The sequence below is a fragment of the Pseudoxanthomonas sp. PXM01 genome (genome assembly GCF_014851815.1).
Taxonomy (GTDB): Bacteria; Pseudomonadota; Gammaproteobacteria; order Xanthomonadales; family Xanthomonadaceae; genus Pseudoxanthomonas_A.
Genome location: NZ_JACVAJ010000003.1, coordinates 227,728 through 280,665, shown reverse-complemented (window position 1 = coordinate 280,665; position 52,938 = coordinate 227,728). Strand labels below are relative to the sequence as shown.

67 protein-coding genes (2 of these 67 cut by a window edge) are annotated in these 52,938 nt (G+C 67.2%); 16 read left to right on the top strand and 51 right to left on the bottom strand.

Features of this window, described 5'->3' with window-relative positions; genetic code table 11:
• The 5 genes in view from IB230_RS17920 to IB230_RS17900 are tightly spaced (at most 54 nt apart) and all read left to right on the top strand, a layout consistent with a single transcriptional unit that may run on beyond the window.
• A protein-coding gene (locus tag IB230_RS17920) for an SH3 domain-containing protein (protein WP_225589656.1) crosses the window boundary here: on the top strand, positions 1-293 show its final stretch. Its footprint begins 1,174 nt before the window's first position; the window shows 293 of its 1,467 coding nt (coding positions 1,175-1,467); its start codon lies beyond the left edge, outside the window; the stop codon is at positions 291-293.
• Entirely contained in the window at positions 290-1,387 is a 1,098-nt protein-coding gene (locus IB230_RS17915; protein ID WP_192274226.1) for a dipeptide epimerase, read from the top strand. Before IB230_RS17920 ends, IB230_RS17915 begins: the two co-directional genes overlap by 4 nt.
• A 54-nt stretch (positions 1,388-1,441) precedes the next feature.
• Entirely contained in the window at positions 1,442-2,299 is an 858-nt protein-coding gene (locus tag IB230_RS17910) for a MurR/RpiR family transcriptional regulator (protein ID WP_192274225.1), read from the top strand.
• Positions 2,299-3,096 carry a hypothetical protein gene (locus IB230_RS17905; protein ID WP_192274224.1) on the top strand — a complete coding sequence of 266 codons (798 nt, stop codon included), beginning with the start codon at positions 2,299-2,301 and terminating at the stop codon, positions 3,094-3,096. Before IB230_RS17910 ends, IB230_RS17905 begins: the two co-directional genes overlap by 1 nt.
• Positions 3,093-4,349, top strand: coding sequence for a dicarboxylate/amino acid:cation symporter (locus tag IB230_RS17900; RefSeq protein WP_192274223.1), 1,257 nt, complete (start codon positions 3,093-3,095; stop codon positions 4,347-4,349). The genes IB230_RS17905 and IB230_RS17900 overlap by 4 nt, the downstream gene beginning before the upstream one ends.
• A 201-nt stretch (positions 4,350-4,550) precedes the next feature.
• Here the strand turns inward: IB230_RS17900 and IB230_RS17895 are convergent, their stop codons facing one another.
• Positions 4,551-4,973 (bottom strand): transposase, encoded by a 423-nt coding sequence (locus IB230_RS17895; protein WP_192274222.1) that lies wholly within the window; start codon positions 4,971-4,973, stop codon positions 4,551-4,553.
• 279 nt (positions 4,974-5,252) lie between these two features.
• On the opposite strand from IB230_RS17895, the gene IB230_RS17890 reads away from it, so the two are divergent.
• Positions 5,253-5,840 (top strand): diffusible signal factor-reguated Ax21 faimly protein, encoded by a 588-nt coding sequence (locus tag IB230_RS17890; RefSeq protein WP_192274221.1) that lies wholly within the window; start codon positions 5,253-5,255, stop codon positions 5,838-5,840.
• A 142-nt stretch (positions 5,841-5,982) separates the two neighbouring features.
• Here the strand turns inward: IB230_RS17890 and IB230_RS17885 are convergent, their stop codons facing one another.
• From IB230_RS17885 to IB230_RS17865, 5 genes are all read right to left on the bottom strand, one after another.
• The gene (locus IB230_RS17885) at positions 5,983-7,020 is read right to left on the bottom strand and encodes an NAD(P)H-dependent glycerol-3-phosphate dehydrogenase (RefSeq protein WP_192274220.1); all 1,038 of its coding nucleotides are present in this window, start codon (positions 7,018-7,020) and stop codon (positions 5,983-5,985) included.
• A 52-nt stretch (positions 7,021-7,072) separates the two neighbouring features.
• Positions 7,073-7,591: a protein-export chaperone SecB gene (gene secB, locus IB230_RS17880; RefSeq protein WP_192274219.1), complete on the bottom strand. Its 519-nt coding sequence runs from the start codon at positions 7,589-7,591 to the stop codon at positions 7,073-7,075.
• Between the two features lie 97 nt (positions 7,592-7,688).
• The gene (locus IB230_RS17875; protein WP_192274218.1) at positions 7,689-8,132 is read right to left on the bottom strand and encodes a rhodanese-like domain-containing protein; all 444 of its coding nucleotides are present in this window, start codon (positions 8,130-8,132) and stop codon (positions 7,689-7,691) included.
• A gap of 63 nt (positions 8,133-8,195) precedes the next feature.
• On the bottom strand, positions 8,196-8,618 hold the full coding sequence (locus tag IB230_RS17870) for a hypothetical protein (protein WP_192274217.1): 423 nt from the start codon (positions 8,616-8,618) through the stop codon (positions 8,196-8,198).
• Between the two features lie 27 nt (positions 8,619-8,645).
• On the bottom strand, positions 8,646-9,104 hold the full coding sequence (locus IB230_RS17865) for a YiiD C-terminal domain-containing protein (protein ID WP_192274216.1): 459 nt from the start codon (positions 9,102-9,104) through the stop codon (positions 8,646-8,648).
• A 16-nt stretch (positions 9,105-9,120) separates the two neighbouring features.
• On the opposite strand from IB230_RS17865, the gene IB230_RS17860 reads away from it, so the two are divergent.
• From IB230_RS17860 to IB230_RS17850, 3 genes are read left to right on the top strand one after another with little or no spacing between them, the layout of a single operon-like run.
• Positions 9,121-9,891 carry a uroporphyrinogen-III synthase gene (locus IB230_RS17860; RefSeq protein WP_192274215.1) on the top strand — a complete coding sequence of 257 codons (771 nt, stop codon included), beginning with the start codon at positions 9,121-9,123 and terminating at the stop codon, positions 9,889-9,891.
• 45 nt (positions 9,892-9,936) lie between these two features.
• Positions 9,937-10,965 (top strand): hypothetical protein, encoded by a 1,029-nt coding sequence (locus IB230_RS17855; protein ID WP_343227360.1) that lies wholly within the window; start codon positions 9,937-9,939, stop codon positions 10,963-10,965.
• Positions 10,962-12,221, top strand: coding sequence for a heme biosynthesis HemY N-terminal domain-containing protein (locus IB230_RS17850; protein ID WP_192274214.1), 1,260 nt, complete (start codon positions 10,962-10,964; stop codon positions 12,219-12,221). The genes IB230_RS17855 and IB230_RS17850 overlap by 4 nt, the downstream gene beginning before the upstream one ends.
• 2 nt (positions 12,222-12,223) lie before the next feature.
• Here the strand turns inward: IB230_RS17850 and IB230_RS17845 are convergent, their stop codons facing one another.
• Positions 12,224-13,141 (bottom strand): DUF4349 domain-containing protein, encoded by a 918-nt coding sequence (locus IB230_RS17845; RefSeq protein WP_192274213.1) that lies wholly within the window; start codon positions 13,139-13,141, stop codon positions 12,224-12,226.
• Between the two features lie 248 nt (positions 13,142-13,389).
• Here IB230_RS17845 and ggt point away from each other — a divergent pair, with 248 nt between their 5' ends.
• Entirely contained in the window at positions 13,390-15,135 is a 1,746-nt protein-coding gene (ggt, locus tag IB230_RS17840) for a gamma-glutamyltransferase (RefSeq protein WP_192274212.1), read from the top strand.
• 54 nt (positions 15,136-15,189) lie between these two features.
• Here the strand turns inward: ggt and IB230_RS17835 are convergent, their stop codons facing one another.
• On the bottom strand, positions 15,190-15,576 hold the full coding sequence (locus IB230_RS17835) for a hypothetical protein (protein ID WP_192274211.1): 387 nt from the start codon (positions 15,574-15,576) through the stop codon (positions 15,190-15,192).
• 12 nt (positions 15,577-15,588) lie between these two features.
• Positions 15,589-16,869: an acetyl-CoA C-acetyltransferase gene (locus tag IB230_RS17830; RefSeq protein ID WP_192274210.1), complete on the bottom strand. Its 1,281-nt coding sequence runs from the start codon at positions 16,867-16,869 to the stop codon at positions 15,589-15,591.
• A gap of 107 nt (positions 16,870-16,976) precedes the next feature.
• Here IB230_RS17830 and IB230_RS17825 point away from each other — a divergent pair, with 107 nt between their 5' ends.
• Positions 16,977-17,861 (top strand): hypothetical protein, encoded by an 885-nt coding sequence (locus IB230_RS17825; RefSeq protein ID WP_192274209.1) that lies wholly within the window; start codon positions 16,977-16,979, stop codon positions 17,859-17,861.
• Between the two features lie 35 nt (positions 17,862-17,896).
• Here the strand turns inward: IB230_RS17825 and IB230_RS17820 are convergent, their stop codons facing one another.
• The 7 genes from IB230_RS17820 to glnA form a co-directional block, all read right to left on the bottom strand.
• Complete coding sequence (locus IB230_RS17820; protein ID WP_192274208.1) at positions 17,897-18,469, bottom strand: superoxide dismutase family protein; 573 nt, start codon at positions 18,467-18,469, stop codon at positions 17,897-17,899.
• 76 nt (positions 18,470-18,545) lie between these two features.
• Positions 18,546-19,982: a nitrogen regulation protein NR(I) gene (ntrC, locus tag IB230_RS17815; protein WP_192274207.1), complete on the bottom strand. Its 1,437-nt coding sequence runs from the start codon at positions 19,980-19,982 to the stop codon at positions 18,546-18,548.
• Positions 19,972-21,048 carry an ATP-binding protein gene (locus IB230_RS17810; RefSeq protein ID WP_192274206.1) on the bottom strand — a complete coding sequence of 359 codons (1,077 nt, stop codon included), beginning with the start codon at positions 21,046-21,048 and terminating at the stop codon, positions 19,972-19,974. Before IB230_RS17810 ends, ntrC begins: the two co-directional genes overlap by 11 nt.
• Positions 21,049-21,085: 37 nt before the next feature.
• Entirely contained in the window at positions 21,086-22,561 is a 1,476-nt protein-coding gene (locus IB230_RS17805) for an ammonium transporter (protein ID WP_192274205.1), read from the bottom strand.
• A gap of 15 nt (positions 22,562-22,576) precedes the next feature.
• Positions 22,577-22,915 (bottom strand): P-II family nitrogen regulator, encoded by a 339-nt coding sequence (locus IB230_RS17800; RefSeq protein WP_055941078.1) that lies wholly within the window; start codon positions 22,913-22,915, stop codon positions 22,577-22,579.
• Positions 22,916-22,967: 52 nt separating this feature from the next.
• A complete protein-coding gene (locus IB230_RS19875; protein ID WP_255430508.1) occupies positions 22,968-23,099 on the bottom strand; it encodes a hypothetical protein in 132 nt (43 codons plus the stop codon).
• A 248-nt stretch (positions 23,100-23,347) separates the two neighbouring features.
• Positions 23,348-24,757 carry a type I glutamate--ammonia ligase gene (glnA, locus tag IB230_RS17795; RefSeq protein ID WP_192274204.1) on the bottom strand — a complete coding sequence of 470 codons (1,410 nt, stop codon included), beginning with the start codon at positions 24,755-24,757 and terminating at the stop codon, positions 23,348-23,350.
• A gap of 211 nt (positions 24,758-24,968) precedes the next feature.
• Here glnA and IB230_RS17790 point away from each other — a divergent pair, with 211 nt between their 5' ends.
• The 3 genes from IB230_RS17790 to IB230_RS17780 all read left to right on the top strand — a co-directional run bounded on the left by IB230_RS17790 (position 24,969) and on the right by IB230_RS17780 (position 28,187).
• Positions 24,969-25,763, top strand: coding sequence for an undecaprenyl-diphosphate phosphatase (locus IB230_RS17790; protein ID WP_192274203.1), 795 nt, complete (start codon positions 24,969-24,971; stop codon positions 25,761-25,763).
• An 83-nt stretch (positions 25,764-25,846) separates the two neighbouring features.
• Positions 25,847-26,668 (top strand): META and DUF4377 domain-containing protein, encoded by an 822-nt coding sequence (locus tag IB230_RS17785; protein WP_192274202.1) that lies wholly within the window; start codon positions 25,847-25,849, stop codon positions 26,666-26,668.
• A gap of 97 nt (positions 26,669-26,765) precedes the next feature.
• Complete coding sequence (locus IB230_RS17780; protein ID WP_192274201.1) at positions 26,766-28,187, top strand: hypothetical protein; 1,422 nt, start codon at positions 26,766-26,768, stop codon at positions 28,185-28,187.
• A 15-nt stretch (positions 28,188-28,202) separates the two neighbouring features.
• On the opposite strand, the gene IB230_RS17775 is transcribed toward IB230_RS17780, so the two are convergent.
• The 6 genes from IB230_RS17775 to IB230_RS17750 form a co-directional block, all read right to left on the bottom strand.
• Positions 28,203-28,712, bottom strand: a complete 510-nt coding sequence (locus IB230_RS17775; RefSeq protein WP_192274200.1) for an RDD family protein — start codon at positions 28,710-28,712, stop codon at positions 28,203-28,205.
• Positions 28,709-29,323 carry a YbhB/YbcL family Raf kinase inhibitor-like protein gene (locus IB230_RS17770; protein ID WP_192274199.1) on the bottom strand — a complete coding sequence of 205 codons (615 nt, stop codon included), beginning with the start codon at positions 29,321-29,323 and terminating at the stop codon, positions 28,709-28,711. The genes IB230_RS17775 and IB230_RS17770 overlap by 4 nt, the downstream gene beginning before the upstream one ends.
• Positions 29,324-29,351: 28 nt before the next feature.
• Positions 29,352-31,415 carry a tetratricopeptide repeat protein gene (locus IB230_RS17765; protein ID WP_192274198.1) on the bottom strand — a complete coding sequence of 688 codons (2,064 nt, stop codon included), beginning with the start codon at positions 31,413-31,415 and terminating at the stop codon, positions 29,352-29,354.
• 49 nt (positions 31,416-31,464) lie between these two features.
• The gene (locus tag IB230_RS17760) at positions 31,465-32,454 is read right to left on the bottom strand and encodes an alpha/beta fold hydrolase (RefSeq protein WP_192274443.1); all 990 of its coding nucleotides are present in this window, start codon (positions 32,452-32,454) and stop codon (positions 31,465-31,467) included.
• A gap of 91 nt (positions 32,455-32,545) precedes the next feature.
• Complete coding sequence (locus IB230_RS17755) at positions 32,546-33,343, bottom strand: lysophospholipid acyltransferase family protein (protein WP_192274197.1); 798 nt, start codon at positions 33,341-33,343, stop codon at positions 32,546-32,548.
• An 82-nt stretch (positions 33,344-33,425) separates the two neighbouring features.
• A complete protein-coding gene (locus IB230_RS17750) occupies positions 33,426-33,854 on the bottom strand; it encodes a hotdog fold thioesterase (RefSeq protein WP_192274196.1) in 429 nt (142 codons plus the stop codon).
• Positions 33,855-33,944: 90 nt separating this feature from the next.
• Here IB230_RS17750 and IB230_RS17745 point away from each other — a divergent pair, with 90 nt between their 5' ends.
• The gene (locus tag IB230_RS17745) at positions 33,945-34,265 is read left to right on the top strand and encodes a hypothetical protein (protein ID WP_192274195.1); all 321 of its coding nucleotides are present in this window, start codon (positions 33,945-33,947) and stop codon (positions 34,263-34,265) included.
• A 40-nt stretch (positions 34,266-34,305) separates the two neighbouring features.
• Here the strand turns inward: IB230_RS17745 and IB230_RS17740 are convergent, their stop codons facing one another.
• Genes IB230_RS17740 through IB230_RS17725 form a run of 4 tightly spaced genes read right to left on the bottom strand, consistent with a single transcriptional unit; the run spans position 34,306 to position 37,978 of the window.
• Positions 34,306-36,252 carry a phospholipase D family protein gene (locus IB230_RS17740; protein ID WP_343227369.1) on the bottom strand — a complete coding sequence of 649 codons (1,947 nt, stop codon included), beginning with the start codon at positions 36,250-36,252 and terminating at the stop codon, positions 34,306-34,308.
• An 11-nt stretch (positions 36,253-36,263) separates the two neighbouring features.
• Positions 36,264-36,851: a YceI family protein gene (locus IB230_RS17735; protein ID WP_192274194.1), complete on the bottom strand. Its 588-nt coding sequence runs from the start codon at positions 36,849-36,851 to the stop codon at positions 36,264-36,266.
• On the bottom strand, positions 36,848-37,324 hold the full coding sequence (locus IB230_RS17730) for a histidine phosphatase family protein (protein WP_192274193.1): 477 nt from the start codon (positions 37,322-37,324) through the stop codon (positions 36,848-36,850). Before IB230_RS17730 ends, IB230_RS17735 begins: the two co-directional genes overlap by 4 nt.
• Positions 37,325-37,345: 21 nt before the next feature.
• Entirely contained in the window at positions 37,346-37,978 is a 633-nt protein-coding gene (locus IB230_RS17725) for a ParA family protein (protein WP_192274192.1), read from the bottom strand.
• A 156-nt stretch (positions 37,979-38,134) separates the two neighbouring features.
• Between IB230_RS17725 and IB230_RS17720 the strand changes: the two genes are divergently transcribed.
• A complete protein-coding gene (locus IB230_RS17720; protein WP_192274191.1) occupies positions 38,135-39,634 on the top strand; it encodes an AAA family ATPase in 1,500 nt (499 codons plus the stop codon).
• A 71-nt stretch (positions 39,635-39,705) separates the two neighbouring features.
• Here the strand turns inward: IB230_RS17720 and IB230_RS17715 are convergent, their stop codons facing one another.
• From IB230_RS17715 to IB230_RS17595, 25 genes are all read right to left on the bottom strand, one after another.
• A complete protein-coding gene (locus tag IB230_RS17715) occupies positions 39,706-40,464 on the bottom strand; it encodes a hypothetical protein (protein ID WP_192274190.1) in 759 nt (252 codons plus the stop codon).
• Between the two features lie 154 nt (positions 40,465-40,618).
• The gene (locus IB230_RS17710; RefSeq protein WP_192274189.1) at positions 40,619-41,038 is read right to left on the bottom strand and encodes a hypothetical protein; all 420 of its coding nucleotides are present in this window, start codon (positions 41,036-41,038) and stop codon (positions 40,619-40,621) included.
• Between the two features lie 17 nt (positions 41,039-41,055).
• Entirely contained in the window at positions 41,056-41,439 is a 384-nt protein-coding gene (locus IB230_RS17705; RefSeq protein ID WP_192274188.1) for a hypothetical protein, read from the bottom strand.
• Positions 41,440-41,479: 40 nt separating this feature from the next.
• Positions 41,480-41,884, bottom strand: coding sequence for a VOC family protein (locus IB230_RS17700; protein ID WP_192274187.1), 405 nt, complete (start codon positions 41,882-41,884; stop codon positions 41,480-41,482).
• A 154-nt stretch (positions 41,885-42,038) separates the two neighbouring features.
• Positions 42,039-42,449 carry a FosX/FosE/FosI family fosfomycin resistance hydrolase gene (gene fosX, locus IB230_RS17695; RefSeq protein ID WP_192274186.1) on the bottom strand — a complete coding sequence of 137 codons (411 nt, stop codon included), beginning with the start codon at positions 42,447-42,449 and terminating at the stop codon, positions 42,039-42,041.
• A gap of 34 nt (positions 42,450-42,483) precedes the next feature.
• Entirely contained in the window at positions 42,484-42,678 is a 195-nt protein-coding gene (locus IB230_RS17690; protein WP_192274185.1) for a hypothetical protein, read from the bottom strand.
• 588 nt (positions 42,679-43,266) lie between these two features.
• Complete coding sequence (locus tag IB230_RS17685) at positions 43,267-43,620, bottom strand: hypothetical protein (protein WP_192274184.1); 354 nt, start codon at positions 43,618-43,620, stop codon at positions 43,267-43,269.
• A 62-nt stretch (positions 43,621-43,682) separates the two neighbouring features.
• Positions 43,683-44,129, bottom strand: coding sequence for a hypothetical protein (locus IB230_RS17680; protein WP_192274183.1), 447 nt, complete (start codon positions 44,127-44,129; stop codon positions 43,683-43,685).
• Positions 44,130-44,182: 53 nt separating this feature from the next.
• The gene (locus tag IB230_RS17675; RefSeq protein ID WP_225589654.1) at positions 44,183-44,725 is read right to left on the bottom strand and encodes a hypothetical protein; all 543 of its coding nucleotides are present in this window, start codon (positions 44,723-44,725) and stop codon (positions 44,183-44,185) included.
• 69 nt (positions 44,726-44,794) lie between these two features.
• Entirely contained in the window at positions 44,795-45,619 is an 825-nt protein-coding gene (locus IB230_RS17670) for a trypsin-like serine protease (RefSeq protein ID WP_192274181.1), read from the bottom strand.
• Positions 45,620-45,728: 109 nt separating this feature from the next.
• Positions 45,729-46,121 (bottom strand): hypothetical protein, encoded by a 393-nt coding sequence (locus IB230_RS17665; RefSeq protein WP_192274180.1) that lies wholly within the window; start codon positions 46,119-46,121, stop codon positions 45,729-45,731.
• 68 nt (positions 46,122-46,189) lie between these two features.
• Complete coding sequence (locus tag IB230_RS17660; protein ID WP_192274179.1) at positions 46,190-46,570, bottom strand: hypothetical protein; 381 nt, start codon at positions 46,568-46,570, stop codon at positions 46,190-46,192.
• Between the two features lie 88 nt (positions 46,571-46,658).
• The gene (locus tag IB230_RS17655) at positions 46,659-46,979 is read right to left on the bottom strand and encodes a hypothetical protein (RefSeq protein WP_192274178.1); all 321 of its coding nucleotides are present in this window, start codon (positions 46,977-46,979) and stop codon (positions 46,659-46,661) included.
• Between the two features lie 75 nt (positions 46,980-47,054).
• Positions 47,055-47,315: a hypothetical protein gene (locus tag IB230_RS17650; protein ID WP_192274177.1), complete on the bottom strand. Its 261-nt coding sequence runs from the start codon at positions 47,313-47,315 to the stop codon at positions 47,055-47,057.
• A gap of 56 nt (positions 47,316-47,371) precedes the next feature.
• Positions 47,372-47,704 (bottom strand): hypothetical protein, encoded by a 333-nt coding sequence (locus tag IB230_RS17645; protein ID WP_192274176.1) that lies wholly within the window; start codon positions 47,702-47,704, stop codon positions 47,372-47,374.
• 60 nt (positions 47,705-47,764) lie between these two features.
• Positions 47,765-48,121: a hypothetical protein gene (locus tag IB230_RS17640; protein ID WP_192274175.1), complete on the bottom strand. Its 357-nt coding sequence runs from the start codon at positions 48,119-48,121 to the stop codon at positions 47,765-47,767.
• Positions 48,122-48,206: 85 nt separating this feature from the next.
• Positions 48,207-48,587, bottom strand: a complete 381-nt coding sequence (locus IB230_RS17635; RefSeq protein WP_192274174.1) for a hypothetical protein — start codon at positions 48,585-48,587, stop codon at positions 48,207-48,209.
• A gap of 66 nt (positions 48,588-48,653) precedes the next feature.
• On the bottom strand, positions 48,654-48,977 hold the full coding sequence (locus IB230_RS17630) for a hypothetical protein (protein WP_192274173.1): 324 nt from the start codon (positions 48,975-48,977) through the stop codon (positions 48,654-48,656).
• 77 nt (positions 48,978-49,054) lie between these two features.
• A complete protein-coding gene (locus tag IB230_RS17625) occupies positions 49,055-49,357 on the bottom strand; it encodes a hypothetical protein (protein WP_192274172.1) in 303 nt (100 codons plus the stop codon).
• A 58-nt stretch (positions 49,358-49,415) separates the two neighbouring features.
• Positions 49,416-49,745, bottom strand: coding sequence for a hypothetical protein (locus IB230_RS17620; RefSeq protein WP_192274171.1), 330 nt, complete (start codon positions 49,743-49,745; stop codon positions 49,416-49,418).
• A gap of 70 nt (positions 49,746-49,815) precedes the next feature.
• A complete protein-coding gene (locus tag IB230_RS17615) occupies positions 49,816-50,163 on the bottom strand; it encodes a hypothetical protein (protein WP_192274170.1) in 348 nt (115 codons plus the stop codon).
• A 63-nt stretch (positions 50,164-50,226) separates the two neighbouring features.
• Positions 50,227-50,838, bottom strand: coding sequence for a DUF3806 domain-containing protein (locus IB230_RS17610; RefSeq protein WP_192274169.1), 612 nt, complete (start codon positions 50,836-50,838; stop codon positions 50,227-50,229).
• Between the two features lie 1,017 nt (positions 50,839-51,855).
• Complete coding sequence (locus IB230_RS17605; protein WP_192274168.1) at positions 51,856-52,095, bottom strand: hypothetical protein; 240 nt, start codon at positions 52,093-52,095, stop codon at positions 51,856-51,858.
• 57 nt (positions 52,096-52,152) lie between these two features.
• Positions 52,153-52,710: a hypothetical protein gene (locus IB230_RS17600; protein WP_192274167.1), complete on the bottom strand. Its 558-nt coding sequence runs from the start codon at positions 52,708-52,710 to the stop codon at positions 52,153-52,155.
• Between the two features lie 30 nt (positions 52,711-52,740).
• Positions 52,741-52,938: the end of a hypothetical protein gene (locus IB230_RS17595; RefSeq protein WP_192274166.1), read on the bottom strand. Its footprint extends 243 nt past the window's final position; only the last 198 of its 441 coding nucleotides appear in the window; the start codon falls outside the window, past its right edge; it ends in the stop codon at positions 52,741-52,743.

Genomic DNA, 52,938 nt, shown 5'->3' with positions numbered 1-52,938 from the left:
ACGCCGGCGACAGCCACGAGAAGCGCCTGGCCGTGCTGCGCACGTTGCAGGTCGGCGACCTGGTCTACATCCCGGGCCACGTGATGATGGTGATCGGCCACGACAACGGCACCACCTACACCATCCACGACACCACCGGCATCACCTACCGCGGCGCCGACGGCAAGGTCGTCCGCACCACCCTCAATTCGGTAGCCGTCACCCCGCTGGAACCCTTGCTGTTCAACAGCGAGCAGTCCACCGTCGACCGCATCACCGCCATCCAGCGCATCCGTCCCCAAGGGGCTCCATGAAGATCACCGACATCACCTTCGGCATGCTGCGCGTGCCGCTGAAGACACCGTTCAAGACCGCGCTGCGCACCGTCGACACGGTGGAAGACATCGTGGTGATCGTGAAGACCGACACCGGCCACGTCGGCTACGGCGAGGCGCCGGCCACGGCCGTCATCACCGGCGACACGCACGGCTCGATCGTCGAGGCCATCGGCAAGTTCATCCGGCCCCGGCTGATCGGCCAGGACGTCGCCAACCTCAACCGCATCACCGACCTCATCCAGACGGCGCTCGAGCGCAACACCAGCGCCAAGGCGGCGGTCGAGATCGCGGTCTACGACCTGTGGGCCCAGCTCTACGACGCGCCGCTGTACAAGATGCTGGGCGGCGGCGACCCCGTCATCACCACCGACATCACCATCAGCGTGGACTACATCGACAAGATGGTGGCCGACTCGATCAGCGCGGTAGAGCGCGGCTTCGAGTCATTGAAGATCAAGGTCGGCAAGGACATCGGCCTGGATATCGAACGGGTGAAGGCCATCTATTCCGCCGTCGAGGGCCGTGCGCTGCTGCGTCTGGACGCCAACCAGGGCTGGACCGCCAAGCAGGCGGTGTTCGCCATGCAGCATCTGGAAGACGCGGGCGTCGTACTGGAACTGCTGGAGCAACCGGTCAAGGCGCGCGACCTGGACGGCCTGAAGTACGTCACCGACCGCGTGCACACGCCGGTGATGGCGGACGAGAGCGTGTTCGGCCCGACCGAGGTGATCGACCTGATCAAGATGCGCGCCGCCGACATCATCAACATCAAGCTGATGAAGACCGGCGGCATATCCAACGCCATCCGCATCGCCGACATCGCTTCCCTCTACGGCGTGGAGTGCATGATCGGCTGCATGATCGAGACCAGCATCAGCGTGGCGGCCGCCGTGCATGTCGCTGCGGCGAAGGCCAACGTCATTACCAAGGTGGACCTGGACGGTCCGTCGCTGGGACAGTTCAACCCGGTCGAAGGCGGCGTGATCTTCAACGAGTCGGAAATCACGATTACCGAGGCGCCCGGCCTGGGTATCCGCGAGATCCGTGGCCTGGAACTGCTGCCGGGCTGAGCCCGGTGGCGATGGCCCGTTGTCAGCACCGTCCACCGCCATCACACTCATGCCATGACAACGCCCCTGGTGAAGATCCGCTCCGAACGCGATCAGATGTCGGCCATCGAACGCCGCATCGCCGACTTCATCCTCGACAACGCGCACTTGCTGCGCGACTACTCCTCGCAGCAGCTCGCCAGCGCGCTGGGCATCAGCCAGTCGAGCGTGGTGAAGTTCGCGCAGAAGTTCGGCTTCAAGGGGTACCCGGACCTCAAGTACACCATCGGCGAAGCCGTCGCCCGCAACGGCAACGGCCAGGTGTTGCCGCCGGACGCGGCTAAGGACGATGCCGCGGATGCCTATGGGCAACTGCAGGACAGCCTGCGCCGCAGCAAGATGGCCGCCGAGGAGGAAACCCGCAGCCTCAATCCGCGCACGCACATCGAGCCCATCGTCCAGATGATCGACAAGGCGGACAAGGTGTTCGTCTGCGGGCTGGGCGACGACGGCCTGTTCGCGCGCGAGTTCGCCATGCGGCTGTCGCTGCTGGGCCTGCTGACGGTGCACCACGCCGACCCCATCCTGATGATGGCCAACCTGTCGGCAGCACGCCCCGGCGATGTGCTGCTGATGTTCTCCGAGTTCGGCAAGCTGCCCGAGCTGTCGCAGGTAAGCCGCCAGTTCCAGGCTTGCGAAGGCAAGGTCATTTCCATCACCCGCCACACCGCCAACCCGCTGCGTGCACATGCGGATGCGGCGTTGGTCATCTCGGCACACGACCCCGCGCCGCATGTGGAACAGCTGCTGTACCGCTCATCGCTGCAATCGTTGCTGGATTTCGTGTTCGTGCTGCTATGCCAGACCAATCCGGACCGCAACCGCCAGCTCGCCATCAATCTCGAACGCATCCATCATCTGCTGGAGTCGTGATGCCCATACCGTCGTTGCCGCGCCACTCCTTCCGTTCGCTTGTCCTGGCCACGCTGCTGCTCGGCACCGGCACCGACGCCCGTGCCACCGCCGGGGAACCTACCCCGGCCCCGCAAGCCTGGCGCGATGCACGCCAGCTGGTCCTGGTGATAACCGACGGCTGGGATGCCACCACCGGCACGCTGCAACGTTTCGAGATGCGCGACGGCCGCTGGCAGACGGTTGCTGACGTGGCACCGATCTCGGTCGGACGCAACGGTGCGGCGTGGGGTCTGGGTTTGCATCCCACGCAGCTGCAAGGACCGCAGAAGCAGGAGGGCGACGGTCGTGCGCCCGCCGGCGTGTTCACGCTCGGCGAAGCCTTCGGCTACGCCGACAAGGCCGACACCACCATGCCCTACCGCGCGATGCAGGCGACCAGCTACTGCATCGATGTGCCGGATTCGCCGCTGTACAACCGCATCATCGATACCCGCGACGAAGGCAACGAAGCCGCGAAGGGATCGACAGAACCCATGCGACTGGACCTGCATAACAATGGCGATGTCCGTTATCGGGAAGGCCTGGTGATCGGCCACAACCCGAATGCAACACCGCGCGCCGGCAGTTGCATCTTCGCGCACCTGTGGCGCACCCCGGGCGAGCCGACGGCGGGTTGCACCGCGATGGCGGCGGGGACGATGGACGACGTACTGGCCTGGCTGCGTCCCGACGCGCGCCCGGTCTTCGTGCTGCTGCCCCGTGCCGAGTACGCCCGCCTCACCCGCGAATGGCAGTTGCCGGAGACGGCGCCATGAGGTGGCCGGGCGCCACCGCGCGCGTTCTTCTCGGTCTCGCTGCCGGCGCAATCGTCGGCCTGGCACTGGCCCACTGGTCGCCGACGAGTGCGGCCACCGCAGTCGCCATCGCCCAGCCGATCGGCAAACTCTGGCTCAGCGGCCTGCAGATGACGGTCGTGCCGCTGGTACTGGCGCTGGTGATCCTCGGCGTCGCGACCGCCAGCGATGCCGCCGCGTCCGGCCGCGTCGCGCGTCGGGCGATGGTGGTATTCATCTCTCTGCTGTCGCTGTTCGCCGCCTATGCAGCCATCGTCGCGCCGCTGGTGTTGGCGATGGTGCCGCCCAGCGAAGCACTGACGGCCACGCTGCACGGCACGCTGCCGACGTCCGGTGAGGTCGTCACGCCCGGACTTGCCGACTGGATCGGCTCGATCGTGCCGAGCAACGCCATCATGGCGGCCGCGCAGGGCGCGATGTTGCCGGTGGTCGTGTTCGCCTTGTTCTTCGGATTCGCGCTTACGCGCGTGCAGGAAGACCGTCGCACGCAGATCATCGGCTTCTGCCACGGCATTGCGGACACCATGATTGTGATCGTGCGCTGGATGCTGCTGGCCGCACCGATCGGCGTGTTTGCGCTGGTGCTCGCCGTCTGTGCGCAGGCGGGCATCGGCGTGATCGGCGCGTTGGCGGGATACATCGCGCTGCAGTGCGGGATGTACCTCGGCGCGACCCTCATCTGTTATGTGCTGGTAGCGGTGTTCGCGCGCCAATCCCCGCTCGCTTTCGCCAAGGCGATCCTACCTGCGCAGGTCGTGGCCGCCAGCACGCAGTCTTCGCTGGCCTCGTTGCCTGCGATGGTGGAGAGCGCCCGCTTCCGCCTCGGACATCCGCGAGCAGTCGCTGCGCTGGTACTGCCGATGGCGGTGACGTTGTTCCGCATCACCAGCCCAATCCAGTACATCGTCGCGGCATGCTTCGTCGCCTGGGCCTACGGTATCGAAGTCAACGCGGTGACGTTGGCTGCCGGAGCTGCGCTGGCCGTGGTGATCAGCCTTGGCTCCATCGGCCTGCCAGGCCAGGTGAGCTTCATGGCGACGGTCATGCCGGTGACCCAGTCCATGGGGCTGCCGATCGAACCACTCGGCCTTTTGCTTGCGGTGGACACCATCCCCGACGTGTTCGCCACCACCGGCAATGTCACCGGCGACCTGACCGCGACCAGCATCGTCGCGCGCCAGTCGCCCGATGCACGTGACGGCGACGACAGCTGAACAAGTAGTCGACACGCGAGCACGGCCACCAGCAGAAGTGGTGGCCGTGCCGCGTGCACTCAGAGCGCGCACTGCGCGCGCTTCACGACGTTGGGCGCACTACCCGGCCCGCAACGGGTCCAGTGAGAAGGACGCTGCTCCCCATCGTTGCCATGGACAACCAGCGTCGCGTTGGCTGTTCCGCATAGAAGCCACCGACCTTCAGAAGGGCGTAAATCGTGGTCCGGCACGACGCGCAATGGATGCGGGGTGGCGCGAGAGCAGGTAGTCGCTGACAAGCCGTCGCAAGGGGTCGGCGACATCGGCATGCGCTTGCAGTGACGCGATCACCTCGTCCCACAGGCCGCTTTGGGCCCAGCGCGTGAATCTGACGTAGACGCTATGCCACGGACCCCACGCTGTCGGGAGGCGCCCCCACGGTTGCCGCGTCACGGCGATCCACAGAACAGCCTCAAGGAACGCGCGTGTCCTTACGCCGTTCCGCGCGCGTGCGCGGACGAGCGGTGGCAGCGTCGCCACGACAGCATCCCAGCGCGCCTCATCCAGCTGCAGTGCGTCCGCGGAATCGATCATCCCCGTGTCGCCCGATACCTGCCCCTGCTCCCCACTCCGTTCTTCCATCATCGCGTGCCTCCTGGCGCTCCGAAAAAACCTGCGCGTACCACTGCGCTGCGAAATCCTTCCGCTTGTTCTTCCTCTTCGCACGAGGTCATTCGAAGCGGACATGCAGCGCCCGATCCGCGATGCGCCATGTCGCACAAGTCACGAAGTTCCCGATGCCGGCACTCAATTTATGTACCGGTCAGTTTTATATTCAGGAGATGTTGTGAGGTGAAGCGGATACTGCGTCCACCGTCACTTCCTAAGCGACGGACACACAACAAAAAGAGAGAAACACGCCCCATGAAGAAGTCCTTGCTCGCCCTCACCCTGCTGGCTGCCGCTCCCTTCGCCGCGTCCGCCGCAGAAGGCGTTTCCTACAACTATGTCGAAGGCGGCTACACCGCGACGAACATCGATGGCCCCGATGCCGATGGCTGGGCACTGAAGGGTTCCGTCGCGCTGCATCCGAACTTCCATGTCTTCGCCGACTACAACACGCAGGAAATCGAAAACATCAACGTCGATTTCGACCAGTGGCGCGTCGGCCTCGGCTATAACCACGAGCTGTCGCAGCGCGTCGATCTGCTGACCCGCGTCGCGTATGAAAAGGCGAAGACCGACAGCTTCAACGCCGGCAGCGTACGCGTGCCGAGCTTCAGCGCCGACGGCTACAGCGTCGAAGTGGGCGTGAACAGCGCGCTCATCACCAACCGTTTGAATGGCTATGCGCTGGCCGGCTACGAAGACGGCGGCAGCGACTACGACGGCGATTTCTACGGCCGCCTTGGCGCGCAGGTGAAGTTCACCCCGAACTGGAGCGCCTCGGCAGACGTGAAGTTCGCTGACGGTGACACCCAGTGGTTCGTCGGTCCGCGCTTCAGCTGGTAATCCGCAACAGCGTTCCCCGCGACGCGTCCCCCTCTCTCCCCGCGTCGCACCCCAAAGCCCGGCCTCCACGGCCGGGCTTTTCTTTGCACGACTAAAGAAAAACCCGGCGTGGCCGGGCTTTTCCTGTTGCCTGCTGGACGCCTTACTTGAACAGCGTTTCCGGATACTCCGGTTTCTGTTCGCGCGCGAGCAGCTGTTGCAGGCCATCGCGGGGCGTCAGATCACCGTGCAAAACAGCACGCACCGCGCTGGAGATCGGCAGGTCGATGCCGTGGCGTTCCGCCTGGCGCATGACTTCGTCGGCGGTCTGCACCGACTCGACCACCTGGCCGATCTCGCGCACGGCATCCTGCAGCGACTGGCCACGGCCGAGCGCCAGGCCCAACCGCCGGTTGCGCGACAGGTCACCGGTACAGGTCAGCACCAGATCGCCGAGCCCGGCCAATCCCATCAGGGTTTCCGGTTTTGCGCCGATGGCGGCCGACAGGCGCAGCATCTCGTTGAGGCCACGGGTAATAAGGCCGGCGCGGGCGTTGAGGCCCAGCTGCATGCCGTCGGACACACCGGTCGCCACGGCGAGTACGTTCTTCATCGCGCCGCCGAGTTCGGCACCGACCATGTCGTCGCCGGTGTAGGCGCGGAACGCCGGCCCATGCATCACATCGGCCACCGCTTGCGCGAAGCCCACATCGGCACCGTGCACGGTGACCGCGGTGGGCAGGCCCAGCGCGACTTCCTTGGCGAACGAGGGACCGGTGACGACCGCGATCGGCACGTCGGGACCAAGAACCTCCTCGGCAACCTCATGCAGGAAGCGACCCGAGCCGGTTTCGAAGCCTTTGGTCGCCCACGCCACGCCAGCCTTCGCGGGACGCAGGGGAGCCAGCTTCTTCAGCGTCTCGGTGAAGGCATGCGACGGTACGACCACCAGCACCTGGTCCGCATCGGCAAGCGACGTGGCCAGATCGGTGGTGGCGCGCAGGCTGTCCGGCAACGGGATGCCGGGCAGGTAGCGGGTGTTCTCGTGCTGGCCGTCGATGGCGGCCGCGACCACCGGGTCGCGACCCCACAACGTCACCTGGTGCCCATGCCGCGCCATCAGCGCGGCCAGGGCGGTACCCCATGACCCGGCGCCCAGCACCGCGATCTTCAGCACGTCGACGGGATTCGGGTCAGACATCCGTCACCCCTGTGTGCGGCGTTGCCGCGCTGACGGGACCGTGCATCGGCGATCAGGCGTTGCCGACCGGTTCCGAGTTGGCCAGGCCGGCATCGCCGCCCTGCGCGGCGCGCTGGCGCAGCGATTCGGCATACAGCGCCTCGAAATTGATCGGCTGCAGGAAGAACGGCGGGAAGCCACCGGCCTGCACCAGGTCGCTGACCAGCTGGCGCACGTACGGGAACAGGATGTTCGGGCACTGCGTGCCGAGCAGCACGTCGACGGCCTGCGGCTCGAGGCCGATCAGACCGAAGATGCCCGCCTGCTGCACTTCCGCCACATACGCGGTTTTGTCGCCGGCCTTGCAGGTCAGGGTCACGCCGAGCACGACCTCGAAGGCGTTCTCGCCCAGACGCTGGACGCGCTGGTTCAGGTTGAGCTGCAGCTCCGGCTGCACGTTCTCGGCGAACACGGCCGGTGCGCCGGGGGCTTCGAAGGAAACGTCCTTGACGTAGATCTTCTCGACAGTGAAAGCGGGGCCAGCGGCTTCGGCGGCAGGCGCGACCGCGCCGTTGGTGGTCTCGTCGGACATTTCTTTGACTCCGGAATCTGGATTGCAGGTGAATGGAAACTATCTCATGGCGGCACGCGGGGCCCGGTTCAAGGGCGGGTCCGCGGCCAGCGGGGAATCAGCGGCCCTTGACCAGCGGCAGGTCGGCCTGCTGCCAGGCAGCGATGCCACCCTCGAGCGAGTAGACCTTCTCGAAACCGGCCTTCTTCAGCCGCTTGGCGGCGCCGCCGGACGCCTGCCCGGTGCGGCAGACCAGCACCACGGGCTGGGACTTGGCCCCGGCCAGCAGCTTGTTCTCGGGGTCGAAGTTGCTGGGCAGCACGTTGCGGCTGCCGGCGATGTGGCCCTTCTCGAAATCGTTGCTCGCCGACAGGTCCACGACCAGGGCGTTCTCGCTGTTGACCAGCTGGGTCAGCTCGGCCGGACGCAACGTCTTGTAGCCGCGGAACAGGCGTGCGACCTCGGTGTAGATGATGGCCACCGTCAGGCCGACGAGGGCCAGCGACAGCATCTGGTTGAACGGAGAACGGGTGGCGAAAGCCAGGATTTCTTCGAAATTCACGGGGTTGGCGATCTTCGAGCGGGCGGCGATTGTCGCACAGGACGCCGCCCGGGCGCCGGACCGTTATTCCCCGTTCCAGAGGTCCGGCAGGCCGACGACCAGCCACCAGCGCTTGCCTTCGGGGTCCCAGCGCCAGCGCTCGCGGTAGCGCATCGTGCGTTCGGCCATGGTGTGCTTGTTGATGACGCGCAGCTCGACGGTCCGCTCAATGGTCCCGTCAGGCCCACCGCTGGACGACAGATCGCGGTAGCCAGAGATCTGCACCTGCTGGTAGCGCTCGAACTCCAGCTCGGTCATCGGATGCTCGGCTTTGTAGGCGGGATCGACGAGCTGCCAGGCCGTTTCGAAATCACCCCAGCGGATCGCCGCAGCGTACGCATCCTGCATGGGCTGCAGCTTGCCGCGTTGCATGCGGCTCTGCGCCACCGCCGGGGCGAGCATGAGCAGCAAGCCCGTCGCCAACAGCAATTTCCCGATCATCCGCATGGCATTCCCCCGGTCGTGGCCCGCATGCTACCGCTTCGCGATGGCGACGAAGCGCCCGCTCAGCGTGGTGGCCATGCCGCCTTCAGGCAGTCGCACGCAGGCATCCACCTGGATCCGCGCCCGGCCGCGCTGCACCAGCGTGTCGATGAGGGTGTCCGGCGACTGGCCGTCGGCGAAGGTCGCGTCGGCGACCAGGTCGCCATACAACGGCGCGAGATAGCGGATCCGGCTGTCGGCGACGTAGACCTCCGCCTTGAGGCCCGCCAACCGCAGTTTCAATGTCACCAGGCCCCAGCCCGCCACGGTCATCAGCGAGGTCAGGCTGCCACCGAAGGCATTGCCCTTGTCGTTGACGTTGGCCGACAGCGGTGCGGTCAGCCGCAGGGCGTCGCCATGGAGACCCTCAACCTCCACGCGCATCGCCGCCACCGGCGGCATGCCGCGGCAGTAGTCACGCAGTTCCTGCAGGGCTTCTTCCGGGCTCATCACTCATAATCCGCGCATGGGACATCCAACGCCGCCGGCATGGTACGTCATCTCGCTGCGGCCCCAAGGTGGCCACGATGCGCTGCGACGTGCCGCCCGCCGCCAGGGCGCGGGACTGCTGGCGCTGTCGCCGTGGCGCATCGCCCGATGCGCCGACGACGCCACGCGCGAAGCCCTGCGCGCCGCGCTTAACTGCCCCGTCGTCGTGTTCACCAGTCCCGCCGCAGTCGCTGCTGCACACGCACTTCAACCGCTCCGGTCCAGCCTTGGACAGTCGTGGCTGGCGGTGGGCAGCGGCACCGCAGCCGCCCTGCGCCGCGCCGGCATCGACGACGTTGCGTTCCCGGCCCGAATGGACAGCGAGGGCCTCTTGGCGCTGGCCGGGCTGGCGGATCTCCGCGGCACTACGCTCGGCTTCATCACCGCGCCGGACGGGCGCAACCTGCTGGTACCCACGCTGGAAGCGCGCGGCGCCCACGTGCTCCGCGCCGAGGTGTACCGGCGCGCCTCCATCCCGCTGGGCACCCGTGCGCTCGAGGCGCTCGCCGGGCTGGAGAAGCCTGCCTGCCTGTTGCTCAGCAGCGGCGGCGCGCTGCACCAGGTGCTGGCGCAACTCCCCGATGGCCTCTCAGGCCGCTTCCGGGCGTTGCCGGTGGTGGCCGCCAGCGAACGCCTGGCGGAGGCCGCATGCGAGGCTGGTTTCGCCCGCGTCGTCCTCGCCGACGGGCCACGCCCCGCGCAGCTGGTGAAAGCGGCGTGCACCGCCCGCCTCAACGGCATCCGGTAGCATCTGCGGCGCACATCACGCTTTTCTCTGCCGCCAAGGACACCTGTGAACGACGACCTGTCCTCCCCGCCACCCCGCTCCGGCAACCGCGCACGCGTCGTGGTGACGGTGACGGTGCTGCTCGCCCTTGGCCTCGGCGCCTGGCGCGGCTGGACGTGGTGGCAGGCGCGCAACGCGGACCGGCAGACGGCGCAGTCGGCGGCGGAACAGCGTCTCGATGCACTGGAATCGCGTACCGATGCGCTGCGCCGCGACCAGCGTGCGCAGGCGCAACGGCTCCTCGATGCCGCGGCCACCAACCGCGTACTGCGCGACGAAGTGCTCGGCCTCGGCCAGCGCGGCGCGCTGCTCGAGGAAAGCGTCGCCAAACTCACCGATCCCACCCGCCACGGCGCACAGGCGCTGCGCCTAGATGAAGTGGAACTGCTGCTTTCGCAGGCGGCGCAACGCCTGGACATCGCCCACGACGTCACCGGCGCGCGCCGCGCCTATGCGCTGGCGGCGGGCGCGCTCGACGGCATCGACGACCATCGCCTGCTCAACCTGAAGCAGGCGTTGGCCCAAGAGCGTGGCGCCGTGGATGCACTGGGGGCCGGTCCTCAGGCGGATGCGATGGCGCGCCTGGACGCCCTTGTCGTGGCGCTGCAAGGCTTGCCGCGCGATCCCGCCGCAGTGGCGGACCTGCCGTCGCGTCCCGCGTGGCAGCGCTGGCTCGCACCGCTGGTCGATGTCCGTCCCACGCGCGACACCACGCTGGTGACGCCGGATGCCCGCAACGCCGCCGATGCCGCGCTCCAGATCGAGATCAGCCTGGCGCGCGCCGCACTGGAACGCGACGACGATGCTGCCTGGCGCGCCGCCTTGCAGCGCATCGATACCTGGCTGCCCAGGTTATGGCCCGATTCACCGGAGCGACGCGGGGTTCACGCGCAGTTGCGCACATTGCAGACGACGTCGCCGCCGCCGCGGCCCACCGAACTGGGCAGCACGCTCCAGCAACTGCGCATGCTGCGCAACGCGGGCCTGCGTTTGCAGCCGACGGCACCCGTGGAAACACCGGAGGTCTCGCCATGAAGCCGTTCCGTACCGTGGTGGTGCTGTTGTTGCTGCTGCTCGCGGGTGTGCTGGCCTCGCAGTGGATGGCGGGCACCGACCGCGACCTGGGCGAGGTCTTCGTCCGCTTCGCGGGGTACGACGTGCATACGAACGTGCCTCGCGCGGCGTTGGCCCTGCTGCTCGTCGGTGGCTTGGCATGGCTGGCGTGGAACCTGCTGACGCTGCCGTTCCGCGCATGGGGCCGGCATCGCCGCAAGCAGGCGCGAGCGCGCCTCATCGAGGGCCTGGAAGCCCTGCACGCGGGGCACTGGCAGAAGGCCGAGAAACTGCTGGAGCGCGCCGCGAGCGATGATGAAGTCGGCGGCATCGCACGCGCGGCAGCGGTGCGCGCGGCGCAGGAGCGGGGTGACGAGGCGTCGGTGCAGCGTCATCTGACCGCGTTGCGCGAACGGTCACCGCAGGCCCATGCGATCACCACGGCGCAGATCGCACTGGATGCCGGCCGCCCGCACGATGCGCTGATCGCGCTGGATACCGCCGACGTGCAACCGTTGCCGCCTCGCGGCCTCGCCCTGCGCGCCGACGCGCTGGCCGGCACCGCGCGGGCCGGCGAAGCGTACGGCCTGCTCGGCGCACTGAAGCAACAGCAGGCCTTGGCGCCGGCCGCATTCGAGGCACTGGAGATCCGGCTGGCGACGCAATCCCTGCGCGAGGCCTCGGATCCCAACGTGCTGGCCGAGCGTTGGGAGATCCTGACCAAACCCCTGCGCGTCCAGCCTTCCGTGGTCGCCGCCTACGCCGAGCGCGCCGCGGCATTGCATTGGGAAGACGCGGCGACGCGCAGCATCGAGCAGGCGCTGGAGTCACGCTGGGACGAGGGACTTGTGGCGCTGTATGGCCGCCTGCCGGTCGGCAAACTCGATTCGCGCCGCGCCAGCGCGCAACATTGGCTGCAGGCGCACCCGGCCAGTCCCGCCCTGCTGGTGACGTTGGGACGGCTCGCGCGCCTTCAGGGGCAGTGGACGGCGGCACAGGACTTCCTGCATCGCGCCGTCGCCCAGGGGGCAGGTGCCGAGGCATGGGAAGAACTAGCCGTGGGTTTCGACGAAGCCGGCGATACCGCCTCGGCCCAGCAGTGTCGCGCTAACGCCCTGAAGGCCGCGCGCGGCGAGGTGCCCGCGCGACTCCCTGGCCGCGACATCAAGCAGGCGATCCACGACGAGGCCGTCGTCGAGGAGCGTGATGCGCATGGACTGCCGCGCCTGAAAGGCTGACGTCAGCCGACCGCCGGCGTCCTGCTGCTCCAGCGGCGCCAGCCGATCACCACAGCCAGCACGACCAGCCACAGGGGCCACACCGCGGCCAGCGCCACCGCGACCTGCAGGCTGCCGCGCCAACCGATGGCCAGGGCGTCCCCCAACTGGCTGAAAAAGCCGGGGCCGTTGTCGCGGAACACCGCATCCACGTCCACGCGTTCGGCCTTGCGTACCTGCACGTCCTGTCGCAGCGACAGCGTGATGGTACTGAACGCCACACGGTCTTCGAATTCCTTCTGCGCGATCAGCGCTTCGTCGCGGCTGGTGCGCGCGGCGCCACGCGCCTGGATGGCATCGGCCTTGTCACCGAGTTTGCCGCCTGCCTGCACCGCGTCACCGAGTTCCCGCTGCTCGTCCTGCGCGCGTTGCCGCGCGAGCTGCTGGCGCAGCAGGTCGAACTGCGCGTCACGCGCGGTGAAGCTGCGCCGGTCCATGAACTCCATCTGCGACGCGATGGCACGCAGGAACGCCTGCGTGCGCTCACTGGGTACGCGCACGGTCAACGCACCCTGCAGGCGATACTCGGAAAGTTCCAGCCGCTTGCCGTTGCCGATCGACCGGCTCTGCACGCGCTGCACCTGCGCCTGGATGTCGTTGTCGACGACGAAGCCGCCTTGCTTCGCCACCTCGTCCTCGATCGCCAGCGCGGTGCGGTAGACGTCCTTGACCTGGAAGTCCGCCATCGCGGTGCGGATGAAGCGGCGTTGCGGGTCGGTCTGCGCCAGGACACCGGAAGCGAGTTGCGAGGCATCGACACCGGGGCCCTGCGGTACCGGCGGCTCGAGACTCTTCTGGGGCACCGCGGCCACCGCGGCGTCGGCGGCTTCGGCCATCATCGGCGCGGACGCCACCGCGGTATCCGCTTCGGCGGGCGCCATCTCATGCCTGCTGCATGAGGTGAGCAAGGCCAGCAAAGCCAGGGAGGAAACGACTCGATACGTCCTGTACGTGCGCATGAAACCTCCAAGCGGAAGGGCAAGGCCATCGGGCCGGTCACACCTCCAACGCGCCGCATGGCCCCGCGGGGTTGGACGGCCCCCATTCCATGACCTCGAGCGCCCACAGCAGGCTCACGACAAGCCGGGGCACGTGTGACAATCCGGGGGCCTCCCGGTGGTGACGTCCGATGAATCGACTCCTGCGCGTTTCGTTGCTCCTCGTCGCTCTGATGACCACCGCCGCGCAGGCAAAGACACCCGTAGCGAGGGGAACGGGCGGCGCCGCCGCAACGATCAGCGAACAGGCCACGAGGTCCGCCATCGCGATCCTCGACCAGGGCGGCAACGCCGTCGACGCCGCCGTTGCCGCAGCCGCCACGCTCGGGGTGACCGACCCCTTCAGCTGCGGCATCGGCGGCGGCGGTTTCATGGTGGTCTACCTGGCGAAGGATCGTCGCGTGATCACCATCGACCATCGCGAGACGGCACCGGCCGCCACGCTGCCGACGCTCTTCATCGAAGACGGCAAGGAGATGGATTTCGACACCGCCGTCGCCAGCGGACTGTCGGTCGGCGTGCCCGGTACCGTGCGCGGCTGGCACGAGGCACTGCAGCGCTACGGCTCGATGTCGCTCGCGCAGGTGCTGGCGCCGGCGATCACCGTGGCGGAAGACGGCTTCACCGTCGATGCCAACTTCTCGTCTCTGGTGAGCCAGAACGAACGCAAGTTCAACCGCTTCCCGGCGACGGCAGCGCTGTACCTGAGGAACGGCAAGGCGATTCCGTCGGGTACGCTGCTGCGCAATCCCGATCTTGCCCGCACGTATCGGCTGCTGGCGGACGGTGGCGTGGACGCGTTCTATGCAGGACCGTTGGCGCGCGCGATCGTCGATACGGTCAACCGGCCGCCTACCGCGCCCGGTCTATCGATGCGCGGCAGCCGCATGACGCTCGCCGACCTGGCCAACTACGAAGCACGCCTGCGCCTGCCGGTGCATTCCACCTACCGCGGCTATGACCTTTACGGGATGGCGTTGCCGAGCAGTGGGGGCGTGACCGTGTTCGAGGCACTGAACATCCTCGAAGGCTACGACCTGAAGACGCTGCCACGCGAACAGCTCGAGCATCTGTATCTGGAAGCCAGCCGTCTGGCGTTTGCCGACCGTGATGCCTACCTTGCCGATCCGGAGTATGTCGATGCACCGGCGGCGGGCCTGCTCAGCAAGGACTACGCGGCACGTCGTCGGGGGTTGATCGATCAGGGCCGGGCCGCACCAGGCGTGGTGGCTGCCGGTGATCCCTATCCGTTCCAACAGGACCCCAGCTATCCGTTGCGCCCGGCACCGCGCACGCTGCAGCCCGAAAGCGCGCACACCACGCATCTGACCGTATCGGACAAGGACGGCAACGTCGTCGCCTACACCTTCACGATCGAAGATTGGGGTGGCAGCGGCATGGTGGTGCCGGGTTATGGCTTCCTGCTCAACAACGAGCTGACCGACTTCGATTTCACCGCGCCGCATCCGAACATTCCTGAGGCCGGCAAACGCCCGCGCAGCAGCATGACCCCGACGATCGCGTTGAAGGACGGCAGGCCCGCGTTCTCGATCGGCAGCCCCGGCGGTTCCACCATCATCACGACGGTGCTGCAGACCATCGTCAATTACGTCGATCTCGGCCTGCCGATGGATCAGGCCATCGATGCGCCGCGACTATCGCAGCGCAACGGTGCGGTGACCGATGTCGAACCCGGTTTCGCCGGCAGCGCGTCTGCGAGGGCGCTGGCGCAGCGTGGACAACGCTGGTCGGACCAGCCTGCGGAGATCGGTGCAGCGAATGCACTGGTTTTCAATGCGGATGGCACGGTGACTGCCGTCAGCGAAGGTCATCGGCATGGGGTGGGGAGTGCGCAGGTGCAGGGCCAGACGCGCTAGCCCGGCATCGAGTGCACCGTCAGTTGCACGTCGTGGACATCGATAGGTGACGCATCAATTATCGATGGTGGTGACTTGTGTGTGGATGACACCTCCATCACGCGAGATCAGGTAGCCGCCGAATCCCCAGAAACGATCACCGGACAGATCTGATCTGAAGTAGAACTCGTGCACCGCATCCGAGTCCACAACACCGCGTAGCGTCGATAGGGAGAATCGTCGCACTACGCCGGAAGCATTCACTGGATGCGGCTCGGAAACCGACATGCGCCTGCGGACTTGCTCGACTGTTCCGCCGGGACATTGCCCGGTCGGGGTAATAAGCGGACGGAGATCGCCGTACCAGGTGTGTGGGTCCGATGGCACGACCGTTTCCTCGCCAGCAGAGACCGTGGCACCGCCGAGCAACAACGCAAGCAGCGCCCAGCATCGCGGCGACATCGCAGCGCCGCCTTACCGCTCGATGATCGCCACCACACCCATGCCGCCGGCGGTGCAGATGGACACCAGCGCACGGCCGCCGCCACGCTGCTTCAGTTCCTTCGCGACGGTGGCAACGATGCGCGCACCGGTGGCCGCGAAGGGATGGCCCGTCGCCAGCGAGGAGCCGTTGGGGTTCATCTTCGCTGGATCGATCTTTCCGAGAGGCGCGTCCAGGCCCAGGCGGTTTCGGCAGTAGTCCTCGCTCTCCCACGCGCGCAGCGTGCACAGCACCTGCGCGGCGAACGCCTCGTGGATCTCGTAGATGTCGAAGTCCTGCAGCGTCAGGCCGTGGCGCTTGAGCATCTCCGGGACGGCCACCGTCGGCGCCATCAGCAGGCCTTCGCCATGCACGAAGTCGACGGCGGAGACCTGCGCATCCTTCAGATAAGCCAGCGGCTCGTGGCCGTGCGCGCGTGCCCATTCGTCGCTGGCCAGCAGCACCGCGGCGGCGCCATCGGTCAGCGGCGTGGAGTTGGCAGCGGTCAGCGTGCCGCGGCCGGAGGTCTTGTCGAACGCCGGCTTCAGCGTCGCCAGCTTTTCCAGTGAGGTATCGGCGCGCAGGATGTTGTCGCGCTCCAGCCCGCGGAACGGCGCGATCAGGTCGTCGAAGAAGCCGCGCTCATAGGCCGCGGCCAGCTTCTTGTGCGAGGCCACGGCCAGCTCGTCCTGCGAATCGCGCGAGATGTTCCACTCCTTCGCCATGTCCTCGCAGTGGTCGCCCATGCTCTTGCCGGTGCGCGGCTCGGCCACGCCGGGGAACTCGGGCTTCAGTTCGCCGAACTTGAAGCCGCTGACCAGCGCCTTGAGCTTGTCCTGCGTGGTCTTGGCACGGTTGGCCGCGAGCAGGCGTGCGCGCAGCTTCTTGCCGTAGACGATCGGTACTTCGGAGGTGGTATCGGAACCGCCGCCGATGCCGGACTCGATCTGGCCCAGCGCGATCTTGTTGCCGATGTGGATGATGGTATCGAGGCTGGTGCCGCACGCACGCTGCAGGGTGATGCCCGGCGTCAGCGGCGACAAACCGGACGACAAGGCGGCTTCGCGGCCCAGGTTCCAGTCGGACGAATGCTTGATCACTGCGCCCATCGCCACTTCGCCCAGTTGCTGACCGTGCAGGCCGAAGCGCTCGACCAGCGCGCCCAGCGTGCGCACCGACATGCCCAGGTTCCCCACATCCGCGTAGGCCGTGTTCTGGCGGCAGAACGGAATGCGGACGCCGCCGAGGATGGCGACGGGACGGGGAGCGGGCATGGGGACCTCTGTGCGGATGGCGACGATGGGATGGTGAAGATGCGCCTGCGTACGGCAGGCATAATGGGGGAGTGTAATCCGCCCCTCCACCGCCTCCAACCGCTGACATGACTCGATCCACAACCAGCCCCGTCGTCATGGGCGTGATCGCCCTCGAGCTGGCGGCCGGCAGCACGCCGCAGCGCGCCGCGCTGCACGCCGCGGAGGCGAGCGGGCTGGCGGAAAAGCTGGGGCGCGACCTCGCCACGCATGCGCCGCAGGTCCGTGACCTGGATCTCGTCCTCGCCGCTGCGCATTTCGATCCTGCCGAAGCGCTACGGCCCGGCTGGTCGCTGCACCAGCGGCTGCGCGAACTGCACCAGCGCGCGCCTGGACGCGGCGAAGGCGCACAGCTGATCGCCTTCGGCGCCGACGACACCGGTGACATCCCGATGCCCTTGCAGGCGGACGATGGCCTGCGCGGCGGCCTGCTGCGTGTGGTGCCCTTCCTGCTCAGCGGCGATGACCATACGGTTGAAGCGGTCGGCGAACGGCTTGAGAGCGTGCTGCTCGAAACCGGCATGGCCCAGGCCGATACCGCGCTGCTGGCGCAGACCGCGTTCGGCGCGCAGATCGAACACGCGCGCTATATGACGCTGCACGACCTCGCGGCGATGACCGCGATGCAGTACGAGCACGGCGGCCTGGGGCCGCTGTGGCCGGTGATCGAGACGGCGCTGATGGCGCCAGCGGACGAATGCTGGCTGGACGCGGTGCCGGAACCGTTGCTGCGCTATGCAGGCGGCGAAGTGCATATCGCGCTGTTCGAACCGCCCGCCTGGCGTGCGCGCTACGCGTCGCAGGAGGCCACCGACGAGCGCCTGGAGCGCGCCTACCTGCATTTCCAGGCGCGCCAGCAGCAGATCGCTGCCGTGCTGGAAGCGCACGGCATCCCGGTGACGTTCGCGCACTGTCCCGGCAATACGGACGCACGGGCCTCACTGAACGCCTGAGGCATCGGGCCGGCGGCCCGACGCCCGTCGCTGCGTTACTGCGTGACCTTGATGATGCCGCACGCCATGCGTGCACCGGCGTTGCCGGCCGGCTGGCTGGCGTAGTCGTCCGGCGCGGCATGCACGATCAGCGCCCGGCCGGCCACGTCGTTGACGGCACCGCCACCCAGCGTCACGCCTTCGAGATGCGCATCGACCTTGGCCACGCCATCGGCGTTGGCGGTGAGGTTGTTCATGTCGCCGGCATGGTGCGCGCCACTGCCCGCCTTGCCGTGCGCTGCATTGAACGGATTGAAGTGCGGGCCCGCGCTGCTCGCGTCCGCGGCGCTGCAGTCGCCCTTCTCGTGGATGTGGAAGGCGTGCGTGCCATTGGCCGGCAGGCCGCCGATCTCACCGGTCAGGTGCAGGCCCTTGCCCATCGGCGTGAGGGTGACGCTGCCGCTGACGAGGCTGCCGGATGCCGAGGCCAGCACGGCGACCGCCTGCCTGGCGGTGCTGGTGGTGGGGACGACGGTCGTCGCGGTCGACGCCGGCGAAGACGGCGACGGCGTGGTGCCGCAGGCGGCCAGCGCGAGGGCGGATGCGGCGGCCAGCAAGGCGATGCGCATGGAAAGCTCCGGGAGCAGGATGTGGCCCGCTAACGTAACCAGCGATACCTTCACGCGCAATGAAAGCGACGGCGCCTCAGCCGCGCTTGCGGCCCGGCCCCAGCTTGCGCGTCACCGTGTTGCGCCCCACGCCGAGCTTGGCGGCGGCTTCGGCACGGCGGCCGTGGGTCAGTTCCAGCGCCACTTCGAGCAACGTACGATCGAGCCGCTCGCGGGCCTCGGCATGCAGCGATTCCGCGCCCTCCAGCAGGCGCCGGCGCGCCCATTCGCCGAGGGCGTGATCCCACTCGCCTCGCCCGCCGGCGATCGGCGCATGCGACAGCGCGCCCTGCAGGTCGGTGGTGTTGATGACGTCGGCCGGCGCCAGCGCGGCCAGCCGCCAGCAGACGTTTTCAAGTTCGCGCACGTTGCCGGGCCAGTCGTGGGCCTGCAGCAGGTCCAGGGCGGGATTGCTGAAACGTTTCGGTGCGATGTCCAGCTTGCGCGTGGCCATGGCCAGGAAGTTCTCCGCCAGCTGCGGTACGTCCGCGCGCCGTTCGCGCAGCGGCGGCAGCTGCAGGCGCACGACATTGAGGCGGTGCAGCAGGTCGGCACGGAAGCGCCCCTCGCCGACCAGGCCATCAAGGTCCTGGTGTGTCGCCGCGATAACGCGCACGTCCACGCGGATCAGCTCGCGTCCACCGACACGGAAGAACTCGCCCTCGGCCAGCACGCGCAACAGGCGGGTCTGCAGCGGCAGCGGCATGTCGCCGATCTCGTCGAGGAACAGCGTGCCGCCGTCGGCCTGTTCGAACCGGCCGATGTGGCGCTTCTGCGCGCCGGTGAAGGCACCGGCCTCGTGGCCGAACAGTTCGCTTTCCAGCAGCTCCGAGGGGATCGCGGCCGTGTTCAGCGCGACGAACGGTTTTCGCGAACGCGGCGATTCGTGATGCAGCGCATGCGCGACCAGCTCCTTGCCGGTGCCGGTTTCGCCGGTGATCAAGACCGACAGCGGCGCCTGCGCCAGCCGGCCGATCGCGCGGAACAGCGCGCGCATCGCCGGCGTGTCGCCGATCAGTTGCGGGGTGGGCGCCGCGTCGCTGTCCTGCGCGGCGTCGGCCGTCTCTTCCGCGTCGGGCAGCGTGCGCGCGGCCAGCGCTACCGCGTCGTCGAGATCGAACGGTTTCGACAGGAATTCATGCGCACCGCCGCGGAACGCGCCGGCGGTGCTGGCGACATCGGTGTAGGCCGACATCACGATGACCGGCAGCTGCGGATGCGTGGCCTTCAGCTTGTCGAGCAGCACCAGGCCGTCGTCGCCGGGCATGCGCACATCGGTGAACAGCAGATCGGGCGCGCCGCGGGCACCGAGGGCGCTCAACGCGGCGGCAGCGCTGTCGAAGCCGTCCACCGCATAGCCGGCATCGCGCAGCGCGGTGGCGAGCACGAAGCGGACGGAGCGGTCGTCATCGACCACCCAGATGCGGCGCGCGTCGGCGCCGCCGGTGGATGCGGCCAGGCGATCAATGGACATGACGTTCCTCGTCGGTGTCGTGCAGCGACTGCGGCAGCAGCAGGGTGAAGACCGTATGGCCGGGGCGCGAGCGGTAGGTCAGCGACCCCCGGTGTTCGCGCGCCACCTGCTGCGACAGCGCCAGGCCCAGGCCGCTGCCTTCGGCGCGGCCGCTGACCAGCGGCAGGAACAGGTGCTCGGCGAGCGCTTCGGGCACGCCGCGGCCGTCGTCGACGATCTCCACCCGCAGCGCCATCGCGTGCAGGTGGTCGTGGATGCGCGACCCGTGTTCGACCCGGGTGCGCAGGATGATGTTGGCCGCACCCGCCTGCAGGGCGTTGCGCACCAGGTTCCAGACCGCCTGGGTCAGGCGGTCGGCATCGCCGGACAGTTCCGGCAGGCTGGGGTCGTAGTCGCGCTGCAGGCGTACCGACCAGCCGCCCTCGTTCTCGGCCAGGCGCAACACGCGCTCCAGCACGGTGTGGATGTTGAGCGGCGCGTGCGGCCGCTGCGGCGACGGCGACAGCAGCTGCTCCAGCAGGGTGTTGAGGCGGTTGATCTCGGACTCGATCAGCTCGATCAGTTCGCGCTCGTCGTCGTTGTCGTTGCGGTGTGCGGCCCGTCGCGCCAGCAGCTGGGCGGCGCCTTTCAGGCCGGCCAGTGGATTGCGCAGCTCGTGCGCCAGGCCTTTCAGCGCCGCGCTCAAGGCGTTGGGCAACACCTGGGTGGGATCGAGTGCGGGGAACTCGTCGACCGGATGCGCTTCCAGCAGCCAGCCGCCGCCCTCCAGCCGCGACAGCCAGCCTTCGGCGAAGCAGGGCGACTCGCCCGGCATGCCCAGTGCCATGCGGTGCAGGCGCAGGACGTCGCGGTCGGTGTTTTCCAGGAAGCGCGCCATGGCGTCGCCTTCGATCTCCAGGGCCGCCAGCGGCTGGGCCAGCAGGCGGCGGGTACTGACGCCCAGCCAGCGGGCGAAGGCAGGGTTCACGCCGCGGATCAGGCCGGCGGCATCCGCCCAGGCCACCGGCGTGCTCAGCGCGTCGGTGGTGGGCTCGAAACGCATAGGGGACGGGTCCGGGGACGACATTGCACCAGTTTAGTGCAAAGCCGTCCCCGGCAATCCATCAGGCCTCGTAGGCCGATTCGCCGTGCGAGACGATGTCCAGGCCTTCGCGCTCGGCGTCTTCCGTCACGCGCAGACCGAACACGACCTTGGCGATCAGGAAGGCGACCACCGAGACCACCCCGATCCAGACGATGGTCAGGCCCACGCCGGTCGCCTGCTTGATGACCTGCGCGACCATGTCGAAGTCCTCGGCACCCGGGCCACCCAGGCTCGGCGCATGGAACACGCCGGTCAGGATCGCGCCGATGATGCCGCCGACCGCATGCACGCCGAACACGTCCGCGGTGTCATCGACCTTCAGCAGGCGCTTCAGGCCGGTGACGCCCCACACGCAGACCACACCAGCGATGAAGCCGATGGCCACGGCGCCGAACGGACCCACCAGGCCGGCGGCCGGGGTGATGCCGACCAGACCGGCCACCGCACCCGAGGCCACACCGAGCGCGGACGACTTGCCCTTGAAGATCTTCTCGGTCAATGCCCAGGCGAGGACGGCGGCGGCGGTGGCGACCAGCGTGTTGATGAAGGCCAGCGCGGCGCCTGCATTGGCTTCCAGGTTGGAGCCGGCGTTGAAGCCGAACCAGCCCACCCACAGCAGCGAGGCGCCGACGTAGGTCAGGGTGACGTTGTGCGGCTTCAGCGCGGTCTGGCCGTAGCCGAGGCGCTTGCCAACGAAGTACGCGCCGATCAGACCGGCCACGCCCGCGTTGATGTGCACCACGGTGCCGCCGGCGAAATCCAGCGCGCCCAGTTCGAACAGGTAACCACCGGTGGCCCACACGATGTGCGCGATCGGCAGGTAGCCGAAGGTGAACCAGATCACCGAGAACAGGATGACCGCGGCGAACTTCATGCGCTCGGCGAACGCACCGACGATCAGCGCACCGGTAATGCCCGCGAACGTCGACTGGAACGCGACGAACACGTATTCCGGCAGGCTCACACCATCGCTGAACGTGGCCGCCAGCGTTTCCGGCGTCACGCCCTTCAGGAACAGCTTGTCGAGGTTGCCGATCCACTGGCCTTCACCCGAGAACGCCAGGCTGTAGCCGTAGACGATCCACAGCACCACCAGCAGCGAGAACACGGTGATGACCTGCACCAGCACGGACAGCACGTTCTTCGAACGCACCATGCCACCGTAGAACAGCGCCAGACCCGGCACCACCATCAGCAGCACCAGCAGCGTGGAGGTCAGCATCCACGCCACGTCGCCCTTTTCCACCACCGGCTCAGCGGCGGCTTCTTCGGCCGGCGCCGCTTCCGGTGCGGGCGCTTCGGCCACCGTCTCGGTGACGGTCTCGGTGACCACGTCCGCCGCAGGCGCGGCCTCGGCGGTCGTTTCGGTCGCTGGCGGCGCGGTGTCCTGCGCGAAGGCGGTCGCCGCCACGCCCACGGTCATCAGGCCGCACAGCGCGGCCAGGCAAAGCACTTGCGCACGGGTCTTCCACCCGGACAACAGTCGAGTCTTCATGTGGGGCTCCGAGTGTTAGAGCGCGTCCGCGCCGACTTCGCCGGTGCGGATGCGGATGACCTGGTCGATGGTGGTGACGAAGATCTTGCCGTCGCCGATCTTGCCGGTGCCGGCCGCCTGCTGGATGGCCTCGATGACGGCCTCCAGTCGCTCGTCGGTCACGACGGTTTCGATCTTGATCTTGGGCAGGAAATCGACGACGTACTCGGCGCCGCGGTACAGCTCGGTGTGGCCCTTCTGCCGGCCGAAGCCTTTCACTTCGGTCACGGTGATGCCGGACACGCCCGCTTGCGACAAGGACTCTCGGACCTCGTCGAGCTTGAACGGCCGGATGATGGCGGTGATCAGTTTCATGCGCATACCCCGATGGTGGATGGAACCGGCCGACCGGAGCCGGCCGGCGGTTTCAGGTCACCGGTGCGCGCAACCCCCTGGCCGCGTGCACGTGTTCGGTGCGGAGCGATGCATGAACCGCCTCCGTGCCTGCCGCGATCGATTGCGGCAGGAACGGATGACGTGGGAGGGAGCTGCGGTTCATGGACCTCTCCTGTATTTCCCCAGTTACAGCGTTGGTGCGATCTCCGTGAATCGAAGACGGGTGGTGCCCCGGTTCCCCAACCGGTCGAACGCATCGCAGGACGATGCGCTCAATAAGGTGCGGCGATGGCGACGGGTGGGAGGGGAGATCCGTCGCCATCGCCGCGAGAACTCAGTGCGCGACCGCTGCGGTGCGGAGGGCCGGTGCATGGCCCTCCGCGTGCATCGCGATGTGCGCGTGCGCCGACATCAGCTGGCGTAGTACAGCTGGTATTCCAGCGGGTGCGTGGCCGCGCGGAACTTGGTCACTTCCTGCATCTTCAGCGCGATGTACGCATCGATGAAGTCGTCCGACATCACGCCGCCGGCCTTGAGGAAGTCGCGGTCCTTGTCCAGCGCGTCCAGCGCCTGGTCGAGGCTGGAGCAGACCTGCGGGATGTTCTTCTCTTCTTCCGGCGGCAGGTCGTACAGGTCCTTGTCGCTCGGCGCGCCCGGGTCGATCTGGTTCTTGATGCCGTCCAGGCCGGCCATCATCAGCGCGGTGAAGGTCAGGTAGCCGGACTGCAGCGGATCGGGGAAGCGGATCTCGATGCGGCGCGCCTTCGGATTGGCGACCCACGGAATGCGGCACGAAGCGGAACGGTTGCGCGCCGAGTAGGCCAGCATCACCGGCGCCTCGAAGCCCGGCACCAGGCGCTTGTAGCTGTTGGTGCCCGAGTTGGCGAACGCGTTGATCGCTTTGGCGTGCTTGAAGATGCCGCCGATGTACCAGAGCGCCAGCTGCGACAGGCCGCCGTAACCGTCACCGGAGAACAGGTTCTGGCCGCCCTTGGCCAGCGACTGGTGCACGTGCATGCCGCTGCCGTTGTCGCCGACGATCGGCTTCGGCATGAAGGTCACGGTCTTGCCGTTGCGGTGGGCGACGTTGCGCACCACGTACTTCATGCGCTGCAGTTCGTCCGCCTTCTGCACCAGCGTGTTGAACTTGGCGCCGATTTCGCACTGGCCGGCGGTGGCGACTTCGTGGTGGTGCACTTCGACTTCGATGCCGACCTGTTCCAGCGTCTTGCACATCTCGGCGCGCAGGTCGTGCAGCGAGTCGGTCGGCGGGACCGGGAAGTAGCCGCCCTTGATGCCCGGACGGTAGCCGCTGTTGGCGCCGTCGTAGCTCTTGCCGCTGTTCCAGGCGCCTTCTTCGGAATTGATCTTGAAGAAGGTGTTGCCCATCTCGTTGGCGAACTGCACCGAATCGAAGATGAAGAATTCGGGCTCCGGACCGAAGAACGCCACGTCGGCGACGCCGCTGGCCTTCAGGTGGGCCTCGGCGCGCTTGGCGATGCCGCGCGGATCGCGCGTGTAGCCCTGCATGGTGGCCGGGTCGAGGATGTCGCAGACCAGGACCAGGGTCGGGTCGGCGTAGAACGGATCCAGGTAGGCCGTGCTCGGGTCGGGCAGCAGCACCATGTCGGACTCGTTGATGCCCTTCCAGCCCGAGATCGACGAGCCGTCGAACATCTTGCCGTCCTCGAACAGCGACGCGTCCACGATGCTGACCGGGAACGTGACGTGCTGTTCGACACCGCGCATGTCGACGAAGCGCAGGTCGACGAACTCGACCTTGTTGTCCTTGATCAGCTTTTCAACGTTCTCCAGCGACATCTTGGAACCTCGGGTTGGGTAAGGATGTGCCGGTACAAAGCAATCGCCGTGCCAACCTCAGAAGTCACCCAAGCCATTGATTTAGCAGGGCAGTGTTGACATGAAGTTCACACGCGATCCCTGTAATGGTGCGTTTTTCTGACACATATCCCTAAAACGGTGCGCTAGCGTTTCCTCTATTCTTGGCCGCCGTCTTCCACCCCTGAGCCCGATGACCGACCTGCTCGCCGCGCTGCTGCTCGGCATCCTCGAAGGCCTGACCGAATTCCTGCCCGTCTCCAGCACCGGCCACCTGCTGATCGCGCAGCACTGGCTGGGTGAGCGCTCCGACTTCTTCAACATCATCATCCAGGCCGGCGCGATCCTCGCGACGACCCTGGTGTTCCGCAAGCGCATCTGGGAACTGGCCACCGGCTGGGGCGATCCCGAAACCCGCGACTACGCCTTCAAGCTGGCCACCGCCTTCCTGGTGACCGCGGCCGTCGGCCTGCCTGTCCGCCTGGCCGGCTGGGAACTGCCGGAGACCGTCACTCCCATCGCCTGGGCGCTGATCATCGGCGGCGTGTGGATGCTGGTGGCCGAGCATTTCGCCGAGAAGCGCGGCGATGTCGCCACGATCACCTGGAAAGTGGCGATCCTGGTCGGGCTGGCGCAGGTGGTGGCCGGCGTGTTCCCCGGTACGTCGCGCTCGGCCGCGGCGATCTTCATGGCGATGCTGGCGGGCACCAGCCGACGCTCGTCGGCGGCGGAGTTCGTGTTCCTGGTCGGCATTCCCACCATGTTCGCGGCCAGCGGCTATGCCTTCCTCGAGCTGGTGAAGGACGACGCGCTGGGCAGCGAGAACTGGGGCGAAGTGGCGCTGGCGTTCGCTGCGGCCACCGCCACCGGCTTCGTCGTGGTGAAGTGGCTGCTCGGCTTCATCAAGGCGCACCGCTTCACCGGCTTCGCCATCTACCGCATCGTGCTGGGTGCGCTGCTGCTGTTGCTGATGCCGGTCGGGAGTTGACGTACGGCACTGCGCTGCCGGCGTCCTTCACCCCGTTCCAACTCCTCGCGCGTTTGCATAGGCCACTCTCCGAGGACGCCACCATGAAACGATTGCTGCTGCTCGCCCTGCCCTTGGCCCTGGCCGCCTGCACGAAGCCCGCCGATCCCGCCGCCCCGCCTGCCGACACCACACCCACCGCGTCGACCCCTGCGGCGCCTGCCGGTACTGCGGATGCGACCCTGCTGCCGAAACACCACTGGCGATTGAGCGAGGCGACCGATGCGCAGGGCCAGCGCATCGCGGCGCTGTTCGCCCGCGCGGACCAGCCGGTGCAACTCGATTTCCGCGATGGTCGCGTGGGCGTGTCCAACACCTGCAACCGCATGGGCGGCACGTATACCGTCGCCGACGGCTCACTGACGGCCGGGCGCCTGGCCGCCACCCAGATGGCCTGCGGCGACAGCGCGGTCATGGCATTGGACCAGGAAGTCGGCAAGCGCCTGGAAGGCACGCTGAAGATGGCGACCGCCGCCGGCGAGCCGCCCACGTTGACGCTGACCACCGCCACCGGCGACGTGCTCGCCTTCACCGGCGAACCCACCGCGGAGACCCGCTACGGCGGCACCGGCGAGCGCGTGTTCCTGGAGGTCGCGTCCGAGACCAAGCCCTGCAGCCACCCGCTGATCCCCGACAAGCAGTGCCTGCAGGTGCGCGAGATCCAGTACGACGACAAAGGCCTGAAGACCGGAACGTCGGGCGGGTTCCAGCATTTCTACGACAGCATCGAGGGCTACACGCACGAGCCCGGCATCCGCAACGTGCTGCGGGTGGACCGCTACACGGTGAAGAACCCGCCCGCCGATGCGTCGTCGAAGGCGTACGTGCTGGACATGGTGGTCGAGTCGGCCAGCGAGGAGAAGTAGCGCACTGTCGCGTGATGCGCGCCATGCCGTCATGGCGCGCATCGGCCCCGCGGACCAGCCGCTATAGTGGCGCGTCACCCGTTCCGACACGCGACTGATGAGCCACGCTGCAAGGACCGCTTCCCCGCTTCCCTGGATCGCCGCCGCCCTGCTCGCGGCCTCCGCACTGCTGATGTGGCTGCCGGCGCTGCAGACGCCGTTCTGGGGCGACGACTACGTCTTCCTGCATGCCGCGCACGCGACCAACGCCGCCGGCGCACCCTGGTGGTCGGATTTCTGGCCCTCTTCGCCGCCGCGTTTCTGGCGGCCGCTGTCGCAGGAAGGCTACTGGCGCTGGGTCGACGCCGCGCTGGGCGGCAGCGCCCATGCCGCGCACGTGGTGAGCCTGGTGCTGCACCTGCTGGCCACGCTGGGCGTCGCCCTGTTTGCCTTCCGCTTGGCACGCGCCTGCCGCTGGCCGCATGCCGGCCGCATTGCCGCCTTCGCCGGCGCCGTGTACGGCGCGCTGACCCTGCACCTGCTGCCGGTGCATTGGGCGGCAGCGGCGAACAACGCGATGCTGACGCTGTTCTCCACGCTGCTGCTTGCGGCCTGGGTCAGCGCGCGCGACGACGTCACTGGCGTGCTGCGCAACGTGCTGTTGGCGCTGTTGCCCGTATTGCTGGCGCTGGCGCTGCTGAGCAAGGAATCCGCCGCGCTGACGCCCGCGCTGATGCTGGTGGTGGCCGCGTTCGTCGTCGTGCGCCGGCTCGACCGCAGCGAACTCGTCGCCTGGCTGGCCTGCGTGGCCGTCGTCGCGATCTGGCTGTCGTTGCGCTCGCGCTTCACCGCCAACACCGACGCGTCCTACGACCTCAGCCTGGGCGGCAACGTGCTGCGCAACGCGGCCTCGTTCGTGGCATGGCTGCTGAATGTCCCGCGCGAAGCGATGCGCATGGCGGTCGCGGGCGAGCGGATGCAGGGCCTGGCCTGGATAGCGGCCACCGCGTTGCCGATGCTGGCTGCGTGGGCGATCGCCGGCTGGCGCGGCCGCACCTTGCTGGCACCGATGCAGTGGTGGTGCGTCGCAGCCTTCGCCGGGCTCGCGTACGCCCCGTACTTCCTGTTCGCCTGGAACAGCTACGAGTACTACGCCGCCATCGCCGTGATCCTGCCGGTCGTCGTGCTGGCGCGCTGCGTGGCCGCCGACGGCATCGCGCTCGCGGTCGCCGCGCTGATCGCGGTGTCATCGTGGATCGCCGTGGAAGGCACGCGCCGGCTCGACCATCCAGGCCTCATCGGCCGTGCGCACTGGGCCGAAGCGACCCTGCAGGCGCTGGAACGGCAACCGGTTGCCGCGCCGCTGCATGTCAGCGTGGCGGACGACCAGCGCTTCTACGCGATCGGCCAGATGGGCCTGGCATGGCGGCTGGGCGTGCCGCCGGAACAGATCCACGTGGCGCGGGAGTGTCCCGCCACGGCCACCTGCCTGGTCATCGAACAGGACGGACGCTGGCGGTGGCGGCCGTCCGTCGACTGAGCCGCACGACGCGGATCAGGCCGGGAGTGCCACCGGACGACGACTGCGCACGACGCGCGTCTTCGGCCAGCGGTCGTGCCACCCACGCGGGTCTTCGTCGTCCGCGAACAGGACCGAGAAGGCTTCGAACGGCACCACGCGACTCAGGCTACGCAACGACGCCTGCAGAAAGCTGATCCTGCGTCCCGCCTCATCGACCACGCGCGTGCCCGTCAGCAGCTTGCCGATGGTGGTGCCGGTGGTGCCTTCCATCAGGGTGTAATACGCGATGGTCACCGCGAAGCCGATCAGCTGGTCCTGCCACCAGGTCAGCCGTTCCGCCCAGTCCAGCACCTCTTCGCCCCCGACGACGCCCGCCGCGACCATCGCCAAGAAAATGATGCCGACCACGACGATCCGGTCGACCAGCCAGTGCACGAAGCGCCGGAGTTTCGTGGCCGGCACCAGCGCCACGGCGGTGTCGGCGGCTTCGGCGATGGCACTGCGGGGACTCTCGTAAGGATTGTCCCCGTCCGACGGTGTCATCCCTGCACCGGCGCATTCAACGAGTACGTGCCGTACACCAGCGCCTCGCCCAGCACGTGCCCTTGCATCGCCCGCTCCACGTCACCGGCGGTGAAGCGCGCCGGCAGGTCCAGCGTGGCGAGGTCCAGCGCGAACAGGCGGAAGAAGTAGCGGTGCACGCGCAGGTCGTTGAACGGCGGATACGGGCCGTCGTAACCGTAGTAGTCGCCGCCCATCTGCGCATCGCCCGCGAACCAGCCCGTGTAATCGTTCAGACCCTGGCGCGCGCCGACCGGTCCCGCTGGCTGTTGCTTGCCTTTCGCAGTGACGCCGTCGCTGCAGCTGCCGGCAGCGATCTCGCGCACGTCCGCCGCGATGTCGGCCACCGCCCAGTGGATGAAGTGCGCGCGCGGCTGTTCGACCGGGATCTGCACGTCATCGCGGCCGACGGTCTCGGGCACCGTCGGCGCATCCGGGTCGATGCACAGCAGCGCGAAGGACTTCGCGCCTTCCGGCACGCCATCCCACGCGAGGTGCGGATTGCGGTTGGCGGCGAAGCCGTCGGGCTGACCCATCGCGAACTCGGCCGGGATGGGTTCCATGTGCTTGAAACTGTCGCTCCACAGACGCATGCGTCGCTCCTGCAGGAAGAAAGGAAAATCAGGCGTCCGGATAGCCCAGGCGCACCGCGACCGGCGTCAGCGTGGCGAACGGGCCGGCCAGCGCCTGCGCATAGTGCCGCCAGTGGCCTTCCGGGAAGCGGCGCGCACCGGACGACGGCGGCAACGGCAGTTGCGCACCCAGCGCCTGGCCCAGCGCCTGCGCCACGGCGCCGGCGTCGTCCTTGATCGCGTCCATGCGGATCAGGCGGCTCGGGTACAGGTCCTGCTCGTGCAGATCGGCGATCTGCGTGAACAGGCCCGCCAGCCACGTCGCGCCGGCCTCCAGGTCATCCAGCGCCAGCGGCGCGGGCGAGCCGAAGGCCAGCCAATCGATCAGCGCATCGCGCGGATCGCGCACGGCCACGATCAGCAGGGCTTCCGGCAGGTGCGGGCGCAGCGCGTGCAGCAGCGCGTTGTCCCACGAGATCAGCCAGTCGACCACGCCGGTATCGACCGAGCGGTTTTTCAGCGTGGTGCGCCAGTCGGCGATCAGCGCTTCGCCCGTCAGTTCGCCCGACAGCAGGCGCGCGGGGGTGAAATAGCTCTGGAAGCCGTCCTTCGGGGGCTCCGGCAGGAAGCGGTCGCCGCGCAGGCGGTCGCTGACATACCCCAGGACGCCGGCGAGCGATTCGACCACGGTGCCCGGCGGGCCCCACAGCAGGATCGGGCGCGGATCGGACGAGGCGACCACCTCGCCCAGGTCGGGCCACGGACCGGTCGCGCCGGTCTGCGTCCACAGCGGCAGGCGCGAGGGCGCGAGCTCGTGCGCGAGGGCGCCCCAGCTGGCGACCGCCTCGGCGTAACGACCGGCGCGATCGCGCACGAAGGCCTGCCAGCCGCGCAGGCTGCGCTGCTGGTCGGGGTTCTGGGCCTTGCTGGCGAGCTCGCCGACCCGCGCGATCGCCGCCATCGGATCGCGGCGGATGAGGCCCTCGACGATGCGCTGCTCCCCACTGGCACGGCCCGGATCGAGCTCAACGATACGACGCGCCACCGCTTCGGCGGCATCGTCATCGCCGGCCGCATCGAACACCGACATCTGCGCTTCGAGCGCGGGCACGTGCTCCGGCATGGCGGCCACCCAGCGTTCCACCACCGCGCGCGCTTCCGCGCTGCCGACAGCCTCGAACAGCAGGCGCGCCAGCCACAGATCGTGCGCATCGGCCGTCGTGGCCAGCGCGGCATCCAGCGTGTTGCGCGCATCGTCCTGCGCGCCCAGGCGACGCCACGCCTCGATGATGGCCAGCACGGTATCGCGGTCGCGCGGCTGGCCGGCGAGGGCGATGCGCAATGCCGCCAGCGCTTCCTCGTTCTGGCCGGCGGACAGGCGCAGGTGCCCGATGTAGCGGTGCAGGGCCGGGGCGTTGTTGATCGCAACCAGCGGTGCCAGCTCGTCGGCGGCGTCGGCGGGTCGGCCCTGCCGGCGCATGAGGTCGGCGATCAGGCTGCGCAGGCTATCGGAGCCGGGCACCTTCTCCACCACGCCGCGGAAGGCCTGTTCGGCGAAGGCCCAGTGGCCCAGCGCCATGTGGATGAAGCCCAGCGCGTAGCGAAGTTGCACATCGTCGGGGGCCTGCTGCAGGGCGGCCGACACGATCTTCAGCGCGTCGTCCGGCTTGCCGCGGCGCAGGGTGACCATGCCGTCGATCGCCGCCGTCTGCGGATGGTCCGGTGCCGCGCGTGCGGCCAGCCGGCTGAGGCGCTCGGCCTCGTCCAGGTCGCCGCGGCCGAGGGCCAGCTGGCCCTGGATCAGATAGGCGGTGAACTGGTTGGGATCCAGCACCGTCGCCTGGCTCAGCGCCGCCTGGGCATCTTCGTTGCGGCGGCTGCCGACCAGCACCCCCGCGCGCGCCAGGTGCAGCTCGGCATTGTCCGGCGCCAGCGCGATCGCGCGATCGATGGTGGCCAGCGCAGCGTCGGACTGCCCGCCCTGCATCTGCGCGGTGGACAGCCAGCGCAATGCCTGCGGGTCATCGGGGCGTTCGGCCACCAGGGCCTCGGCGGCGGTCAGGGCGTCGGCCACGGCGCCGCGGCGCAGGGCATCGAGGATGGGGTCGTACATGGGGCTACCAGCGTTCGGTCAAACGCCGATTGTAACGGGCGTTCCCCGCTCAGGCGGCGCTGCCGGCCAGTCGCTCGGCCACCCAGCGCTCGGCGTAGCCGTTGCCGGCGGCATTCTCGATGAAGGCGCAGTGGCCGCCCCATGGCGCGATCTCCAGCGTCGCCTGGGACGGCAGCGCCCAGTCGCGGAACGTGTCGAAGGGGATCACCGGGTCGTCCTCGGCCATCAGGATATGCGCCGGAACGCTCAGGCCGGCCAGGCGTTCGCCGGAGATCGCATACCCGTCGAAGTAGGCGTCCAGCGTGCCGAAGGCGGTATGCCGCTGCACCAGCCAGTCGGTCAGTGCACGGATGTCGAGCGCCAGCACGGTGTCGTCGAAATCGTGCCGCTGCGGGAACAGGCTGCGCTTGCGTTCCAGCGAGCGGCGCCACTTGCGTGCGAAGTACCAGTCGTACAGCGGCAGTCCGTTCTCGATGCTGTCCATCGTCGTGGCCGGATCCAGCAGCGGGCAGACCGCCGCCACGTGCGCCAGCGCCAGCCCGGCCTGCGGCGCGCGCAGCGCCAGCCGCAGCGCGAAGTTGCCGCCCAGCGAGTACCCCGCCACCCGCATCGGCTCGTCGCCGGCGAACCGCCGCGACACGTCGAGGGCGGCATGCACCACCTCGTCGAGCCGGTTGGAGTGGAACAGGTCCTCGTTGAGGTGATGGGTGTCGCCGTGGTCGCGGAAGTTGAGCCGGAACACGTCGAAGCCGCGCGCCAGCAGCTGCGCGGCGGTCAGCCGCATGTAGCTGGAATCGGCGCTGCCTTCCCAGCCGTGCAGCAGCAGCACCAGGCCACGCGGCGCGCGGCCAGGAATCTCGCTGTGGAAACCCTGCAGGCGCACGCCGTCGCCACCGTCCACGATGTGCTCCAGCGTCACTGCCCCGCTGCCCGCCAGCGCGCGCAGCGCCAGCCGGCGGCGCAGCCCGCTGGAGCCCAGGACCGACTGCAGGTGCGGGTTGCGCAACCAGCGCGGGGGACGGAAGTCGGCGGCAGTGATCATGGCGTCATCGCGGCGGCATCGGCACGAGGGTGGCACCGGTGGACCGAGTATTCCCTCGAATAGGTCGCAATGCCGTCACGGCGGCCGCTCAGGCCTCGGCCATCGCCTGGACGATGCGCTCGCGCGACAGGTCCGCGATGCGCCGGCGGCCCTCGACATCGGCGACGCGGATCGGCTCCAGGAAGCAGATGTCGGCCGTGCGCGCCGGTTCGCCCAGCAGGCGCAGGAAGTTGGCGAAGAAGCTCTCCTTCGGTCCGAACGCCACCACCGGCTGTGCACTGCCGCGGGCGCCGTAGCGCAGCGCCACCGGCTGCACCGGCACCCCGGCCTCGACCGCGGCCAGGAAGATGCGTGCGTGGAACGGCCCTACCGAGTGTCCATCGCGGGTACGGCCTTCGGGGAACACGCCGACCGGCCGGCCCTCGCGCAGGCGCTGCATCATCGCCTGCAGCACGCCGCCCAGCGACTCCTGGCTGCCGCGCTGGTGGAAGATGGTGTGTCCCTGCGCTGCCAGCCAGCCCACCACCGGCCAGCCGCGGATCTCCTGCTTGGCCACGAAGCCCATCATGCGCTGGCTGTGCAGCGCCTCGATGTCGATCCAGCTGACATGGTTGGCCACGAACATCGTCGGGCCCGGCAACGGCGTACCGACGCGGCGCAGGCGGAATCCGAAAATGCGCATCAGCCCGCCCGACCACCAGCGCACCGCCACGTCGCCCACGCTTTCGTCGCCCACGCGCACCCAGACCAGCAGCGGCGAGAGGCAGAGCAGGACGATCGGCAGGAAGACCAGCAGGTGGATGAGCAGCAACGGCACGCGGTACGCGTAGCGGAAAGCCCGCGCGACACCGCTGCCGCCAGCAACATGAACAGGGGGCGGCGTCATGCTGTCACGATAGCAGGAGTCAGGCGGCAGCAGGGAGGGACATAGCGGCCGGACACGTGACGGCGGCCGCGACTCGCCGGCCTCAGCCCTTGGGCAGCGGCACCACCGCCAGGGTCAGCCGCGACACGCAGACGAGCTTGCCTTCGTCGTTCTCGATACGGATCTCCCACAGCTGCGTGCTGCGGCCGACGTGCAGCGCGCGCGCGGTGCCGGTGACCACCCCGCTGCGCATCGCGCGCACGTGGTTGGCGTTGATCTCCAGACCCACGACCATCTCCCGGGTCGTGTCCACGCACAGGTTGCCGGCCACGCTGCCCAACGTCTCGGCCAGCGCCACCGATGCGCCGCCATGCAGGATGCCGTACGGCTGCACCGTGCGTGCGTCCACCGGCATGGTGCCGCGCAGCCAGTCCTCGCCCGCTGCGGTCATGACGATGCCAAGGTTCGATACCAGCGTATTGGCCGCATGCGCGTTGACGGCGGCGAGATCGACGGGTTTCAGGAAGCTCATGGCGGGACTCGGTGCGCGGGAGATCCATCTTACTGGCCCGCGCCTGCGATCGGCCGCGTTCTACCCGGCATCGACGACGGGGATCCGGCCATGCGCCATGCCCTCCTCCTGCTGCTGGCCGCCAGCCTTCCGGCCATGGGCGCACCCGTGCATGGCGCACCGGTGATCGACATGCATCTGCACGCCTTTGCGATGGACGAAGTGCCTGCGGGAATACCCGCCTGCCCGGGCGACCAACATACGCTTGCACCGATCCTCGATCCGCGCGACGCCTTGGATGTCGCGGCGCTCCTCGGCTCGCCGTTCCTGCTGGAGGAGGTGCTGCGCAGGCACCCGCGACTGCACGTCTACGCGGTGCACTACGGGAGCGCGACATCCTGTACGGCAACGCCGCCCGCTTTCTCCGCCTGACGCCGGCGCAGATCGCGGCGGACCATGCGCCGCGCGGGCGCTAGAGGATCGGCACCAGCCCCGCGCCGAACGCGGTCAGCACGCGCGTGTAGAGCCACTTCGCGCCGACATCGACTTCGGGGAAGTCGCCCACCGCCACGTAGCAGCGCTGGAAGGCCGGGTCTTTCGGGCCGACCGGCAACGGACAGTCCGGGCCCGGCTGGAACTCGTAGCTGGTCGCATAGCGCCAGGGCCAGATGTCGAAGATCGGCAGCGCCTCGGACACCTTGCCCAGGCTGTAGTCCAGGCCGGAGAACACCGGCGGCTTGGCACGCGGCGCGATCAGCCAGGCGTTCTCCGGCGACATGTCGCGACGGATGCTGCCGGCCAGCGCCTGCGCGAACGCGGTGTCGTTGATCACCACCGCCGCCTCGGTGTTGTAGTTCTCCGAACGCGGGTCGAAGTTGTGCGTGCCGATCACCGCGATCTCGCCGTCGATCACCATCGACTTCGCGTGCAGGCCCATGCGCACGCCCGCGCGCTTCAGCGGCAGCGGCTCGGCCGCCGCACCGCTGCTGAAGAACGACGGCCGCGACTCGGTACGCTGCAGGCGGCGCGTGGTCTCGCCGGCGTCGGACGCGGATCCGCCGGACGGTCCGATCGAACCGGAGGGACCGCGGATGCCGCGGTCCCCGCCGCCCACCGGCGATGCCACCGGCGGCCCTTCCGGCATCAGCGCGGCGTAGTCCACCGGGGCGTCTTCCGGGAACGGCTTGTATTCGTGGATCTGGAAGCCGAACTCGCGCAGGTAGCGGCGCTTGTACTTGAACGACATCGAATAGACGATCGGGTTGTCGGTCGCGGCCAGGCTGTTGGTCGACACGGTCACCTGCGGCGGCGGCTGGCGCTTGCGCATGTCGCGGAACATGGACTGCGCCTGCTTCGACATCACCAGATACGGCGTCTGCAGCAGGACTTCGTTCTGTGCGCCGCGGATCAGCGCCTCCAGTTCCGGCGCCGCCGGCGCATCGTCGTGGCGGCGCTCGCGCCGGTGCTTCTGCGGCAGGTCGGCGATGTAGCGCACCGCCCCCACCCTGAAAGCCGGTTCGACAAACAGCTTCTCCATCACCTGCGGATCGCTGGCCTGCGCGCTCGCGGACTGCACGCGCTCCGGCCGCAGGTAGCGCGGCACCGGCATCGCCGGCACGCCGCCCTCCAGCAGCGTCCGTCCAACATCGTTCAACCGTTCGGCCGGCACGCTGCGGCGCGCGTCCCAGAACGCCTGGAAGTTGGCCGCCATCGCCGCCGCTTCCGGCCCGGCCACCAGCACATCGCGGTCGCGGAAGTTGTATTCGGCATCCCAGTCGAAATAGTCGTCCTGGTAGTTGCGGCCGCCGCTGATGCCGATGCGGTCGTCCACCAGCAGCAGCTTGGTGTGCATGCGCTGGTTGAAGCGGCGGAAGCAGCACAGCACGCTGCCCGCGTAGTCCAGGTAGTTCAGTTTGGCCTTGCCGAAGCTCGGGTTGTAGATGCGGATGGCGAAGTTCTGGTGCGAACCGGACAGCGCGGCCAGGATCTCCAGGTCGGCGATCGCCGACAGCTGGTCGATCAGCACGCGCACCTTCACCCCGCGCCGCGACGCGGCCAGCAGCTCGTCCAGCACCAGCCGCGCGCTGTCGTCCTTGTCGAAGATGTAGGTCTGCAGATCGATGCGTTCGCGCGCACTGCGGATCAGGTTCAGCCGCGCCAGCAGCGCATCCGAGCCCTTGTCCAGCATCACCGCGTAATGGCGGGGCGCGTCGGCGGTGGATTCCGCGCGCGCCTGCGCCGCCAGGTCGTACAGCGGCGATGCCACGGCGCAGGCATCGGCCTGCGTGCACTCGACCACCGTCGAACGGGCGCCGGCGGCGATGCCGGCCGCGCGGTCGCGCTGGCGGTCGGACAGGCTGGCGCAGCCGCTGGCCAGCAGCGCGACGCACAGCACCGCGCAGCGCACGGTGAAAGCCACGACGCATCGGTTCACGGTGTCTTCGCGCTCCTGGTCCGCGCCCGCAGCACGAACACCACGCGGTCGCTGACCGCCAGCATCCAGTCGTCCATGTCGTAGTCGCTGCGGCGCACCGCGCCGGTGGCCACCACGTCGCAGCCCACCGCGGGGTGCGAACAGTCGGCCGGCGCCACCTCCAGGCTGCGCGGCCGGCTGATGCCCTTGATGCTCAGGTCGCCCTCCAGGGTGCCGCCGTCGTACAGCAGCATCGGGTCGTACGGTTTCGAGGTGAAGGTGACCACCGGATAGCGGTCGGCGTCGAAGAACTTCTCGCTGCGGGCCCACTCGCCGTAGCGCGGGTGGTCGATGATCTCCACGTCGCGCGTGTACATGCGCAGGCGCACCTGCTGGCGCCCGTCCGGCAGGTGCTCCACGGAGCCTTCGTAACGCCGGAAAACGCCGTCCAGCACCTGACCCCAGCGCGTGCGCAGTTCGAAACCCAGCCGCGTATGCGCCGGGTCGAAATCGTTCCGCCCCTGCTGTGCCCACGCGGGCACGGCGCACAGCAGGGCCAGGCACAGCACGACCAGCCAGACGGCCAGCGGCAGATCGGACTTCATGGCCACCAGAAGGCGGAGAGCTGCGCCACGCCCGGTTCGATCGCCGCATCCACCGGCAGCGTCAGCACCACCACGCCGCCCGGCGGCATGCCACGGTACTCGCTGGTCACGCCGGAATACATCAGGGCGGCCAGCTGCTCGAAGCCCGGGTTGTGGCCCACCATCAGCAGGCGCTCGGCTTCGCGGTGCTGGTCGACCAGGTCGGCGAGCGTTCCCGGTGTGGCTTCATAGATGCGCTCTTCCAGCCGCTGTTCCACGTAGCCGATCGCACCCAGCACCGCTTCCAGCGTCTCGCGCGTACGTCGCGCCGGCGAGCACAGCACGCGGTCCGGCACCAGGCCCTGCTCCTTCAGCCAGCGCGCGACGGCCTCGGCCTCGGCCAGGCCCTGCGGCGACAGGGGACGGTCCAGGTCGGACTGGCCGGCGGTGGCAGGTTCGGCATGCGCATGGCGCAGCAGGATCAGTTCACGCATGGGACAACGACTCCTTCGGCCTCAGGCCTTCTTGATCCATTTCAACAACGGTTCCCAGTCGGCCTGGTGCTCACGCACCTGCGCCGAACGGTAGTCGAACAGGCTGCGACCCAGGCCCGCCATCACCACATAGGCCTGGGTATCGCGCAACTGGGTGATGACCGGGTAAGGCCAGGTCTTCAGCATCTCCACCGCCTGCTGCGAGGCGTTGGTCCACGGCTTGCTGCGGTTGACCACCAGGCCCACCGGCAGCTTGCGCTTGTGCACGCGCGGCACCTTGGCCATGGTGTTCAGGAAGCCGACCGTCGCCTCGATGTCCAGCGCCGACGGCAGCACCGGCACCACCACGGCGTCGGCCTGCTCCAGGAAACTTTCCAGGTCGTCGGCCATCGCGCCGGCCGGGGCATCGATCACCACGCGCTCGGCGTCTTCCGGCAGCCAGGCCTTCCAGGCGCGCTTGCCGCTGGCGTCGATCGGCAGCACGGCGGTTTCCAGTTCCGCCCGGCGTTCGGCCCAGCGGGTGGAGGAATGCTGGGGATCCACGTCCACCAGCACGGTGCGTTTGCCATCCAGTGCGAAGTACGCTGCCAGATTGGTCGCCAGGGTCGTCTTGCCCGCGCCGCCCTTGGAGCTGGCGACCAGAATCGTCTTCATGCGCGCACCTCGTTGCTGGAGAACCCGGAGGGTACACCGCGACAAGTGAAGCGGGAACCGGCGTGCCCGCCCCCGCGACCCGCTGTCGCGGGCCGTCCCGCTCCCCGTTCCGTACGGCGCTTGCTATCGTGCCGGTCCCCACGGACCGGACGCCCCATGAACGAGCTGCAGGACCTCACCGCGCTGATCCGCGCCAACACCCCGCTGATCGTCGTCGAGACCCAGGACGAGGCCCGCGTGGTGGAGCTGTTCCGGCAGGCGCTGGGCCAGGTGTGGCGGGCGCTGTTCCGCTGGAGCATCACCGAGGGCCTGCGCCGCCTGGACATGGACCGCGAGGACGATGCCGTCGGCCCGCCCGACGCCAGCGCCGCCCTGCAGGCCATCAGGCAGGCCGAACAGCGCGGCATCTACCTGCTGCTCGATTTCCACCCCTACCTGGGTTACGCCAGCAGCCAGCGCCAGCTGCGCGACATCATGCAGCGCCGCCACAGCCTGCCGCACGTGGTGGTGCTGGTCGGCGCGAAGATCGAACTGCCGGCCGAACTCGAAGCCCTGGCCGTGCGCTTCAACCCGCGCCTGCCCGACGGCCCTGCGCTGCTGAAGATGGTGCGCGAGGAAGCCGAACACTACGCGCGCGAACACGGCGGCCGCCGCGTCGAGGCCGACGGCGAGGCGGTCAAGCAGATCGTGCGCAACCTGCAGGGCCTGAGCCTGGTCGACGCACGCCGCATCGCGCGCCAGCTGATCTTCGCCGACGGCGCGCTGACCGCCAGCGACCTGCCGGCGCTGAACAAGCTGAAGTTCGAACTGCTCAATCGCAGCGGCCACCTGCATTACGAATACGACACGGCGAAGTTCGCCGACGTCGCCGGCGCCTCGCGACTGAAGCGCTGGATCGAACAGCGCCGCGCGGTGTTCGTCTCGGGCAATCCGCCGCCCGGCCTGGACCTGCCCAAGGGCGTGCTGCTGCTCGGCGTGCAGGGCTGCGGCAAATCGATGCTGGCCAAGGCCACCGCCGCCGGCTTCGGCGTGCCGCTGCTGCGGCTGGATTTCGGCACGCTGTACGACAAGTACCACGGCGAGACCGAGAAGAACCTGCGCGCCGCGCTGGCCTCGGCCGAGCAGCTGGCGCCGTGCGTGCTGTGGATCGACGAGATCGAGAAGGGCCTGGCCAGTGGCGGCGACGAGGACGGCGGCGTGTCACGCCGCGTGCTCGGCTACCTGCTCACCTGGATGGCCGAACGCAAGGCCGGCGCCGGCAGCGGACAAGTGTTCCTGGTCGCGACGGCGAACCAGGTACAGGACCTGCCGCCGGAACTGCTGCGCAAGGGCCGCTTCGACGAGATCTTCTTCGTCGACCTGCCCTCGCCCGACGCCCGCGTCGAGGTACTGCGCGTGCACTTGTCGCGCCGCGCGCTGGACCCGGAAGGCTTCAACCTGCCGGCGCTGGCCGCCGCGGCGAACGGCTTCTCCGGCGCGGAGCTGGAACAGGCCATCGTCTCGGCGATGTACGCCGCGCATGCCGAGCAGAAGCCGCTCGACACCGACCTCGTCATGCACGAGATCCGCAGCACCCGCCCGCTGTCCGTGCTGATGGCCGAACAAGTGCAGGCACTGCGCAAGTGGGCACGGGAACGCACGGTGCCGGCGGACTGACGGAGTGCTGTTCTTGTAGGAGCGACGTCAGTCGCGACCGCACGTCATCCGACTGTTGACGCGCGCCCCCGTCACCACACCGCCACGATGCGCTCGGCCATCGCACGCCACACGTCCGTCTGGCTGCCGACGACATCCATACTGTGCGCCAGCAGGAACACACCGATGATCGCCAGGTACGGACTCTTCAGCACCGGCTGGCGATAGCGGAATTTCGCCAGCAGCATGAAGGCGATCAGCGTGGCGTAGATGAAGACGATCACCAGCAGGATGCCCTGCATGCCGCCCACCACATATAGACCCAAGCGCGCCAATCCGGGCGTGGCCGTCACCAGCGAGGCCGCCACCACGCAGGCGACATGCTGGTGCAGGCGACGCCGTCGCCACAGTGCAAGTGCGTAAAACACCAGCAGCAACACCAGCCCGTTGACCGGCTGCGCCAGCATCGACAGCGCCGCGTTCCGCGACATCTGCGTGAGTCCGTTCTCGAACGCATGCTTCATCACTGGCACGGCGGTGACCGTGAACAGCACGATCAGGAACAGCGAGAACCAGCCCAGCCTGCGATGCAGGTCGGCACGTCCGGCGCGGATCAGGAACGGCTGCACGCTCAGCAGCGCGAACCACGCCATCGCCACCAGCACATGCAGATGGATCACCATCGGCACGGCCACCGGCGTCGCCGCGCGACTGAAGTAGCCGAAGAAGGGCGTTCCGGGTACCGGCGGCGTAAAACCGGCGACCACCATCGCCAGCAATGCCAGGAAGAAGAACCCGATGTTCCGGTAAGGACGTCCCGCCGGTGCGACCACGCGGCGCACCGTTCCCATACTCGCTTCCATCATGCGTCCCCGCCGGCGTGCCTTCTTTCGGTACACGCGAAAGCCGGAGGAATCCGGCAATGGTGAGTCGAAACGTTCCGTCACTACCCTCGTCGGGCACGCGTGACGGGGTCGCGTCCGGCTCGCCCTCTCCTGCGCAGGCTCAGGACGTCTGCGGTGGCGGCGGCGAACAGAGATGCGCCCAGCGTGGCGCAAGCGTTCGCGTGAGCTGGATCGTCAGCGCAAGCTCTGCGATGACCACCACGATCCACCCATAGTCGGACACCCAGTCCAGCGACGCCGTGAGCCAGTGGCCTCGCGTCCCACCGGCGGGATCCAACTCCGGCAGGAGGAACACCCGGTACGCCTCCAAGGGCAGCAGCACGACGAAACCGAGCAGGAAGAACACGCCGTAGACCAGGCACGCCACCACCGCCACGAACAGTACCGGCCGCGGCAGCCGGGGACGCGAACGGAACACCCGGATCGCAGGCCACCAGACCGGCGCCAACGCCACGATGAAGTACAGGACGGACACCCCGATCATGAGCGCCGTCAGTTTCCAGCCGAGGACCTCGACCATGCGGTCCATCGCGCGGCCTAAGCGGTGCGGCCGGGCGCGTCCCGGCTCGCTGTCCTGCCTACCCACCATGACGCCAGCAGCGCACCCAGGCACCACATCACCAGCGTTTTCCACGTCGCGGCCAGCGAACCGGACACCAGCAGGATCACTGCCAGCGACGTCGCGAATCCGGCGAACGCGGGCCATCGCGCCGCCCTGGACACGGCAAGCAACAGCGAGTGCACCGCGAGCGCCACCAACGTCGCGCCCAGTCCCAGCACCACCGCCCACTCCCAGACCGCCATGCCGACGTCCTTGGGCCTGGTGATTGCGCCGCTCCATCCCAGCGCCCAGACGGACAGCGCCAGTGCGACGACAGAGCCGAGCGCACCGATCGCGAAACTGCGTGTGTGCGGCCACATGGTCATGCTCCTGTTCGAACGTACATGGTGCGAGGACGGCTCAGGCCGTCTTGTTCTTCTCATCCCACGTCATCGGTTCCCACAGCTCCACCTTGTTGCCTTCCGGGTCCATGACCCAGGCGAACTTGCCGTTCTCGTGGGACTCGGGACCCTTGACGATCGGCACGTCGGCGGCGCGCAGGTTCGCCAGCAGGCCATCGAGGTCGTCGACGCGGTAATTGATCATGAAAGCCGCGTCGCTGGGACTGAACCACTGGCTGTCCTTCTCGGCGATGGTCCACACCGTCAGGCCCTTGTCCTCGGCAGTGTCGTCCGGCCAGCGCAGCACGGCGCCACCCCAATCCTCGAACGGCATGCCCAGGTGCTCGCGGTACCACGCCGCCAGCGCCGCACTGTCGTGCCGGCTCTTGAAGAACACGCCGCCGATTCCCGTCACTTTCGCCATCGTCCACCTCCGCGTTGTCTTCCCCGGCGCCGTCAGCCCATCACGTCCGCCCGTGCGCGCCACGGACGGAAGCGTACTGCACCGCCATCGGCAGCGGACCACGCAACGCCTGGAACATGGACTGCGCTCCTTGCGGGGTCACGCACCGTGGAGGTCAGGGTCCGGCCGATGCCCGGTACTGCGCCAGACGCCGCTCGAGGGTACCGGTGTGCAGCTCGAACAGATGATTGTCGAAGTCGTAGACGTAAAGCGACCGGCCCTCGCCCTCGATGCGGTCGCGAGGAGGCCGGATGTCCGCGCCGATCGCGGTGAGGCGGGCATGGTAGCCGGGGAGATCGGCCTCACCGACCTGGAAGGCCACGTGCTGGTAGGAGCGCCGGTCCGGGGGCTCGCCTTCCATGGCCGCGATCCAGACGTCGCCGAGCAGGAAGAACTTTTCCCGCGAGAGGGAATGGTTCCTCCCGGCGCTGTCGTAGATCTCGCGCGCGCCGAGCCCCTCGCACAGGAACATCGCCATGCGCTCGAGGTCGCTGACGATGAAGGTCAGATGGCTGATGCCTTGCATGAGGCTGGCGGGCGGAATCGAATCGGCGCGCGCGTCAGGTGGATGGCCCGGCATCGCCCGCCACGCCGGCAACCGGCGGAAGCACGACGATGAGCAGCGTCGCCAGCGGCCCGATGAACACGGAGCCAAGCCACCAGCCGAGGCCGCTGCGCCCCTTCGACTGCGCAAGACCGGCGTTGATGAGCGACAGCGTTCCCCAACCGACGAAAAAATCAGAACTCGCCTGCATGATCCCTCCCTGATCCGATGCCAAGATGCCGCAGCGAGACCGGTGCAGAGGCCTGCCGCCGCCGGATGATAGCCCGGCCTTCCCGGGGTTGTCCGATGCGACCGAAGACGCGGCACAGTGCGGATCCGGATGCCTGCTAACGCCTGAGTCAGGCCGACCCGCGAAGCGGGTTCGGGTTGAATGAACTGTCAGGGCCCACCAGCGGAATCTTGAAGCGGCAACTGTGAAACCCGCCATGACCCATCCGAAGAGCGATAAGCGACAACACGGACCCCTACATCGTTGTAGGCACCCGTGCATCGAGAGACTTCAACTGTTTGGTGAGCTACCGCTTCTCCTTTTCGCGTTTCCGTCACGAAGATGCGAAAGACTCGACGACTATTCATTATTTGATTGAGGACGTCTGTATCGCTGCTGCCGGGAGAGAGCGACTCCAGCTCTGGAACAGAGGCACTGGATATCCAGCCAACCAAGACAGTGTCGGCATCCTTGAATTGCACGTCCTGGGGCGGCTCGCGACAAGCAAGTGCAGTGGCAGGACAGCCCGCAAGAACCAGCAGTGACAGCAGTAGAAGTCTCATGTGGGCCCTAACGCCGATTGGTGGGAGATTTCCGTCTACGGAACAGCCACACCACTACGGCGGCCACGATCAGCGACGGCAGGAAGCCGGTCGCGAAGATGCCTGCATCGGTAGAGCGCAGCGGAGCGGGCAGCAGGCGTCCAGGCACGAACCAGAGCGGAAAGGAGGCGGCCACTGCTGCCAGCCAGGCCAGGACACGGACATGCCAATGGATCCGCAGAGCGAACGCCACCATCGCGATCACGGCGACCGCCACCAGTGTTCCGAATGGGAACAGCAGCACCTCTTCGCCGTGGGCGAGCGCTGCGTCCGGTATCACCGCCAGGCCGATGGGCGAGAGACGGATGCGGATTCGCGCCATTGGGCCCTTGTGGTCCGCGTGCAGCGATCGCCGCGGACCACTCGGGCCGGCGCGTCCGCCGGCTACTCGACCCAGTGATAGGGGCTTTGCCATCGTGCCTTCCAAGCGCCGCCCTCGAGGCTCACGAGGAGCACTGAGCCCGTGCCGGTCCAGCTGCCGGCGCGATACTCGTAGCTGACGGCGACTTCGTGTGGACTCCTGTATTCGAACGAGGAAAGGTTGATGAACTCCGCCAGCTCACCGTTCCGCGTCAGCGCGACCTCACGCCGGTCCGCGCGTTGCGCGTAATGGCACTCGCTGCCGGGGACCACCGTCGCGGGCGTCGCGGCGGCCAACGCATCCAGGCCATGCGGAGGATCCCCGCCCTCCACCACCAGGCAAAGGACCCGCTCCGATTCCTGCCGGCTCTCGAGGAGCAGCGCGAAGGCCGTCTCCGCGACCGCTGCGGGCATGCCTTCATCGATGGGCGCTTGCGCCAGGGCAAGGGAAAGCAGAAGTGACGGCGACATGGGTCTCTCTTCGATTCGATGGATACCGGATCAGTGCACGGTGCCCAGGCGCACTAGCGCGGACACTTCCCCAAGTCCTCGTCGAACGACGGGTAGGCGACCAGCACCGGGGCAGCGGAGCCGTGCTTCGCATGCCGCCTCAACCATACACAGTCGGATCCGTCCCCGACGCACGGCACGGGCAGCAGCCGCGACCTCGCTGGGCCGCGCTGCAGGAACGCGCCGTCAAATGGCAGGAAGTAAGCCGCTTCTTCGGGTGCTGCGAACGTGCGGTATTCCACGTTGTAGAGGAATACCTGGCGATTGCCAGCCAGCCGAGCCAGGAACAGGGTGTAGCGCTCCCCCACGTCCAATGCCGCCGACGTCACGAACACGATGTCCTCTGTATCGGTTGCGTCCCGGGCCCGTACCAGCACGCCCTGACACGTCCAACCCCGCGTGGTGCAGAGGTCCTCGGAGGCGATCACTGTCGCGTCGATCGTTCGGTCCGTCGCCGCAACTACCTCGCATACGGGCCGGTTGTCGATCTCATGGCCATGTGTTTCGCCGGCGAGGCAAAACAGCACGACCCATGCGACCGCACATCCGGAGAGCATCGGGGCACCCGCATGAAGGCGTGACCGCGGCGACCGGCTGCGCCATGGAGTGTCGGTCCGCATCCGTCGCTAGCCCTGTTCCTGCGGCGCGCCGGATACCACCCGCTCGATCCAGTCGGCGTAGTGGCTCAGGCGGACATTGCAGGTGAACTGGCCGTAGCGGCCGGGACGGGCGGTCCTGACATCGCCATGGATGAATCCCCACGCGGCGAGTCCGGCCAGTTCCCATTGGCCCTCCGCCTCGACGAGCGCAGGTCCGCCACTGTCCCCGCTTCCGGTCTTGGCCTCCAGCGGCAGGGCGGCCTCAGGCTCGTCGAACACGTAGCAGAACCAGCGGTCGTGCGCGCTGGTGATCGTATTGAACCCCCGGCGAAGTTCGGTGCGGTTGGGGCCCTGCGGATCGTGGCCGTCCGCGCCCGTGCCCGTCGCGCCCTTGCCGATCAGCTGAAGGGTCTGCCCGGGCTCGGCGCGCGCCTTGTGGAGCGCGGCGGGTGCGACGTCCGCCACGGGATCGACCAACTTGATGAGCGCGATATCGTCTACCGAGGCGATCTGCACCACGGTCAGTATCCATTCGCCGGTGGACAAGGCCTGGTCGATCAGCGCCTGCGGCGGCCTCGCATAGCCGGGATGGATCACCACGTCCTCGACATCGCGTGGCGTTCCACCGATGACCACCTGTTTGAGCCCGCCATGTCCCGGGACGGTGTGTGCGGCCGTGATGACCCACTGCGGCGCGATCAGGACGCCGTGCCCCTCATGCGGCATGTCGACCAGGGCGGGAAATGCGGAGGCCGGTATCCGGTAGTCCGCATCGGGGACGTCGTGCCGGATGACGATGGCGTGGCTGGTCGACGACACCGCGAGGAGCGCGAGCAACAGAAGTCGGGGCATGGAGGAGGATTCCTGGAGTGGCCGCCCGGATCGATCATGGGGCGAAGGGGCGTAGCCGGCAGTCTTGCACGTCGCGCAGCGCCGGCCCGATGGGGCCGGCGAACGACGTCTACGGGTTCAACGATCGCTGCATGCCGGCATTGAGTGACTGGAACTGCTCCACCACCTGATCGCACACGGCCTTGGAGGCGCCGCACTGGACATCCATCTTCACGAACACGGCGCCATCCTTCTGGACGAAGGCTCGCTTCACCGCCGTCGGATGGGCGGGATGTCGGGACGTGGCGATAGACCAGACGGTGTTCGCCGCCGCGTCGGTGAGGACGAACCAGTCGTTCTGCTCCTTGAGGGCAACGTCGAGTCGGCTGCGCAGCGCCTCGAGTGCGGCCTCCGGGCTGGCGTAGCCGATGCCCGTGTCCGCAGCGTCCGGCTGGTCCTGGGCGAACGCGGCAATTGCGACGCCCAGACCCAGCAGCAGGCACAGTGTCCTGATTGCCATCATGGATATCTGTCGTCTGGGTGACCGGATCGCGACCGCCAAGCGGCACCGGCGCGTGCGGCGTGCGTGGCTCACGCGCCGCAGGCGGGCATGACCGCCGGCGCCGGACTGATGTACGTGACTTCGCCCGCACAGACGCGATAAGCGAATGAGGCGCTGATGGTGCCGGCGTCCGGAACGGTGGCGGTGTGCATGACCGCCCCGGTGGGATCGAGAAGCCTGATCCGCACGACGTCGGCACTGGACGGACTGCCCGGCGTGGCCAGCTCCAGCGTGGAGCCATCGGACAAGCGGACGGTCGCATCCTGCCTGGACGGCAGGTGGAGATCGATGATGACGGGCGATGCGAGATCCTGCTGCACCGTCCCGGTGAACTGGACGTGCTCGGGTGCGGCGGCGGAAGCGACAAGGGAAACGCTGGTCAGCAGAACCATCACGGCTACGGCTTTCATCGTGCACCTCCAGGTTGTGTCATGGGTGAGTCCGGATTCCCGTGCATCGGACGTCGCACCGCAAAGCGGCATCGGCGTGGGCGAACCGCTACGCCCCGGGGTCGTCCCTGCGCGCGGCCAGCAGCAACGCGGCGGCAGATCCCAAGGTGCAGAATATGGCACCAAACACCAGCGGGTAGAACAGCCGCACGAAGGCGGACGCATCGCCCGCGAAGTACCGGAGCAACGACAGGACGGGCCAGAACAGGACCAGCGTCATCAACAGGATCCCGGCGGCGCCGAAGGCGACACCCACGGTCCTGCTCCTGCTCGGTGGAGCATCGGCCATCCGCAGCGCGGCATAGTTCGTCGTCCCGGACACGACGAAGAGCAGGACCACGATCCCCACGCGGATCAGTGCTTCGTCCATCCGGGACCTAGCGCCACGACCCGACGGACCCGCGATGCGGCGCCGACATGGAGGGAGCATCCCTCTCCGTCATGCTCAACGACACCCGACAGCGACCAGGTCGGCCGTCGCCGCCACGCGATCCGCAACGGCTTGGGCGTATCCGGCCTCGTTTTCGGACGTGGGAGACTGCTCCCAGCGCCTCTTTGCGGATGCTTCATCCCGGGTCGCCTGGTCATAGGCCGACTGGATGCTCGCCAGCGCAGCGGTGCAACCGTCTGCGATGCCGCGGGTAGCCACCAGGTCACTGGCACAGGCCACCAGCAGAAACATCACCGGCAAGAGAAGCAAGCGCATGGACTCCAGCTCCTTGACCAGGCCAGCCCCAGGAAGGGTCCGGCGTGCGCGGATTGTCAGGCGCCTGACCCGGCCTTCACAAGCGCAGGCAAGCGACTGCTGATCCACGCGCCGACGACCATGCCACCGAGCGCTCCCACGATGAGCACCACGACGGGTGCCGCGCTGGTCCTGTCCAGCTGCAGTGCCAGCACGACCGATCCCATCATGATCGATACGACAGCCAATGCTCCCGCCAGGCGCGACGGCCGGTTGAGCATGCTGGGCCGGTTGCAGCGGTCGCAGTAGAAGATGGATCGCTTGCTGCCGAGTTGCAGTGGGGCCAATGCGGCGATCGACACCGTCATCCGGCATTGGCAGTGCGCGCACGTCGTGATGATCGCTTTCATGACCATTGCCACCCGATCAGGGCAGCGCCGCAGAACGGCACCGCTCTGATGGCGTTGTGGTTACGCCCCACTTGGCACGAACCTGCACGAGTATCGGATCACCCGCTTCAGCAGGTGGATCAGAAGCCATGCCATGACGCCGGATGCCACCGAGGATGCAAGCGTGAAGAGGTACAGGTTGTCGGTGGGAGTGCCGTACGCGCTGGCCATGCCTGTTCCCAGGCCGAGAACATAGCCGGCAGGGATCCAGCTCAGTGGGTGGTAGAAGACGAAGATCGCCGCGAGCGATATCCCGGACCACCGACGAACGGGCCCTGCATCCCGGCGGGTCGCGAGATGCCACGCCAGCACCGAGAGAAGCACGCTCAGAAGAACGGCCATCGCAAACCAATGGAAATTCTCGACAAAACCCGTCATTGCAGAAGACTCCTTGTCGATGATGTGGAAAGTCCCATTCCTGAATCACGTCCGCCCGCAAAGCAGGATCGACGTGGCTGGAGGGTCAGGTCGCTGGTCTGGAGCTTGCCGCAGAACGGGCCTGAAAAAGCACGAGAACGAAAGGCGGTGCAAACGCTATCGCCCAAGCGGCCGCAAGCACCAGCGCGGACGCCCTCTGGCCCGCCATGGCCGAAACGACGGCCGGCGCCAGAACGAGGACCAGCCCGAGCGGCTTGCGGCGGGTGATGGCGTAGGCGCCGCCGGCAATCATCAACCAGAGGGCACAGGTGCCCACGAGGGTGAACGTAGTCATGGGCTGCTGGGCCATGCGCGCATAGGCGGGACCGGCGAAAGGGAAGGCGATGGCGCCCATCAGGGAGAACGCAAGCAGAGGCCATCCAAGCAAGTCCGAGAGCGCGAACCAGAGCTGTGTGAGCCGTTGCATGCCGTCCCCGTGGCCTGGTGCCCTTGCTGAGTCGAGCCGCGGCGCGGCATCGGCTCGCCTGCATTGTCAGGTCCGCTGGTACGGGGTGGCAAGCGCATGGCCGACCTCGGCGTTGTTGCCGGACTGCGTGGCAATGCAGTCCCTCACGTACTGGCCCATTGGCGGGTCCGGGTCGAGCCACGACAACTGAGCCAACCGCACCAGTACGTCCGGGCCGGGCCGCTGCCGCAGCCACCATTGGAAGGCGCCGTGACGATCATGTTCAGAGGCAGTTTCATGGCCCGGTTCGTAGCCGGAAAGTTGCTCCGTGGCCAGCGCGAAGGGAATGAGGTTCCATGCCGTCCACTCCGGCGGAAATTGCATGAGCTTCAACCAGTCACTGTGTGTCATGCGATCTCGACGGGTCCGACGCCTCAACTATGCGGACGGACGAAGCGGGTCCGGCTCCAGCGCATTGCCAGGCTGCACTAGACGCGCCCTTCCAACAGGAGTTGGAAGTTGGCCACCACGATGAAGCTGGGCAAGAACCAGAGGCCCATCGCGAGCATTGCCGCGAGGATCCGCAAGAGAATTCTCCATGGAAGAGGGCTCCGCGGAAAGACCGGCCATGCAGCCCAGAGGAACGCCGCGAGTATCAGCGGAAAGAATGCTTGCGCCAGCCCAGGAAGGTAGTCATCGGATTGGCCCGCTTTGAGGTAATGAAAGGTGACGGTGAGCCAAGCCGCCAACGCCAGAGCCGCCACCATTGCGAAGCGCGGAAAAGTCTTCATGTGGGCCCGACGCCTGGACCGGGCCGCGCCGCCAAGCGGCGCCGGCTTGAATGCGTTATCACGGGACGTCCGCGTACCGCCCGGACCGCCTCCAGTCCGGAAGCACGTGAACAAACCAGTAGAAGAGCTTCGACCAGCTGGATGCTTCAAAAACCAGGAACGCGCCCCACATGGTGCTGTTGTCCCCCGCGTAGCGCTCCTTCCAGTGAAGAATCGGAATGAAGGCGACCCAGAACATCAAGGGGATCCACGACAACCCGCCCAGGGCAGCGAGCGCCACCAGCTCGGTTGCCACGCCGATTACCACGGCAGCGGTGCCCACCAGCGCCAGAAGCGCGAAACGCTTCAACCAGCGCCACTTGGACTCAAACCATTCGGTACGATTCAAACAGCCCCCTGGCGTCTGAGTTGGGCCGACCCTCGACGCGGCGCCGGCCTGGATGAAGTGTAAGGCATCACTAGTCCATGAAAACCGTGTGCACCTCGGCGATCAATTTGCTGTTACGAAACAGCCCGATGAGATCGACGCCTCCTGGCCCCCGACGCGGGATGCACCGGATATTGCGCAGCTCATCGCCGGGATTCATGACGTCCATCATCTCGATCCAGTCTGTGCGCTGATCGATCTGCGGAGCTCCGACCGACTCAGCACTCTTCACTGCCTCGTCTAGCGTAAGCGGAACAGAAATCGTGCACGTAGGGTAGCCGAAGCGCGATACGAACTCCTGCTTGTTGATCCTGGAGGACGTGTCGATCTTCGGACCCAGCGTGTTGTGCGCACAGGCGGACAGGATCCACGCCAGCATGCATGCTTTCGTCAGATGGCTTGGGACTTTCATGTGGAACCCAAGGCCTGGATTAACGAAGTTTCAGGCGGCATTCCCTCTTCTCCGTGAGTGCTGCTTCTGGTGGGCGAGAACCACATAGATGCTTGCGAAGAAGCCTGACTCAGCGTCGTCTATCCGCTTCCAAATGGAGTCGAACGGAAAGGCTCTGAACTCGAACTCGCGGCCATCTATCGCAGTGCTTGTGCCGTATTGATCCGACACGGTGACCCAGTCCATCTCCAGGGACTCATTGCAGTAGTCCCCGAAGGCCGCGCCGAGAATCCCGACGACGTCGCTCTCTGAGTAGCCGAGCCTATTGGACGCATGCAGCCAAGACGAAAACGCTTGATCGAGCCGCTCCAGAAGACTTGCTGATGGATCGATGCCAAAGTCCGAGAACAGGTCGGACGCCTTCGATGAGTAGATCATCAGCTCCTGGCGGGCAGTCAGGCTCAAGCTCGAAACCTCTTCGGGGCAAGGCTCAACTTTTGCGTGAAAGCCGGTGATCGCCTCGCCTTCATGGTGCACAACGACTCGTCCTCGTTCGAGTACTTCCTTACCTTCCAGTTGCCGGTCCTGCCGAAGCAGGGCTGCTTTCTGCGACCGGGACCCAATGCGACGAATCGCATCGATGACGTTGGAGATCCGCGACATGCTGCCTAGCGCCCGGGTTAAGCCGCGCCGCGGAGCGGGTTGGGCTTGAATGAGTTGTTAGGGCTCATGCCGATGTAGTTGAAGCTGCACACGTAGCCGCCCTCCTCAGACTCAAGATTGTCAGATACATAAGCTTCATACGCTCCGGAGCGATTGAAGATGGGCGCAAGCGCGTCGGCCTTTGAAGCGCGGCCTCTGAATGAAGTCGGTACCTCGATGCTGGTAGCCAAAGCAAGTCTTTCCGGCGTCATCAGCTGTGGCTCACCATCCGGAGGCATGCGGCCTACGAGGAAGTACCAGGCGTTGTCAGATACACGGCGAATAGCCAACTCACTGCCATGCCCGGGACCCACGGTAAGTACCAGCGGATGAGGCGCTCGAAGCGTGCTTGGGGAGCACGCCAGCACGTTTGAGTTGGACAGCCATACCGCAGGCTCGTACCCGTCATCCACGGCGGGGCCGGTTGCTAGAAGCGAAGCCAGGAAGATGCTTCTCATGAGCCTTAACGCCCTTGCTGGACCGACCCACGAAACGGGTTCGGCGTGAATGAATTGTTAGGCCTCAGTGCGGTGAGCGTTCGCGGTCGACTTCGAACTCTATGACGTTGTAGCCATCAAGTAGGTAATTGAAATTCTTACTAGGAGATGGACTGTAGATGAACTTTCCCTCAACCGATGCAGTGACTGAGCTTCCGCCTGAGAAGTATTTATCCGACACCGCATCCCGAAATGCAGGATTTGGAGTGACCTCTGAACCGAGCACTACCACCTCGGAAAAACACTTTGAATCGCTCAGCAATGTCGGGTGATGGCCTTCGTGAAAAGTCCCGGTAATAGTGACGTGGCTCCCGTTGTACTTCTCAGCTTCATCGATAGCTTCGCACACAGTTATGCTTGGACTGCGAGTGCATCCAGCGATAAGAACCAGTGCAGCTAGTTGAAGTAGTCGCTGCATTGGGATGAGGCCTAACGCCTGAGTTAAGCCGACCCGCGAAGCGGGCTCGGCTTGAATGAATCGTTAGGCGCCATTCTGGATCTCCCTGTTGCGTACGTACCAGACCGCACTAGACAAGCCGGCTCCTATAAGTCCTCCGCACCAGTAAGCCCAGTCCAGAGTGAGTGCCTCAAGAGAAAACATCGGCACATCATGCTTGTTTGAAACACGATAAAGAGCGCCAAGAATGCTCATGCCGGCGACCGACGTGAACATGACAGAAGCTTTCAGCAATGGATCGACTTGTTTCGACATATCAGCCATGGCGCCTAACACCCTAATTTAGCTGAGCCGCGAAGGGGCGCCGGCTTGAATGAATTGTTAGACCTCACCTGCGGCAACCAAGTTGAGAAGATCAGCCGGTAGATTGCGTGGCTGAATGACGCTGCCTAGTTTTCTCTTTAGCGCGGCCACTATCAGCCATGTTTTGAGACGCATCTCCGTCAGAACCATCATGAACTTCACTCGTTCAGGCGACCAGATGTCGCCACCGGCCTCCGTAAGCTTCTCGGCCTTGGTGCAATGCTCGGCGAGCGTTGCGATTAGCTCCTGTACAAGAACTTCGCAGGATGGATTGGCCCATACACCTTTGCTTTCCTGTGCAATGGCCTTTCGCGCCTCGTAGAGACTCTGCATCGCGTACTTCGGCGATTCGTCTTCGCCGCAGGCGTAGAACAGGCGCCGCGAATCAATCTCTGTGACGATGGAGTGCACCCGGTTTAAGTCGCGGTCGTGCAGGGTAATGCCGCCAAAGCTGAAGTGGCCGTTTGCCGCAGCTTGATGGAAAGAGCCAAGAAGGTTGCTGTATAGCGCCTTTGCCTTTTTCAGTAGGTCGGCATCGCTGACGTTCGCGTCGACGTGAAAATTCCGCAGGCTCATGAGTGTCTCGTGTTAGGTCTAACGCCTGAGTTAAGCCGACCCGCGAAGCGGGTTCGGCTTGAATGAATTGTTAGGGCCCAGTACGTATAAATGGTTCTGCAGGTGCCTAACTTCCTTGGCCAGCCAGAACCGGGATGCGAGATTGGATATGCGCGCGATGCTCGCCCATTGTCCATCAAGCAGTTCCTCTAGTGTCCAGGAAACATCTCTACCTCCGCGCGCCCCAAC

Excerpts from the sequence above, each read along its gene's own strand:
- IB230_RS17605 (WP_192274168.1), bottom strand. The coding sequence starts at position 52,095 with ATGGCTGATATGTCGAAACAAGTCGATCCATTGCTGAAAGCTTCTGTC.
- IB230_RS17655 (WP_192274178.1), bottom strand. The coding sequence starts at position 46,979 with ATGGACGAAGCACTGATCCGCGTGGGGATCGTGGTCCTGCTCTTCGTC.
- IB230_RS17910 (WP_192274225.1), top strand. The coding sequence starts at position 1,442 with ATGACAACGCCCCTGGTGAAGATCCGCTCCGAACGCGATCAGATGTCG.
- IB230_RS17825 (WP_192274209.1), top strand. The coding sequence starts at position 16,977 with ATGACTCGATCCACAACCAGCCCCGTCGTCATGGGCGTGATCGCCCTC.
- IB230_RS17705 (WP_192274188.1), bottom strand. The coding sequence starts at position 41,439 with ATGTGGCCGCACACACGCAGTTTCGCGATCGGTGCGCTCGGCTCTGTC.
- IB230_RS17745 (WP_192274195.1), top strand. The coding sequence starts at position 33,945 with ATGCGCCATGCCCTCCTCCTGCTGCTGGCCGCCAGCCTTCCGGCCATG.
- IB230_RS17650 (WP_192274177.1), bottom strand. The coding sequence starts at position 47,315 with ATGCGCTTGCTTCTCTTGCCGGTGATGTTTCTGCTGGTGGCCTGTGCC.
- secB (WP_192274219.1), bottom strand. The coding sequence starts at position 7,591 with ATGTCCGACGAGACCACCAACGGCGCGGTCGCGCCTGCCGCCGAAGCC.
- IB230_RS17685 (WP_192274184.1), bottom strand. The coding sequence starts at position 43,620 with ATGGCGCGAATCCGCATCCGTCTCTCGCCCATCGGCCTGGCGGTGATA.
- IB230_RS17715 (WP_192274190.1), bottom strand. The coding sequence starts at position 40,464 with ATGGGAACGGTGCGCCGCGTGGTCGCACCGGCGGGACGTCCTTACCGG.
- IB230_RS17725 (WP_192274192.1), bottom strand. The coding sequence starts at position 37,978 with ATGAAGACGATTCTGGTCGCCAGCTCCAAGGGCGGCGCGGGCAAGACG.
- IB230_RS17900 (WP_192274223.1), top strand. The coding sequence starts at position 3,093 with ATGAGGTGGCCGGGCGCCACCGCGCGCGTTCTTCTCGGTCTCGCTGCC.
- IB230_RS17860 (WP_192274215.1), top strand. The coding sequence starts at position 9,121 with ATGGGACATCCAACGCCGCCGGCATGGTACGTCATCTCGCTGCGGCCC.
- IB230_RS17615 (WP_192274170.1), bottom strand. The coding sequence starts at position 50,163 with ATGCTGGCGTGGATCCTGTCCGCCTGTGCGCACAACACGCTGGGTCCG.
- IB230_RS17845 (WP_192274213.1), bottom strand. The coding sequence starts at position 13,141 with ATGGCGCCCGCCGAAGCGGATACCGCGGTGGCGTCCGCGCCGATGATG.
- IB230_RS17770 (WP_192274199.1), bottom strand. The coding sequence starts at position 29,323 with ATGCGTCTGTGGAGCGACAGTTTCAAGCACATGGAACCCATCCCGGCC.
- IB230_RS17720 (WP_192274191.1), top strand. The coding sequence starts at position 38,135 with ATGAACGAGCTGCAGGACCTCACCGCGCTGATCCGCGCCAACACCCCG.
- IB230_RS17730 (WP_192274193.1), bottom strand. The coding sequence starts at position 37,324 with ATGCGTGAACTGATCCTGCTGCGCCATGCGCATGCCGAACCTGCCACC.
- IB230_RS17885 (WP_192274220.1), bottom strand. The coding sequence starts at position 7,020 with ATGTCTGACCCGAATCCCGTCGACGTGCTGAAGATCGCGGTGCTGGGC.
- IB230_RS17785 (WP_192274202.1), top strand. The coding sequence starts at position 25,847 with ATGAAACGATTGCTGCTGCTCGCCCTGCCCTTGGCCCTGGCCGCCTGC.
- IB230_RS17820 (WP_192274208.1), bottom strand. The coding sequence starts at position 18,469 with ATGCGCATCGCCTTGCTGGCCGCCGCATCCGCCCTCGCGCTGGCCGCC.
- IB230_RS17830 (WP_192274210.1), bottom strand. The coding sequence starts at position 16,869 with ATGCCCGCTCCCCGTCCCGTCGCCATCCTCGGCGGCGTCCGCATTCCG.
- IB230_RS17790 (WP_192274203.1), top strand. The coding sequence starts at position 24,969 with ATGACCGACCTGCTCGCCGCGCTGCTGCTCGGCATCCTCGAAGGCCTG.
- ntrC (WP_192274207.1), bottom strand. The coding sequence starts at position 19,982 with ATGTCCATTGATCGCCTGGCCGCATCCACCGGCGGCGCCGACGCGCGC.
- IB230_RS17640 (WP_192274175.1), bottom strand. The coding sequence starts at position 48,121 with ATGACGGGTTTTGTCGAGAATTTCCATTGGTTTGCGATGGCCGTTCTT.
- IB230_RS17780 (WP_192274201.1), top strand. The coding sequence starts at position 26,766 with ATGAGCCACGCTGCAAGGACCGCTTCCCCGCTTCCCTGGATCGCCGCC.
- IB230_RS17670 (WP_192274181.1), bottom strand. The coding sequence starts at position 45,619 with ATGCCCCGACTTCTGTTGCTCGCGCTCCTCGCGGTGTCGTCGACCAGC.
- IB230_RS17610 (WP_192274169.1), bottom strand. The coding sequence starts at position 50,838 with ATGTCGCGGATCTCCAACGTCATCGATGCGATTCGTCGCATTGGGTCC.
- IB230_RS17630 (WP_192274173.1), bottom strand. The coding sequence starts at position 48,977 with ATGACACACAGTGACTGGTTGAAGCTCATGCAATTTCCGCCGGAGTGG.
- IB230_RS17890 (WP_192274221.1), top strand. The coding sequence starts at position 5,253 with ATGAAGAAGTCCTTGCTCGCCCTCACCCTGCTGGCTGCCGCTCCCTTC.
- IB230_RS17645 (WP_192274176.1), bottom strand. The coding sequence starts at position 47,704 with ATGAAAGCGATCATCACGACGTGCGCGCACTGCCAATGCCGGATGACG.
- IB230_RS17915 (WP_192274226.1), top strand. The coding sequence starts at position 290 with ATGAAGATCACCGACATCACCTTCGGCATGCTGCGCGTGCCGCTGAAG.
- IB230_RS17755 (WP_192274197.1), bottom strand. The coding sequence starts at position 33,343 with ATGACGCCGCCCCCTGTTCATGTTGCTGGCGGCAGCGGTGTCGCGCGG.
- IB230_RS17600 (WP_192274167.1), bottom strand. The coding sequence starts at position 52,710 with ATGAGCCTGCGGAATTTTCACGTCGACGCGAACGTCAGCGATGCCGAC.
- glnA (WP_192274204.1), bottom strand. The coding sequence starts at position 24,757 with ATGTCGCTGGAGAACGTTGAAAAGCTGATCAAGGACAACAAGGTCGAG.
- IB230_RS17810 (WP_192274206.1), bottom strand. The coding sequence starts at position 21,048 with ATGTCGTCCCCGGACCCGTCCCCTATGCGTTTCGAGCCCACCACCGAC.
- IB230_RS17765 (WP_192274198.1), bottom strand. The coding sequence starts at position 31,415 with ATGTACGACCCCATCCTCGATGCCCTGCGCCGCGGCGCCGTGGCCGAC.
- IB230_RS17805 (WP_192274205.1), bottom strand. The coding sequence starts at position 22,561 with ATGAAGACTCGACTGTTGTCCGGGTGGAAGACCCGTGCGCAAGTGCTT.
- IB230_RS17750 (WP_192274196.1), bottom strand. The coding sequence starts at position 33,854 with ATGAGCTTCCTGAAACCCGTCGATCTCGCCGCCGTCAACGCGCATGCG.
- IB230_RS17635 (WP_192274174.1), bottom strand. The coding sequence starts at position 48,587 with ATGCAACGGCTCACACAGCTCTGGTTCGCGCTCTCGGACTTGCTTGGA.
- IB230_RS17710 (WP_192274189.1), bottom strand. The coding sequence starts at position 41,038 with ATGGTCGAGGTCCTCGGCTGGAAACTGACGGCGCTCATGATCGGGGTG.
- IB230_RS17680 (WP_192274183.1), bottom strand. The coding sequence starts at position 44,129 with ATGTCGCCGTCACTTCTGCTTTCCCTTGCCCTGGCGCAAGCGCCCATC.
- IB230_RS17675 (WP_225589654.1), bottom strand. The coding sequence starts at position 44,725 with ATGCTCTCCGGATGTGCGGTCGCATGGGTCGTGCTGTTTTGCCTCGCC.
- IB230_RS17835 (WP_192274211.1), bottom strand. The coding sequence starts at position 15,576 with ATGTCGCCGCGATGCTGGGCGCTGCTTGCGTTGTTGCTCGGCGGTGCC.
- IB230_RS17865 (WP_192274216.1), bottom strand. The coding sequence starts at position 9,104 with ATGAGCCCGGAAGAAGCCCTGCAGGAACTGCGTGACTACTGCCGCGGC.
- IB230_RS17850 (WP_192274214.1), top strand. The coding sequence starts at position 10,962 with ATGAAGCCGTTCCGTACCGTGGTGGTGCTGTTGTTGCTGCTGCTCGCG.
- IB230_RS17665 (WP_192274180.1), bottom strand. The coding sequence starts at position 46,121 with ATGATGGCAATCAGGACACTGTGCCTGCTGCTGGGTCTGGGCGTCGCA.
- IB230_RS17895 (WP_192274222.1), bottom strand. The coding sequence starts at position 4,973 with ATGATGGAAGAACGGAGTGGGGAGCAGGGGCAGGTATCGGGCGACACG.
- IB230_RS17870 (WP_192274217.1), bottom strand. The coding sequence starts at position 8,618 with ATGCGGATGATCGGGAAATTGCTGTTGGCGACGGGCTTGCTGCTCATG.
- IB230_RS17690 (WP_192274185.1), bottom strand. The coding sequence starts at position 42,678 with ATGCAGGCGAGTTCTGATTTTTTCGTCGGTTGGGGAACGCTGTCGCTC.
- IB230_RS19875 (WP_255430508.1), bottom strand. The coding sequence starts at position 23,099 with ATGAACCGCAGCTCCCTCCCACGTCATCCGTTCCTGCCGCAATCGATC.
- IB230_RS17800 (WP_055941078.1), bottom strand. The coding sequence starts at position 22,915 with ATGAAACTGATCACCGCCATCATCCGGCCGTTCAAGCTCGACGAGGTC.
- IB230_RS17700 (WP_192274187.1), bottom strand. The coding sequence starts at position 41,884 with ATGGCGAAAGTGACGGGAATCGGCGGCGTGTTCTTCAAGAGCCGGCAC.
- fosX (WP_192274186.1), bottom strand. The coding sequence starts at position 42,449 with ATGCAAGGCATCAGCCATCTGACCTTCATCGTCAGCGACCTCGAGCGC.
- IB230_RS17735 (WP_192274194.1), bottom strand. The coding sequence starts at position 36,851 with ATGAAGTCCGATCTGCCGCTGGCCGTCTGGCTGGTCGTGCTGTGCCTG.
- ggt (WP_192274212.1), top strand. The coding sequence starts at position 13,390 with ATGAATCGACTCCTGCGCGTTTCGTTGCTCCTCGTCGCTCTGATGACC.
- IB230_RS17905 (WP_192274224.1), top strand. The coding sequence starts at position 2,299 with ATGCCCATACCGTCGTTGCCGCGCCACTCCTTCCGTTCGCTTGTCCTG.
- IB230_RS17625 (WP_192274172.1), bottom strand. The coding sequence starts at position 49,357 with ATGAAGACTTTTCCGCGCTTCGCAATGGTGGCGGCTCTGGCGTTGGCG.
- IB230_RS17660 (WP_192274179.1), bottom strand. The coding sequence starts at position 46,570 with ATGAAAGCCGTAGCCGTGATGGTTCTGCTGACCAGCGTTTCCCTTGTC.
- IB230_RS17775 (WP_192274200.1), bottom strand. The coding sequence starts at position 28,712 with ATGACACCGTCGGACGGGGACAATCCTTACGAGAGTCCCCGCAGTGCC.